50 protein-coding genes are annotated in these 45,493 nt (G+C 32.0%); 39 read left to right on the forward strand and 11 right to left on the reverse strand.

Translation table 11 applies throughout. The features are described from left to right. From AC5M21_RS11125 to AC5M21_RS11150, 6 genes are all read left to right on the forward strand, one after another. Positions 1–268: PP2C family protein-serine/threonine phosphatase (locus AC5M21_RS11125; protein ID WP_493531493.1), on the forward strand; the 268-nt coding region annotated here is incomplete at its 5' end. Continuing rightward, positions 255–2,045: a Stk1 family PASTA domain-containing Ser/Thr kinase gene (gene pknB, locus AC5M21_RS11130; RefSeq protein ID WP_008789822.1), complete on the forward strand. Its 1,791-nt coding sequence runs from the start codon at positions 255–257 to the stop codon at positions 2,043–2,045. The genes AC5M21_RS11125 and pknB, both read left to right, overlap by 14 nt. Positions 2,046–2,061: 16 nt before the next feature. Continuing rightward, positions 2,062–2,937, forward strand: coding sequence for a ribosome small subunit-dependent GTPase A (gene rsgA / locus AC5M21_RS11135; RefSeq protein WP_008789821.1), 876 nt, complete (start codon positions 2,062–2,064; stop codon positions 2,935–2,937). Beyond that, positions 2,930–3,574, forward strand: a complete 645-nt coding sequence (rpe, locus tag AC5M21_RS11140) for a ribulose-phosphate 3-epimerase (RefSeq protein ID WP_008789820.1) — start codon at positions 2,930–2,932, stop codon at positions 3,572–3,574. Before rsgA ends, rpe begins: the two co-directional genes overlap by 8 nt. Continuing rightward, complete coding sequence (locus AC5M21_RS11145; protein ID WP_008789819.1) at positions 3,571–4,161, forward strand: thiamine diphosphokinase; 591 nt, start codon at positions 3,571–3,573, stop codon at positions 4,159–4,161. The genes rpe and AC5M21_RS11145 overlap by 4 nt, the downstream gene beginning before the upstream one ends. A gap of 18 nt (positions 4,162–4,179) precedes the next feature. Next, on the forward strand, positions 4,180–5,079 hold the full coding sequence (locus AC5M21_RS11150; protein WP_008789818.1) for a DegV family protein: 900 nt from the start codon (positions 4,180–4,182) through the stop codon (positions 5,077–5,079). Between the two features lie 250 nt (positions 5,080–5,329). On the opposite strand, the gene AC5M21_RS11155 is transcribed toward AC5M21_RS11150, so the two are convergent. From AC5M21_RS11155 to vanG, 6 genes are read right to left on the reverse strand one after another with little or no spacing between them, the layout of a single operon-like run. Continuing rightward, entirely contained in the window at positions 5,330–6,535 is a 1,206-nt protein-coding gene (locus AC5M21_RS11155; RefSeq protein WP_008789817.1) for a M15 family metallopeptidase, read from the reverse strand. Next, a complete protein-coding gene (gene vanT / locus AC5M21_RS11160) occupies positions 6,507–7,682 on the reverse strand; it encodes a serine racemase VanT catalytic subunit (protein ID WP_008789816.1) in 1,176 nt (391 codons plus the stop codon). Before vanT ends, AC5M21_RS11155 begins: the two co-directional genes overlap by 29 nt. Then, positions 7,642–8,157, reverse strand: a complete 516-nt coding sequence (locus tag AC5M21_RS11165) for an acyltransferase family protein (RefSeq protein WP_008789815.1) — start codon at positions 8,155–8,157, stop codon at positions 7,642–7,644. Before AC5M21_RS11165 ends, vanT begins: the two co-directional genes overlap by 41 nt. 50 nt (positions 8,158–8,207) lie before the next feature. Next, complete coding sequence (locus AC5M21_RS11170) at positions 8,208–8,693, reverse strand: acyltransferase family protein (protein WP_049939232.1); 486 nt, start codon at positions 8,691–8,693, stop codon at positions 8,208–8,210. Continuing rightward, the gene (locus AC5M21_RS11175) at positions 8,686–9,429 is read right to left on the reverse strand and encodes a M15 family metallopeptidase (protein WP_008789814.1); all 744 of its coding nucleotides are present in this window, start codon (positions 9,427–9,429) and stop codon (positions 8,686–8,688) included. Before AC5M21_RS11175 ends, AC5M21_RS11170 begins: the two co-directional genes overlap by 8 nt. Further along, complete coding sequence (gene vanG / locus AC5M21_RS11180) at positions 9,407–10,471, reverse strand: D-alanine--D-serine ligase VanG (protein ID WP_029158175.1); 1,065 nt, start codon at positions 10,469–10,471, stop codon at positions 9,407–9,409. The genes AC5M21_RS11175 and vanG overlap by 23 nt, the downstream gene beginning before the upstream one ends. A 219-nt stretch (positions 10,472–10,690) precedes the next feature. Here vanG and AC5M21_RS11185 point away from each other — a divergent pair, with 219 nt between their 5' ends. The 11 genes from AC5M21_RS11185 to AC5M21_RS11235 all read left to right on the forward strand — a co-directional run bounded on the left by AC5M21_RS11185 (position 10,691) and on the right by AC5M21_RS11235 (position 21,214). Next, on the forward strand, positions 10,691–13,261 hold the full coding sequence (locus AC5M21_RS11185; RefSeq protein WP_008789812.1) for an ATP-dependent Clp protease ATP-binding subunit: 2,571 nt from the start codon (positions 10,691–10,693) through the stop codon (positions 13,259–13,261). A 71-nt stretch (positions 13,262–13,332) separates the two neighbouring features. Next, positions 13,333–13,830: a flavodoxin family protein BilS gene (bilS, locus tag AC5M21_RS11190; RefSeq protein ID WP_008789811.1), complete on the forward strand. Its 498-nt coding sequence runs from the start codon at positions 13,333–13,335 to the stop codon at positions 13,828–13,830. Positions 13,831–13,898: 68 nt separating this feature from the next. Continuing rightward, positions 13,899–14,633, forward strand: a complete 735-nt coding sequence (locus AC5M21_RS11195) for an RsmE family RNA methyltransferase (protein ID WP_278666008.1) — start codon at positions 13,899–13,901, stop codon at positions 14,631–14,633. Continuing rightward, entirely contained in the window at positions 14,633–15,403 is a 771-nt protein-coding gene (locus AC5M21_RS11200; RefSeq protein ID WP_493531494.1) for a hypothetical protein, read from the forward strand. The genes AC5M21_RS11195 and AC5M21_RS11200 overlap by 1 nt, the downstream gene beginning before the upstream one ends. Positions 15,404–15,414: 11 nt before the next feature. Further along, the gene (gene mtaB, locus AC5M21_RS11205) at positions 15,415–16,725 is read left to right on the forward strand and encodes a tRNA (N(6)-L-threonylcarbamoyladenosine(37)-C(2))-methylthiotransferase MtaB (RefSeq protein WP_017143757.1); all 1,311 of its coding nucleotides are present in this window, start codon (positions 15,415–15,417) and stop codon (positions 16,723–16,725) included. Next, the gene (locus AC5M21_RS11210) at positions 16,709–18,184 is read left to right on the forward strand and encodes a UDP-N-acetylmuramoyl-L-alanyl-D-glutamate--2,6-diaminopimelate ligase (RefSeq protein WP_017143756.1); all 1,476 of its coding nucleotides are present in this window, start codon (positions 16,709–16,711) and stop codon (positions 18,182–18,184) included. The genes mtaB and AC5M21_RS11210 overlap by 17 nt, the downstream gene beginning before the upstream one ends. Further along, positions 18,162–18,824: a deoxyribose-phosphate aldolase gene (gene deoC, locus AC5M21_RS11215; protein ID WP_008789806.1), complete on the forward strand. Its 663-nt coding sequence runs from the start codon at positions 18,162–18,164 to the stop codon at positions 18,822–18,824. Before AC5M21_RS11210 ends, deoC begins: the two co-directional genes overlap by 23 nt. A 76-nt stretch (positions 18,825–18,900) precedes the next feature. Beyond that, a complete protein-coding gene (rpsU, locus tag AC5M21_RS11220) occupies positions 18,901–19,083 on the forward strand; it encodes a 30S ribosomal protein S21 (protein ID WP_008789805.1) in 183 nt (60 codons plus the stop codon). Between the two features lie 56 nt (positions 19,084–19,139). Continuing rightward, positions 19,140–19,343 (forward strand): YabP/YqfC family sporulation protein, encoded by a 204-nt coding sequence (locus AC5M21_RS11225; protein ID WP_008789804.1) that lies wholly within the window; start codon positions 19,140–19,142, stop codon positions 19,341–19,343. Further along, the gene (locus AC5M21_RS11230) at positions 19,324–20,265 is read left to right on the forward strand and encodes a sporulation protein YqfD (protein ID WP_017143755.1); all 942 of its coding nucleotides are present in this window, start codon (positions 19,324–19,326) and stop codon (positions 20,263–20,265) included. The genes AC5M21_RS11225 and AC5M21_RS11230 overlap by 20 nt, the downstream gene beginning before the upstream one ends. Further along, positions 20,249–21,214: a PhoH family protein gene (locus AC5M21_RS11235; protein WP_008789802.1), complete on the forward strand. Its 966-nt coding sequence runs from the start codon at positions 20,249–20,251 to the stop codon at positions 21,212–21,214. The genes AC5M21_RS11230 and AC5M21_RS11235 overlap by 17 nt, the downstream gene beginning before the upstream one ends. Before the next feature lie 113 nt (positions 21,215–21,327). Here the strand turns inward: AC5M21_RS11235 and mutY are convergent, their stop codons facing one another. Then, positions 21,328–22,356 carry an A/G-specific adenine glycosylase gene (gene mutY, locus AC5M21_RS11240; protein ID WP_008789801.1) on the reverse strand — a complete coding sequence of 343 codons (1,029 nt, stop codon included), beginning with the start codon at positions 22,354–22,356 and terminating at the stop codon, positions 21,328–21,330. Positions 22,357–22,404: 48 nt separating this feature from the next. On the opposite strand from mutY, the gene AC5M21_RS11245 reads away from it, so the two are divergent. The 9 genes from AC5M21_RS11245 to AC5M21_RS11285 all read left to right on the forward strand — a co-directional run bounded on the left by AC5M21_RS11245 (position 22,405) and on the right by AC5M21_RS11285 (position 33,630). Then, entirely contained in the window at positions 22,405–23,592 is a 1,188-nt protein-coding gene (locus AC5M21_RS11245) for a deoxyguanosinetriphosphate triphosphohydrolase family protein (protein ID WP_008789800.1), read from the forward strand. Between the two features lie 67 nt (positions 23,593–23,659). Next, positions 23,660–23,986, forward strand: a complete 327-nt coding sequence (locus AC5M21_RS11250) for a cyclic-di-AMP receptor (RefSeq protein ID WP_008789799.1) — start codon at positions 23,660–23,662, stop codon at positions 23,984–23,986. Between the two features lie 39 nt (positions 23,987–24,025). Then, positions 24,026–25,711: a GNAT family N-acetyltransferase gene (locus AC5M21_RS11255; protein WP_008789798.1), complete on the forward strand. Its 1,686-nt coding sequence runs from the start codon at positions 24,026–24,028 to the stop codon at positions 25,709–25,711. Positions 25,712–25,989: 278 nt separating this feature from the next. Beyond that, on the forward strand, positions 25,990–27,552 hold the full coding sequence (locus tag AC5M21_RS11260; protein ID WP_008789797.1) for a DEAD/DEAH box helicase: 1,563 nt from the start codon (positions 25,990–25,992) through the stop codon (positions 27,550–27,552). A gap of 173 nt (positions 27,553–27,725) precedes the next feature. Further along, the gene (ppdK, locus tag AC5M21_RS11265; protein ID WP_008789796.1) at positions 27,726–30,359 is read left to right on the forward strand and encodes a pyruvate, phosphate dikinase; all 2,634 of its coding nucleotides are present in this window, start codon (positions 27,726–27,728) and stop codon (positions 30,357–30,359) included. 254 nt (positions 30,360–30,613) lie between these two features. After that, entirely contained in the window at positions 30,614–31,606 is a 993-nt protein-coding gene (locus AC5M21_RS11270) for a DNA-processing protein DprA (protein WP_008789795.1), read from the forward strand. A gap of 1 nt (position 31,607) precedes the next feature. Continuing rightward, the gene (locus AC5M21_RS11275; RefSeq protein WP_008789794.1) at positions 31,608–32,249 is read left to right on the forward strand and encodes a rhomboid family intramembrane serine protease; all 642 of its coding nucleotides are present in this window, start codon (positions 31,608–31,610) and stop codon (positions 32,247–32,249) included. Positions 32,250–32,260: 11 nt separating this feature from the next. Then, the gene (galU, locus tag AC5M21_RS11280; RefSeq protein ID WP_008789793.1) at positions 32,261–33,154 is read left to right on the forward strand and encodes a UTP--glucose-1-phosphate uridylyltransferase GalU; all 894 of its coding nucleotides are present in this window, start codon (positions 32,261–32,263) and stop codon (positions 33,152–33,154) included. Beyond that, on the forward strand, positions 33,154–33,630 hold the full coding sequence (locus AC5M21_RS11285; RefSeq protein WP_008789792.1) for a hypothetical protein: 477 nt from the start codon (positions 33,154–33,156) through the stop codon (positions 33,628–33,630). The genes galU and AC5M21_RS11285 overlap by 1 nt, the downstream gene beginning before the upstream one ends. 42 nt (positions 33,631–33,672) lie before the next feature. On the opposite strand, the gene AC5M21_RS11290 is transcribed toward AC5M21_RS11285, so the two are convergent. Next, on the reverse strand, positions 33,673–34,254 hold the full coding sequence (locus AC5M21_RS11290) for a manganese catalase family protein (RefSeq protein WP_008789791.1): 582 nt from the start codon (positions 34,252–34,254) through the stop codon (positions 33,673–33,675). A gap of 17 nt (positions 34,255–34,271) precedes the next feature. Next, positions 34,272–34,697 carry a spore coat protein CotJB gene (locus AC5M21_RS11295; RefSeq protein WP_017143752.1) on the reverse strand — a complete coding sequence of 142 codons (426 nt, stop codon included), beginning with the start codon at positions 34,695–34,697 and terminating at the stop codon, positions 34,272–34,274. Between the two features lie 113 nt (positions 34,698–34,810). Here AC5M21_RS11295 and AC5M21_RS11300 point away from each other — a divergent pair, with 113 nt between their 5' ends. Beyond that, positions 34,811–35,236 carry a hypothetical protein gene (locus AC5M21_RS11300; protein WP_008789789.1) on the forward strand — a complete coding sequence of 142 codons (426 nt, stop codon included), beginning with the start codon at positions 34,811–34,813 and terminating at the stop codon, positions 35,234–35,236. Positions 35,237–35,439: 203 nt separating this feature from the next. After that, complete coding sequence (locus AC5M21_RS11305) at positions 35,440–36,723, forward strand: O-acetylhomoserine aminocarboxypropyltransferase/cysteine synthase family protein (protein WP_008789788.1); 1,284 nt, start codon at positions 35,440–35,442, stop codon at positions 36,721–36,723. Between the two features lie 427 nt (positions 36,724–37,150). Here the strand turns inward: AC5M21_RS11305 and def are convergent, their stop codons facing one another. Beyond that, a complete protein-coding gene (gene def, locus AC5M21_RS11310) occupies positions 37,151–37,720 on the reverse strand; it encodes a peptide deformylase (RefSeq protein ID WP_008789787.1) in 570 nt (189 codons plus the stop codon). A gap of 73 nt (positions 37,721–37,793) precedes the next feature. Next, a complete protein-coding gene (locus AC5M21_RS11315) occupies positions 37,794–38,006 on the reverse strand; it encodes a hypothetical protein (protein ID WP_008789786.1) in 213 nt (70 codons plus the stop codon). A 122-nt stretch (positions 38,007–38,128) separates the two neighbouring features. On the opposite strand from AC5M21_RS11315, the gene AC5M21_RS11320 reads away from it, so the two are divergent. From AC5M21_RS11320 to AC5M21_RS11370, 11 genes are all read left to right on the forward strand, one after another. Further along, on the forward strand, positions 38,129–38,389 hold the full coding sequence (locus AC5M21_RS11320; protein ID WP_008789785.1) for a UPF0223 family protein: 261 nt from the start codon (positions 38,129–38,131) through the stop codon (positions 38,387–38,389). Beyond that, on the forward strand, positions 38,386–39,597 hold the full coding sequence (locus tag AC5M21_RS11325; RefSeq protein WP_008789784.1) for an FtsW/RodA/SpoVE family cell cycle protein: 1,212 nt from the start codon (positions 38,386–38,388) through the stop codon (positions 39,595–39,597). Before AC5M21_RS11320 ends, AC5M21_RS11325 begins: the two co-directional genes overlap by 4 nt. A 31-nt stretch (positions 39,598–39,628) precedes the next feature. Continuing rightward, positions 39,629–39,937 (forward strand): spore coat protein YlbD, encoded by a 309-nt coding sequence (gene ylbD, locus AC5M21_RS11330; RefSeq protein WP_017143749.1) that lies wholly within the window; start codon positions 39,629–39,631, stop codon positions 39,935–39,937. Positions 39,938–39,950: 13 nt separating this feature from the next. After that, entirely contained in the window at positions 39,951–40,112 is a 162-nt protein-coding gene (locus tag AC5M21_RS11335; RefSeq protein WP_236916455.1) for a YlbE-like family protein, read from the forward strand. An 8-nt stretch (positions 40,113–40,120) separates the two neighbouring features. Next, entirely contained in the window at positions 40,121–40,468 is a 348-nt protein-coding gene (locus AC5M21_RS11340) for a YlbF/YmcA family competence regulator (protein WP_008789781.1), read from the forward strand. A 7-nt stretch (positions 40,469–40,475) separates the two neighbouring features. Then, a complete protein-coding gene (gene rsmD / locus AC5M21_RS11345) occupies positions 40,476–41,027 on the forward strand; it encodes a 16S rRNA (guanine(966)-N(2))-methyltransferase RsmD (protein WP_008789780.1) in 552 nt (183 codons plus the stop codon). A gap of 3 nt (positions 41,028–41,030) precedes the next feature. Then, positions 41,031–41,516, forward strand: a complete 486-nt coding sequence (coaD, locus tag AC5M21_RS11350; protein ID WP_008789779.1) for a pantetheine-phosphate adenylyltransferase — start codon at positions 41,031–41,033, stop codon at positions 41,514–41,516. A 112-nt stretch (positions 41,517–41,628) separates the two neighbouring features. Beyond that, on the forward strand, positions 41,629–42,501 hold the full coding sequence (locus tag AC5M21_RS11355) for an aspartate carbamoyltransferase catalytic subunit (RefSeq protein WP_008789778.1): 873 nt from the start codon (positions 41,629–41,631) through the stop codon (positions 42,499–42,501). Continuing rightward, entirely contained in the window at positions 42,494–43,768 is a 1,275-nt protein-coding gene (locus tag AC5M21_RS11360; RefSeq protein WP_008789777.1) for a dihydroorotase, read from the forward strand. Before AC5M21_RS11355 ends, AC5M21_RS11360 begins: the two co-directional genes overlap by 8 nt. Next, on the forward strand, positions 43,768–44,526 hold the full coding sequence (locus AC5M21_RS11365) for a dihydroorotate dehydrogenase electron transfer subunit (protein WP_008789776.1): 759 nt from the start codon (positions 43,768–43,770) through the stop codon (positions 44,524–44,526). Before AC5M21_RS11360 ends, AC5M21_RS11365 begins: the two co-directional genes overlap by 1 nt. Continuing rightward, positions 44,519–45,436, forward strand: a complete 918-nt coding sequence (locus AC5M21_RS11370) for a dihydroorotate dehydrogenase (protein ID WP_008789775.1) — start codon at positions 44,519–44,521, stop codon at positions 45,434–45,436. The genes AC5M21_RS11365 and AC5M21_RS11370 overlap by 8 nt, the downstream gene beginning before the upstream one ends. Positions 45,437–45,493 lie beyond the last annotated feature (57 nt).

The following is a 45,493-nucleotide window of genomic DNA, read 5'->3' on the forward strand; positions in this document are numbered from 1 at the left end:
TGTTTTGTTACAGGCTGTTGGGGTTAGTGATATTTTAAAGATTTCTTTTATGTTTCAAGAAATTGATAATGGTATTATTTTAGTATGTTCGGATGGATTGTATAATTCTTTGTTCGATTCACAATTAATAGATATTTTACAAAAAGAATTAAGTCTTGAAAAAATGGGGAAAGAATTAATGGAAAGTGCAAATACTTATGGTGGTAAAGATAACATTGGTTTTGCATTAATATCAAAAAAAGGAGTTGTCAACAATGAGTCATGTTAATAAAACAATTGCTGGGCGTTATGTCTTAAAGGACTTGATTGGTCAAGGTGGAATGGCTGATGTCTATTTGGCTGATGATAAGATTTTAAAAAGAACTGTTGCAGTTAAAATTATGCGTTCATCTTTAACAGGAGATCCTGTTTATGTCACACGTTTTCATCGTGAAGCAAGTGCAGCAGCTGCTTTATCACATAAAAATATCGTTGAAATTTATGATGTAGGTGATGAAGAAGACGATTATTATATTGTTATGGAATATGTCCCAGGACAAACTTTAAAAGAGTTGATTCGTAAACGTGGAGCTCTTCATTTTGTAGAAGCTGTTGACATTATGCGACAGGTTGTGAGTGCAACTGCTAAAGCTCATTCTATGGGGATAGTTCATAGAGATTTAAAACCACAAAATATTATGGTTACAGATAGTGGTGTTGTTAAGATAGGAGATTTTGGTATTGCTTCTATCCAATCTTTATCACAAGTCACTCAAACAGATACAATTATGGGGTCATTACATTATTTAGCGCCTGAAATAGCACGTGGTGAAAAAGCGACATCTCAAAGTGATATTTATGCATTGGGAATTGTTTTTTATGAATTATTAAGGGGAGAGGTACCTTTTAATGGTGAATCACCTGTTAATATTGCTTTAAAGCATATGCGTGATGATATTCCTTCAGTGAGAACTTTTAATCCTTCTATTCCTCAATCAGTTGAAAATATCATTATAAAAGCAACAGCGAAGAATATTCAAGATCGTTATCAATATGCTAATGATATGTTGGAAGACTTAATGACATGTTTAACACGTGATAATGAAGAAAAGCTTGTTTTTGATTATCACGATGGAGAAGAATCAGCAACAATTGTGGCTGAGGAAAAAGACTTCTTTACGCAAACGCAAATGCGTCCAACACCTATTGAAGAGGAAGTCGAAGAGGTTAAAAAAACAATAGATAAAAAGAAAATAGCAATTATAGGTGGCTGTGTCGCAGGTGCTTTACTCATTTTCTTGCTTATTTATTTTATTTTCTTAAAACCAGCAGATACGATTAAACTTAGAGATGTCAGAAATATGACTAAAGAAGAGGCTATTACAATTTTGACAGATGAAGGTTTTAAGGTTGATGATGTTGTGAAACAGGAAGTAAGTGATGATGTGGAAGAGGGACGAGTTATTACAACTGATCCAGCACCACTAACGGCAGTAAAAAAAGGAGATACAATTGTTTTAACGGTATCTTCAGGAACATATGTTGTGATTGAGGATTACACTGGTAAAGATTTTGAAACGGTTGCTAAGAATTTGGAAGAACTTGGCTTGAATGTTAAAAAAGAAGAGGAAATAAGTGATACAGTTGATAAGGGGAAAATCATCAGTCAGTCTCTTGATTCTGGAGAAAAATTGAAACCTGATGAAGCAAAATCAACGACTATTACTTTAACTGTTTCTAAAGGTTATGAATCAACTGTGCCAAATGTTTATGGTCAAGATATTACAACAGCAAAAGATATTCTTGAAAAAGCAGGATTTAAAGTCACTTTGAAAGTCCTGACACCACCAACAACAGCTGCTGAAATTCAAACAATGAAAATCAATGTGGTTCAAAGTCAATCAATTAAAGCTTTTACAGTGGTATATAAGAAAAATCAGGAGATTATATTAGAATATTATGATCATAAACCTGATTTACCTGCTGATAATCCAACAACTCCTGGGACTGATGAACCAAACAATTCAGGAAATGATAGTGGAACTACAACAAATCCAACAAATTAAAGAAAGAGGTGTGTAAATGCAAAGCGGAAGAATTATTAAAGCGTTATCTGGATTTTACTATGTAGAGAGTGAGGAAAAAATATATCAGTGTCGGGCAAGAGGAAAATTTAGAAAAAATGATCAAACGCCATTGGTAGGAGATTTTTGTGAATTCTCTATAGAAAATGAAGTGGAAGGGTATATTCTTAAACTTTTGCCACGAAAAAACGCATTAGTGAGACCTCCTATTTGTAATGTTGATCAGGCACTTTTGGTTTTTTCTGCTAAAGAGCCTGATTTAAACACGCTTTTATTAAATCGATTTTTAATACTTATTGAGCATCTTCATATTGAGCCACTAATTTGTATATCTAAAATGGATTTAGCTGTACAAAAAGATGTTCATCAACTCATGTTTCCATATGAAGCAGCTGGATATCGTGTTTATTATGTAAGTGCACAAGAAAACCAAGGGATAGAGGAGATTAAACACTTATTCAAGAAAAAAGTCACTGTTATCACTGGTCAAAGCGGAGTTGGCAAATCAAGCCTTCTTAATGCATTAGATATTCATTTGAATATTGAAACAAATGAGATTTCTAAAGCTTTGGGAAGAGGAAAGCATACAACACGTCATGTTGAACTGTTAAAGATGTATGATGGGTATGTTGCCGATACTCCTGGTTTTTCTTCATTAGAATTAACAATGGAACCAATTGAACTTGCTCATAGTTATCATGATTTTGAAGAGTTATCACAACTCTGTAAGTTTAGAGGATGTCTTCATGATAGTGAACCTTATTGTGCAGTTAAAGAGGCGGTCACTGATGAAAGGATATCCCAGGAAAGGTATGAAGATTATTTATCGTTCTTAAAAGAAACAAAAGCATTAAAGGAGAAGAAATATGGTTAAGGTTGCACCTTCAGTATTATCAGCAAATTTTGCTGAATTAAAGAAAGATTTGGATATGATAAAAGCATGTGGTGCTGATTGGATTCACTATGATGTTATGGATGGACATTTTGTTCCTAATATTTCATTTGGTTATAGTATTTTAAAAGATATATCAAAAGTAACTGATATGTATTTAGATGTCCATTTGATGATTAGTCATCCTATGAAGTATGTTGATGAATTTATTAAAGCTGGAGCTTCATTAATAACATTTCATGTTGAAGCAATGGCAAACGAAACATCAACAAGAGAGTTAATTCAACATATTCAAAATCAAGGAATTCATGTTGGTTTAAGCATTAAACCAACAACACAGGTTGATGAAATTGAAAAGTATTTAGATGATGTAGATTTGGTTTTGGTTATGAGTGTTGAACCTGGATTTGGAGGACAGTCTTTCCAACATCAAGCAATTGATAAAATTAGAAAATTACATTCTCTAAAAAATGGAAGACACTTTATTATTGAAGTTGATGGGGGAATCAATGCTGAGACAGGTCTTTTGTGTAAAGAAGCTGGTGTTGATGTGCTGGTTGCAGGAAGTTATGTTTTCCAAGCAGATAATTGTCAAAAGGCTATTGATTCTTTAAAATGAAAATAGGAATTTATTGTGGTGTAGATGTTGGAAATGTAAGGGATTTGACACTTGATTATATTGGTGTGGATCGAGGTGTCTCACATTTGTTGAAGCAAAATATTACACCTATTATTGCTTTAGGGGATATGGATTCTATTGAAGATATAACATTGTTAAATGGACTTGATGTTGATCAAGTATCAAGTATTAAAGATGATACTGATACTGCTTTGGCTATTAAATATGCGATTGCGAAGGGCTATGATGAGATTGATTTGTATGGTGTAACGCAAAGGCGTATGGATCATTTTCTTGCAGTTTTGTGTCTATTAGAACAATATCAAAATTATGCAATTACAATATATGATCAACAAAATAAAATCTTTGTTTTAAGACCAGGAATACATACAATACCAAAAGATGGTTATCATTACTTTTCATTGTTTGCCTTTAAAGAAAGTTTTATTACACTTAAGGAATGTCATTATCTTCTTAATCACTATCATTTAATTAGACATGATCCTTTATGTGTATCGAATCAAATGAATAATGATTATGCAATTGTTGAAAATACAGAATCTGTTTTATTTATTCAATCGCAATAAAGAAAGAAGGAAGAAATAATGTTTCAAATTGTAACGGATGGATCATGTGATTTAGAACAAGCTTTAGTTGAACAATATCAATTGCATGTTGTGCCATTTTATATTACTAAAGATGGGTTAACTCATCAAAAAGAAAAAGAAGATATTTCTGTTGAAGAATTTTATCAATTTATGGTTGATCACATAGATGTTTTTCCTAAAACATCTATGCCATCTGTTCAAGATTATATGAGAGTTTTTGAATCTATTCTAGAAAATAAAGAGGATATTTTATGTATCTGTATTACAACAAAGTTTTCAGGTTCATATAATAGTGCTTTGACAGCTAAACAAATGTTAGAAGCACATTATCCTTTACAACGTATAACAATTATTGATTCGACAGTCAATACTGTGCTTCAAGGATTGTTAGTCTTAGAAGCAGGAAAAATGCGTTTAAATGGCTATGAATATGCTGAAGTGATTGAAAAAATTGAGATGATTAAAGAAACAGGAAGAATCTTTTTTACAGTTGGCAATTTTGAATATTTGATTCATGGAGGACGTATTGGCAAAGTTGCTGGTGTTGCTGCTAAGACATTAGGGATTAAACCATTGATTGTTTTACGTGATGGGGAAATCTTTGCATCTGGTGTGACAAGAGGTAGGGAAAAGTCAAAACGTAAAGTCATTGAAAATGTCATTGATTATTTTCGAGAGAATCATTTAAACCCATATGATTATGCATTTTGTGTGGGTTATGGTTACGATAAAAAAGAAGGTGAAGTGTTTCAAAAACTTTTAGAGTCTTCTTTGAAAGAAAAGTTATCTGGTTTTAATGAACCTATATTCATTCAGCATATTGGAGCAACTATTGGAGTCCATACTGGACCATATCCTATAGGTGTTGGGTTGATTAAAAAATATAATAAATCATGAGAAACGTCTTGTTACGTTTCTTTTTTAGCTATGAATTGTTAATGTATAAATATAGTTAGTTGATTTAAAATGCTAAAAATAAAAAAGTTAAACTGACATCTTTGTGAATGTTGAAAGTGGAGAGTATTGATGTTTCACTATAAAAGAAGAATCTTAAAAGTCATCATATAAAATATATTTCGACAGGGAAAATATCATTTTCAAAATAAAACACAACTTATTATGCATAGGTTGTGTTTGTTTGTAATATTTATTTTGTTATGAGACAATCTGAACCTAAACCATAATGTAAAACATATTCTTCTAATGTCCAATTATTATCATGAATGATTTTAGCAATCTCTTTACCTACATAACGAAAATGCCATGGTTCATTGGTTGTTCCTGTCATCTTGGAATTGTGACTAGGATAACGTAAGATATAGCCATATCGATGTGCATTGGCAACAACCCATTTGTATTCTGGAGTATCACCAAAGAAACGCCATTCCCCATCAATAACACTTTGGCTTGTTAAATCGACACCAAGACCTAATTGGTGCTCACTTGACCCAGGGATGGCAACAAGGCTATCAGCAGTGACTTGATCATATTTTTGATGATATTCATCATAAATATCTTTTTGTTCTTGATAAGAACGATATGCACTTTTGATGGCAAGATGTAAATTTTCTTTAGAAGCATCTTGTGCCATAAGTTCGAGAGCTTCAGATGCCTCTTTTCTTAATTGTCTATTTGTACAATCCTGACTGAAAATAATATTTGGTGTGACGAGATCGTTAGGTATATAATCAGATGCAATTTGAAACCCTTTTTTAATGATAGTGGCAAGTGAATCAGGATTAATAATTTGATACGTTCTATTCACCTTGTTTTGAGAATTGATAAATGGATAAGAGATAGATAAAACAGCTTCAAGAGGTTGTTTTTGTGAATCTATATACGCTTTCAAATCAGTATAAATTACACCTGTTATATCAAGATATGATTTTGTTTGCTGATAGTTTAAATTCTGTTTTGTGATATATTCAAAATCACTTAATTGTGCTTTTTTCATCATCTGACATAACACATCATCTGAATAATTTAATTCTTTAAGTTTGTCATAGTATTTCTGATAGAATGTATCAATATATGCAATAACATCTTTCTTTGATAATTGGCTATGTAATTTTTGATAATAAGCATATTCTTGATAATGATTTTCATTTTCTAATTCATTCCAAGATTCTAAACTATTGATTTTATCATTGTTTAAAAAACTTTTGATTTCTTCGTCATCAAGTTTTAGAATCATATTTTGTTCTGTTAAACTATATCCTTTGAAAGCCAGTTGGATTCTTGTCCATTGGAAGAACATAAGAACTGTCAAGCATATAACAACAATAGGAATAATTAAAATACGTTTAGAAAAAGAGCGTTTTTGATTATAGTAAGAACGTTTGGGTGTTTTCATTAATGATATTTCCTTTCTTTATATAAACTTTTGGAAGACGTTGACCAATACGACTTAAAATCTCATTAGATATTGTATGTGCATTTTTAGCCAATTCTTCTATACCAATTGTTTGTTGATGATTATGACCAATAAAAGTGACAATATCATTGAGTTGTACATCTTTTAAAGAAGTCACATCAATCATTAATTGATCCATACATATTCTTCCCACAATTGGTATTTTTTTACCGCGAACCAAGACATCTTGATTTTGTGAAAGCTGACGAGGAAGTCCATCTGCATATCCTAGAGGAACAACTGCAATCAGACTGTCTTTTTCAAGTGTATATGTTCTCCCATAACCAAGTGAAGAGCCGGCGGGGTAATGATGCAGACAAGCAATATGTGATTGGATTGATAAAACTGGTTGTAAATTCAGATGGTTTTTCATATAGTCATCAGTACTAGATTGCACTCCGTACAAAGCAATTCCCATACGAGCATAATCGTAATGATAGTCAGGGTAATTTAAAAGACCATAACTGCTTTGGATGTGGACTTTGCCAACATCATAACCAAATTCCTGGAGTTGATGTATTGTTTGATTAAAGTTTAAGAACTGTTGCTTAGTAAAATGAATGTCCTCCATCTTTGAACTGTCAGCAACACATAAATGAGAGAATACACCCTCAACATGTAAGTAAGGTAATTCAAAAAGTCGTCGAATATGTGTTAAATCATGATAATCAGCACCTAGACGATGCATACCTGAATCAATTTTTATATGGATTTGTAAAGGCAGCTGCATAGCATTTAATTGTTGACCATAATCATAGTCAATAACTGTTTGAATTAAATGATATTTTAATAAGAGTGGTGCAAGATGTGGTGCAGTAAAACCAAGAATTAATATATCCCCATGAATATGATTTTGTCTTAATATCATAGCTTCATCAATGGTTGCGACTGCAAAACAATCAATTCCTAATTTTTCTAACTCTTGAGAAATTTTTATTGCTCCATGACCATAAGCATCTGCTTTAACAACAGCCATAATCTGTTTACGAGAACGTAGTAATTTTGATATTTCTTGAACATTGTTTTCTAAAGCATCTAAATTAATCTCAACCCAACTTCGATCTGTTTGGTACTTGAGTTTTTCCATGCTGAATCATTCCTTTCTTGATGAAGATAAAAATATATGAGCAGATTATTGATAAAAGTGTTACAATGCAAAAATGTATTAAATGATTATCAATAAAATAAGTTTCTAAATGTAAAATCTTTCCTAGCATTCTTGTGACAACAATCATCATAGGATGAATAATATAAATCATCAAAGATAAATCTTTACACCTTGGATAACGCTGACCTGTATAAGATATTATAATCATAAAAAGCAAATACATAGACATAGGTAAAAATATATTCATAGCATCATGTTTGGGTATATTATAACTATTTAAAATAATAGTTTCGCCAGCCATGAAAAGAAAACTAATACAGAGTGTAATATACCAATGATATCTGGAAATTCTGCGTTGGTGCTGAGCAATATAAGCTCCTAGCCATAAAAATATTGGAGCAAAGAATAGACCATTTCGTGTATATTCACAAAATTGAAAAATAGAATTATACAAGCTTTTGAGAATAGGAATTTGAATACTGAATCCATAATAAGAATCTCCGCCTAAACCAATAATATATAAAATGATGACAAAATATATAAAATGATGACAAGAATAAATCCAAGTTTTAAAGAACAGTACTTATATATTATATAAACCAAACTTATTCCGATAAGTGTTGCAGGAAGATACCACAAATGGTAGAATGTTCCATCCATAAAAATATCCTGAATCAGATTTGGAACTGATTGAATAAGAGTATTATTATAGATTTGAATAGGAATGTATATAAAGATGCATATCAGATAAATTATTCCCAGTTGATTAAGTGTCTTTTTTAATCTTTGTAGTGTAGGTTCTCCATGTTCAAACAGAAAGAAAGCAGTTGTCATAAAAAAGAAAGGGACAGCAATTCTGCCAATAATATGTGTTGTTATAAAATCAAGTGATGGACTGATTTGTAAAAATGGGTATGTATGAATGCCAATGACAAGGATTGAAGCAATAATACGCATAATATCAATCATTGGATAATTTCTCTTATGCATATGTCCTCCAAACAGTGACAATAAAGCCATCAATATTATTTCCTGAAATTTGATATACAGCATTGTCTGCTAAAGTGATTGTTGCTGTTTGGTTTAATATTGGTACATAAAATATAGAAAATAATCGATTTTGAAAATAGTAATTTAATGGTTTGTGTATAGAATAGTTCTTTATATCTTCAATATATTCCTCTAAACATAAATGTTTTTCCATCATAAACATGGAGTGGGGAATGCCAACATAACGGAAATGCCAAGGTTCATTTGCAATATGTGTCATTGCTTCTTTGTCCTCTTCATAGCGTTGAATAAAGCCATATTGATATGCTATGTTTCTAAAGTTTTGACAAACACCTACATGTGGAAACTCTGGGCGTATAAAATCAATATGATCTGAATTGAGTCCTAAATCTATAGCAAGGCCGGTTTGATGTTCACTATGTTGTGGTAAGGCAACATAGCGATTGGTAAATTCGATGCCATTGTTATATAGTGAATCTTTATATATAAGGGTTTGTTCTTCCTCTGTACGAAAACCGCTGACAAGAGATATTTGATGTGTTTGATTTATGTCTTGGAGAATATTTTTGAGTAAGTTATATGTTCTTTTTTCTAATGAAATGTTATCTTCTTTTAAAATAGGAAGATCAGGATTGTTATGGTATGGATACTGATAATTAATAAGAATTAAATTTCCTTTATGAATATCAGCTTTATTGAGAATAATTGTTTTCATGGTTTAACCCCATTTCAATAAGTTTATCTAAAATATTTTCAAAACTATATCCAATGCCTTGCAACATGCTTGGGAAACGACTGTGAGATGTGAAGCCAGGAATTGTATTCACTTCATTAAAGACAATCTCATTTTCTGGTGTTAAGAACATATCAACTCTTGCAAAAACTTGACATCCTAAAGCTTTATAGATCATTTGTGCTGTTTCCTGAATGCGTTTTTCAATTTGAGAATCTATACGAGCAGGCATATGAATCTGTGAAGATTTTAAAGTATATTTTTCAGTAAAATCAAAAAAACCTTGTGATAATTCAATTTCATCAACACGACCGAGAATGAGTTGATCAGTTCCCATGACTGCACATCCAACTTCAAATCCCTCAATATTTTCTTCAATAAGAATCTCATTATCATAAGTAAAAGCAAATTCAATAGCTTTTTCTATTTCATCAAGATGAGTGACTTTTGTAATCCCATATGATGATCCTGCTTTTACTGGCTTCACAAAGAGTGGCAAAGAGAGTTTGAGAAAATTGTTTTTTTGCAATTGATAATCTTGCATGGATGTTAGGACAAAAGATTTTGGCACACGAATGCCTGCATGATTGACAATTTGATGAGCACGTTCTTTATCCATACATAATGCTGAACTGGCTACAGAACAACCGATGAGGGGAATGCCAGATAATGCAATTAAACCTTGAACTGTTCCATCTTCACCATTTTTACCATGTAAAATTGGAAAAATCGCATCAATGTGAACAAGTATAAAGTGATCTGTTTTCATTTCTATAAGTGCATGTTTGGTTGGATCAGGTGAAATTGTGACTTCGTGAAGAGGATGCTGCCACCATGTGTCATTTTGAATATCTAAGATATCGCCATCAAAATGATACCACTTCCCATCTTTTGTAATGCCAATCATATAAATGTTATATTTATCATGATCTAGATGACAAAGAACTGAGTATGCTGATTCAAGTGATACGCTATATTCGCTTGAATGTCCTCCAAAAAGAATTGCAATTGTTTTTTTCATAATATAACCTCCATAATTTGAATGCAGATATATTCTAACAAACAAATAATAAGAATGTCTGAAAGTGTTCATAATATATTATGATGATTTGATTAAGAAAATCTTATGAAAACATTAAGAGAGTTTGTATGATAATTTTAGCACTTTAGGGTTGACAGTGCTAAAATTAGTGGTATACTATAGTTAGCACTAAGGATATAAGAGTGCTAAAGGAGTGAGATTATGAATATAGAAAAATGGACAGCAGCAATGCAAGAAGCACTACAGAAGGCTTTTCAGGAAGTATTATCAATGTCTCGGCAAGTTGTAGATATTGAGGATCTTTTGTTAGCATTGATTGAAGACACTAGTGGTATATTTTATCGTGTTCTCGTTAAGGCTGATGTGGATATAGCAGGATTGATAAACTATTTGGAAAATAAACGTCAACAGAAACCTGTTGTAGAGGGTGTTGATGAAAGTCAACTTAGAATTTCTTATGATTTAAATCAATTGCTTACAAAAGCACAAACAACAATGTCACAATATAAAGATGAATATTTAAGCGTTGAACATTTGATTATGGCTTTGTTTGCAACACAAAGTACTTTGTGTCAGGAAATTATTCAACAATTTCATTTGAATAAAAAAAGTGTAGAAAAAATAATTGAAGATATGCGAGGAGGAAATACTGTGAATAGTCCTCATCCAGAAAATCAATATGAGGTTCTTACAAAATATGGTCGTGATTTGATTCAGGATGTACGAGATGGTAAATTAGATCCTGTTATTGGTCGTGATGAAGAAATCAGAAGAGTTGTGCAGATTTTATCACGTAAAACAAAGAATAATCCAATCTTAATTGGTGAACCAGGTGTTGGGAAAACAGCGATTGTTGAAGGCTTGGCCTGGCGTATATTTAAAAACGATGTGCCTACAAGTTTACAAAACAAAACACTTTATGAACTGGATTTAGGTTCGCTGGTTGCTGGTGCGAAGTTCCGTGGTGAATTTGAAGAAAGATTGAAAGCTGTTTTGAACGAAATCAAGAAGGCTGAAGGAAATATCATTCTTTTTATTGATGAAATTCATCAATTGGTGGGTGCAGGAAAAACTGATGGGGCTATGGATGCAGCTAATCTTTTAAAACCAATGTTAGCACGTGGAGAACTCCATTGTATTGGGGCTACAACTTTGGATGAATATCGATTATATATTGAAAAAGATGCAGCTTTAGAAAGACGTTTCCAAAAAGTGACTGTTGATGAACCTGATACAGATGATACAATTGCTATTTTACGTGGTTTGAAAGATAGTTTTGAATCACATCATGGTGTCCAAATTACAGATAGTGCAATTGTTGGAGCAGTTCATATGTCACAAAGATACATTACAGATCGTTTTTTACCAGATAAAGCAATTGACTTAATTGATGAGGCTTGCGCATCTGTGCGTATGGAAATTGATTCATTGCCAGAAGAACTTGATGTTATTACAAGAGAAAAGAATCGTCTTGAAATGGAGCGTATTTCTATTGAGAAAGAAGATAAGAATGAGGATAATGAAAGACGATTGGATGAAATTAAGAGTCGTATTGCTTCATTAGATGAGCAAATGATTGGCTTGAGTGATAAATGGAAAGAGGAAAAGAAGGCACTAGATCATATTAAAGAATTAAAGGATCAAAAAGTTCGTTTTGAAGCCTTAAAAGATAAGTATGAAACAGAGGGAAATCTTGAAGAAGCATCTAAGATTAAGTACGAAACGTTACCAAAAATCAATCAAGAAATTTCTGATTTTCAATCTCAGGAATCTGAAGATGCCTTATTACAGGAAAAAGTCAGTGTGGATACAATTAGTGAAGTGATTGCGAGATGGACTGGCATTCCAATGAATAAGTTAATGGAATCTGAAAGAGAGAAACTTTTACATCTTGATGAAATATTACGTCAACGAGTTATTGGTCAAGATGAAGCTATTGAGAAAGTAAGTGATGCTATTTTAAGATCACGTGCTGGAATCAATGATGAAAATCGTCCAATTGGTTCATTCTTATTCTTAGGACCAACTGGAGTAGGTAAAACAGAAGTCGCTAAAAGTCTGGCTGAACAGTTATTTGATAGTGAAAAGAATATTGTTCGTATTGATATGAGTGAGTATATGGAAAAATTCAGCGTTTCTCGTTTGCTTGGAGCACCACCTGGATATGTAGGCTATGAAGAAGGTGGACAATTAAGTGAAGCAGTGCGACGTGCTCCTTATAGCATTGTTTTATTGGATGAAATTGAGAAGGCACATCCGGAAGTCTTTAATGTTTTATTGCAGGTTTTAGATGATGGACGTATTACTGATTCAAAAGGAAATGTAGTAAGCTTTAAAAATACTATTATTATAATGACTTCAAATATTGGTTCTCAATATTTATTGCAAGGAAATACTGAAGAAACAAGACGTGAGGTAGAAATGGAATTAAAGCAACATTTTAAACCAGAATTCTTAAATCGTATTGATGAAACAGTTATGTTTAATTCATTAGACGAAAAGGTTGTCTATCAAATTATTGATAAATTTGTCAATCAGTTATCTTCAAGATTAGCAGATAAGAAAATCACAATTGAAATTAGCAATGAAGCAAAAGCTGAGATTGCAAGAGAAGGCTTTGATCCGACTTTTGGAGCAAGACCATTAAAACGTTTTATTCAAGGGCATATTGAAACTTTAATTGCTAAAGAAATGATTAAAGGAACAATTCAAAAAGGTGATCATGTTGCTGTGGAATATAGTCATGGTCAATTTGGATTAAGTAAGGCATAAGGGAACTTATGCTTTTTTCTTTTCAAGTCTAATAAATAGGTGTATGATATTGACGAAAGAAGGGTTATATTATGAAAAGTGCAATTGTTTATAAGAGTGTAGGTGGAAATACAAAACTTTTGGCTGATATCATTGCTCAGCAACTTCATATCAAAGCTCAATCTTTAATAACTTCAGTTGATGTAGAAGATGTGGAACTTGTCTATGTTGGTTTTTGGACTGACAAAGGAGAGTGTGATGAAGATGTAAAAAGATTCTTAAAAGGCTTACATCATCAAAAAATATTTTTGTTTGGAACAGCAGGATTTGGTGGAGATAAAAGTTATTTTCAGGGAATTCTCACAAGAGTTCAAACTTATATAGATGATACAAATGAGATTGTAGGAACATATATGTGTCAGGGGAAAATGCCTGATAGTGTCAAACAAAGATACTTAAAAATGTCATTAGAAAAACCTCATGATGAACATATTCAACAAATGATTGCTAATTTTGAAGAAGCAGTAACACATCCAGATCTACAGGATTTAGAAAACCTCAGGAGTGCAATTTTAGAAACTGTCAAATAAGAGAAAAAGGTATCCTTTTTCTTTTTATATGGAATGAATTGTGATAAAATAGCCAAAGGAGGGTGTATATGCAAAGATACTTTATTGATGAAAAATGTCTAAAAGATGAAGAGATTCGAATTGATGCTTATAACCATAAACATATGCAAAGAGTCATGCGTTACCATAATGGTGATCAAGTGATTTGTATTTTGCCATCCGCTAAGACTTATATATATGAAATTACAGATATCGAAACAGGTTTACTCAAACGCATTGAAGAACTTTATGAAGACCATGAGTTAGATGTGAATGTGACCTTGATTTATGGCCTGCCAAAGAATGATAAATTTGAATGGGTTTTACAAAAAGCAACAGAGTTAGGAGTTAAGAGAATTGTTCCATTTTTGTCAAAACGTAGTATTATTAAAACCGATGCTAAAACTTTTGCGAAAAAAGAAGAACGTTATCAACGTATTTTAAAAGAAGCAAGTGAGCAGTCTTATCGTCAAATGATACCAGAGTTAACTCAGTTAATAACAATTAAAGATTTATTTCAATATCTTTCAGATATTAATTTAGTAGCTTATGAGGAAGCAAGTAAGCGTGGCGAAGAATGTTGTTTTGCTTCAGCATTAAAACAGAATTATCAAACACTAACAATTATTGTGGGACCAGAAGGTGGTTTTGATCAATCTGAAATTGAGCATATGAAGACATTAGGTGTTCAGGAGTGTTCGTTAGGCAAAAGGATTTTAAGAAGTGAAACTGCACCACTTTATATGCTGAGTGTAATTGGGTATAGTAGGGAGTTGATGAAATAGTGGGATTTATTGATACTTTAAATAAATATGGTAAGAAAATATCAATTCAAAAGACTGAAATATATACAAAGATTGAAGAATCTAAAATATCATTAGAAGCGATGGGATTAAATCTCAAAATGAAGAATGAATTTGATTTATTTGATTATGAAGTTATATACAATGGTATGTTGACACAACATAATATAGAAAATGCCTATGAAATTTTTATGAATCAAAATTATGATTTGTTAGATTATTTAAATTATGAAGAAAAAAGAAAAATGTTTGATAATGATATTTTGCCTATTTTAAAGAATGCACCAAGTTTCTATGATGAGGATAGTCAAACACAGATTTATATTCCATATTTAGAACCATTTGTTAATAAGCGATACACTGATGATTATCAACTCATGATGCTAAAACAACATCAAGATTACTTAAAGAATTATAAAGTGCAACAAGATTTACCTATAAAATTATATGGTGATTATATTTTTGAGACCAATTTTTCATCACTTGAGAATGTTTATGAAGATGAACGTCATGTCTGTCTTTATTATAATCAATTAAAGACAATATATATTTATCGAAAAGACAATAAAGAATTGTTAAATAAAGTGATTATTTTAGATCAGGAATGTCAAGCAACGCCAGATATTGCTGATGTGAAAAAAATTGCTGATTATATTGAAACATATCAATACAATCAGTGTTTAGATTTATTGAAAGAAAAGAATTTGATTTGTGAAAAGACTTATAAAAAAGTTTTGAAGAAATATAAATAGAAAGGATGTTTATGAAAACAGTAGCATTTTTAACTTTGGGATGTAAAGTCAATACTTATGAATCTGAAGCGATGTTAAAATTATTTCATCAAGCTGGATACGAAGCTGTTGATTTTAAAGATAAAGCAGATGTGTATGTTATTAACACATGCACTGTGACAAATACAGGAGACTCTAAATCACGTCAAATGATTAGAAAGGCTATCCGTCAAAATGAAAAAGCAATTGTTTGTGTTGTTGGATGTTATAGTCAGGTGGCGAGTGAAGAAGTTGTATCTATAGAAGGGGTAGGGGTTGTCTTAGGAACACAATTTAGAAATCAGATTGTAGATTTTGTTAATGAATATAAGACAACACAAAAGCCAGTAATTAAAGTCGCAGATGTGATGAAACTATCGCGTTTTGAAGATTTAGATATAGATGAGTTTACAAGGAATACACGTGCATTTTTAAAGATACAGGATGGATGTAATAATTTTTGTACGTATTGTATTATTCCTTATGCAAGGGGACAGATTCGTTCAAGAACACCAGAAAGTGTTTTGAAACAAGCACAATCATTGGTTGATCATGGATTTGTTGAGATTGTATTGACAGGAATTCATACAGCTGGATATGGACAAGATTTTGAAAATTATTCGTTTTATGATTTATTAGTAGATTTAACAACGAAAATTAAGGGACTTAAACGTTTGCGTATTTCATCTATTGAAATGAGTCAGATTACGCAGGAAATTATTGATTTAATTGCGATGTCACCTATTATTGTTGATCATCTACATATTCCCATTCAGTCTGGTTGTGATGCAACATTAAAGCGTATGAATCGCCATTATACAACTGCTGAATTTAGTGATAAATTAAGAGATTTAAAAGAAAAATTGCCATCTCTTTCAGTAACAACAGACGTTATTGTGGGATTCCCTGGAGAAACTGAGGAAGAATTTCAGCAGACTTACCAATGGATTGAAAAAATGCATTTTAATCAGCTTCATGTATTTCCTTATTCAATAAGAAAGGGGACGCCTGCTGCTCGTATGAAAGATCAGATTGATGGTCATGTCAAACATGATAGGGTAAAAAGCTTAATGGATTTATCACAAAGACTGCAAAGTGAATTTGCATCTTACCAGATTGGAAAGACATTAGAAGTTTTAATTGAAGAAAGGCATGGGGACAGAATGGTTGGTCATGCTTCAAATTATTTGAAGGTGCATGTTGATTTACCTGATTCATCTATTGGGCATATTTATCGTGTGAAGATTTTATCTCAAAATGGAACTGAATTGATTGGATGTGTTGAGAGTGAAAAGAATAAATGAGTTGTTTGATGTTGAAGAAGAGTTTAAAGTTGTTTCTATACATAGTGATTCGCGCTATGTTGGAAAGGATTCAATTTTCTTTTGTGTAGATGGATTGAGTGTAGATGGGCATAAATATATTGAAGATGCAGTTTTTCAAGGAGCCAAATGTATTGTCTATTCAAAACCATTAGCTTATAAACATCGTGGTGTTTTGTATATTAAAGTCAATAATGTGTTGGATGAGTTGAATCGTGTTGCTGATGTTTTTTATGATCATCCTAGCTATAAGATGACAATGATCGGTGTGACTGGGTCAAGTGGAAAAACAGTTGTTGCTTTAATGATTAAAGAGGTTTTATCTCATTATTTAAAGATGGGATATATTGGTACAAATAATATTGAATATGCTGGTGTTATTGAACAATGTCCTTATACAACACCAGAAACAATCTTTATGCAACGTCATTTAAATGATATGGTGAAAAGAGATGTAAAGGGTGTGACATTGGAAGTCTCTAGTCATGGATTGGCGTTGAAACGTGTTGATGGTGTTCATTTTGATATCGCTATTTTTACAAATGTTTATGAAGAACACCTCGATTTTCATGGGACAATGGAACATTTGATGGCTTCTAAAGCCAAATTGTTTACCTTGATTGATGAAAAAGGTTATGCAATTCTAAATACTGATGAGGTGAGGTTTTATAATCTTGTGAAAGATTCTATACGTTGTCATCTTTTGACCTATGGAATTGAACATAAAGCTCATGTGATGGCAAGGAATATCCAATTATTTATTGATCATAGTGAATTTGATTTGCAGATTCATGATGATCTCAGACATGTTTCTGTGCCAGTTCTAGGGCGTTTTAATATTTCTAATGTATTAGCAGTTATCACATCTATGTTGGCATTAGAAATGCCAATGGATCAAGTTCTTGAATCTGTTGGCTATATTCGAGGGGTAGATGGACGTATGGAACTTTTAGAACATCCCTATCCGTTTACAGTTATTGTTGATTATTGTCAACATGCCAAAAGTTTTGAAAAAGTCTTTCAATTTGCAAAAAGTGTTCAGACAAATGGTCGTATTATCGCTGTTTTTGGAGCTCCAGGTAAAAAGAATTATAACAAGCGAGAGAAAATTGGTAAGCTCGCCAATCAATATTGTAATCAAGTCATTTTAACAGCTGAAGATAATCGTGATGAAGATATTCACGATATCTGTTTAGATATTCAAGAATATCTTGAAAAGCCAGTCAGTGTCATTATAGAAGATAGGCGTATTGCAATAGAACAAGCTATTGAAATTGCAAATCATGGCGATATCATATTAATCTTAGGAAAAGGACATGAACAATTTATGGCATCATCAATTGGTAATGAACCTTATCCTGGTGATAAATATGTAGCATTAGAAGCAATAGATAAAATATTTAAAGGAGAAGATGAAGATGAACTACAACAAATTTATTGATCATACTGCTTTAAAAGCAGATACACAGAAGGCAGTTATTACAAAATTATGTCAAGAAGCAAAAGATTACGATTTTGCATCAGTTTGTGTCAACCCAACTTGGGTTAGTTATTGTGCTGATTATTTACAGGACTGTGATGTCAAAGTTTGTACTGTTATTGGGTTTCCATTAGGTGCCAATACCCCTGAAGTTAAAGCTTTTGAAGCAAAAAATGCAATTGAACATGGGGCTGATGAAGTCGATATGGTTATTAATATTGGTGCATTAAAAGACGGAGATACTGAACTTGTTTACAATGATATGAAAGCTGTTGTTGATGCGAGTAATGGAAAATGTGTAAAAGTTATTATTGAAACATGTTTATTAACAGATGAAGAAAAAGTTACTGTATGTGAACTTGCTAAAAAAGCTGGAGCAACTTTTGTCAAAACATCAACAGGATTTAGTACAGGGGGTGCAACACCTCATGATGTTGCTTTGATGAAAAAAACAGTTGGTGATGCTTGTGAAGTAAAAGCAAGTGGAGGTGTTCGTAATTTTGAAGATATGATGGCAGTTATTGATGCTGGTGCGACAAGAATTGGGACATCTGCAGGTGTTCAATTGATGAATAATGAAGAAAGTCATCAAGATTATTAACAAAAACCCTTGATTTTCTTGGATTATCCATGTATAATAACGCATGTACTTAATAGTAAAGGGGGGAAGTTCAAAAATGGCAAAAACTGTAGTAAGAGATAATGAGTCTTTAGATGATGCATTACGTCGTTTCAAAAGACAAGTTTCAAGAACAGGAACCCTGCAAGAAGCTCGTAAAAGAGAATTCTATGTTAAGCCTGGTTTAAAACGTAAAATGAAATCAGAAGCTGCTAGAAAAAATAAAGGTAAACAAAGATAAGAAGAACTATTGTTCTTCTTTTTTTTGTTTTTCATATAATAGGTTGAGGTGATTGCATGCTTCTTATAGATAAAAATCAATTATTTGTGAAAGATTATAAAGAAATACTGATGATGGACCAAAATCTCTTTAAGATACAAATGGATCAATATTGTTTGTGTGTGAGAGGAGAAAAATTGGAAATATATTATTATGACCAAAATGAAATACGTTTAAATGGTCATGTGAAAGTGATTGAATATGATGAAAATAGGGTATGATTTTTGTTATATAGATGCACAATATATTTATCTGCTGTTAAGGTATGCAAAAAACAAAAAAATTAAACTTTTACATTTGAGATTAAAAGATGATATGTATACTTTCTATATCCCTACATATCAAAGGTACACATTACGAGCATTTGAGCAACCAGTACATTATATCAAAACAATTGGGTTATTGAAATATGTTCTCTTTTTATCTCGCCAGTATTTAAATATTTTAGGAGTTGTATGTTTTATGGCATCTGTGATTGCATGTTCTTATTTTGTTTTTGATATTCAAATTATTGGAACAATGCCCCAAGTCAACAAACAAATGATGACGGATTTAAAGAAGGAACATGTTGATATATTGTCTCCTTTAAAGAGTTATGAAAGATTAAATGAGATTCTTTCTAATTTTAAAACGATTTACAAGGATAAGGTTGAATATATTAATATTTATCAGGTGGGGAGTGTATTTCATGTTGAATATACAAAACGTAAACAGGATAAGAAAGAAAAAGATGATTATCAGAATTTGTATGCCAAAAAAGATGGTATGATTGAGTCTTTTGATGTAGATAGTGGTTTAATTAAAATCAAGAAAAATGATTATGTAAAAAAAGGTGATTTACTTGTTGAAAACACTCTGATATCTACTCAAAATGAAACAAAGATTATTCCTGTTAAAGGGCATGTATATGCATATACATTTAATCAATATGAAGCAAGTGTCAAGAATGTAAATCAGGATCAAGGGGAAGTTTTTTATCAATTGTTATTGTCTATTCGAGCGAAACTTCCAACTGATGCAGTAATTGATAAAGAAAATGTTTTACAAATGACAAAGACTCGTAGTAAAATAACATTAAAAGTACATTATACTTTATTAGAAGATATAGCCATTAAAGGAGAAGAGAATGAAGGAAATCATTAAACTAGATTCTTATACAATAGATGAAGTTAAAAGATTCATTGGTCATCAAGAAGAAAATATAAAGATACTAGAAGATACATTTCAAACAGAAATGATTGTCCGTGGTGATGAAATTGTCTTGAATGATGATGATGACAAAAGAAAGCAGATTAAAGAAGTGTTGGATGCTTTATTGAAACTTGTAAAACAAGGGAAAACAATTAGCAAGAGAGATGTCATGTATACTCTTAAATTATCTGAAACACATAATTTAAAGGCGATAGATGAACTTTATCAGATTAAAATTGCGAGAACAATGAGTGGTAAACTTATTTATCCTAAAACATTAGGGCAAAAAGAATATTATTACGCATTGAAGAATAATGATGTGGTTTTTGGAATAGGACCAGCTGGAACAGGAAAAACATATTTAGCTGTTATATTCGCTGTTCAGGCGTTAAAAAATAACGAAGTTCAAAAGATAGTTTTGACAAGACCAGCAGTTGAGGCAGGGGAAAACCTGGGGTTTTTACCAGGCGATCTGAAGGAAAAAGTAGATCCTTATTTAAGGCCACTTTATGATGCTTTATATGATATGTTGGGTCAAGAACAAACTGAACGCCTTATTGACAAGGGGACAATAGAAATTGCTCCACTTGCTTATATGCGTGGTCGAACATTAGAAGATGCTTACGTTATATTGGATGAAGCACAAAATACAACTGATGCCCAAATGAAAATGTTTTTAACACGTTTAGGGTTTAATTCAAAGATGATTATTACAGGTGATGTTACTCAAATAGATTTACCACGAGGGACAATGAGTGGATTAAGACGAGCTTTGCATATCTTGAAGAATGTATCAGGAATTAGATTTGTTTATTTAAGTGCACTAGATGTTGTAAGACATCCGGTTGTTCAACGAATTATTGAACGTTACGAAAATGATGATGAGACTCAAGACGATTAAAAGAGGTACAGAGTATTTCCATACTCTGTATTTTCATTATGTATGCGTTTGTTTGCCTTGTATAATAAAACAGCAATCAAAGATTGCTGTCAAAAAATCAATAAATTGAATTATTATTTCATATGTTTAAGGAATGATTTTAAAACTTTTAAATGTGCTGTTGATAATGGTAAGTTGTGAATGTCATCAAGTGTATAAAGACCTTTTATTGGTTTGTCTAAAACAAAGTGATAAATGTGCATATGCCATGTCCGATGTGTAAAGACATGTTTAATATCTTGAATATATGACACAATAGATAGAGGAAGATGATATTGATTTTCGAATTCTTCCTGAAAACGATATGGACTTTCACATTCATATTGTACAAAACCGTAAAGATTTTCTAATAGACCTGGTGGATTTTGAAACAAAAGAAATTGATCTTGGTATGTAATGATTCCAGTAATATAGTGAAGTTCTTTATGTTTAATGTTTTTTATATTGATTGGTAAAACTTTTTGTTGATTGTTTTGATAAGCCAAACAAGTTTTTTGAATTGGACATTGATCACATTTGGGATTCAATGGACGACAAATAGTTGCTCCTAAATCCATTAAGCCTTGATTAAAAGCTGAAGCATCATATCCCATAAGTAACTCAGCAACAATACTGGTAATATGTTTTTGTGTCTTTGTTTCAGCAATATTATCTTTTAGTAAATATTGACGCGATATAATTCTTAAAACATTGCCATCAATGGCAGGAGTAGGCATATGATAAGCAATTGAACAAATAGCACCAGCTGTATATGGACCAATTCCCTTTAAAGCAAGAATTTCTTTGTGGGTATTTGGAAATATCCCATTATATTGATGAACAATGATTTTTGCAGTTTCATGGATATGTTTTGCGCGACGATAATATCCTAATCCTTCCCAGAGTTTATAAACGTCTTCTAGTGAAGCTGTTGCCAAATCAGTAATGGTAGGAAAAGTCGTTAAGAAGCGATTGAAATAAGGAATCACAGCTTCAGTCGTTGTTTGTTGAAGCATGATTTCACTAATCCAAATAAAATAAGGATTTTCAGTTTCACGCCAGGGAAATTGTCGATGGTATTGATGATACCAGTTAATTAAATTGTTTTGCATATTATTTTGCATAAGATCACCACAAGTATTATACTATAAATTATAAAGAAATCAAAGGAAGTGATATTTTTGAAAAAAGAAGACAAAATTATACACACATCGTTAGTAGAAACAAGACTCATGGATGAAAGATTATCTCCTTATGCAACCAAAAATAGTGAGTGCATTAAGGTTAAACATACCCATAAGCCATTAATTGAATTTGATATTCGCTGGCCATTTGAAAAGGACATAGATCGTGTTCTTTATTCAAAAAGTTATTCAAGATATGTTGATAAGACACAGGCATTATCATTCTTTAGTAATGTTCATATTACAAAACGTTCTTTACATGTTCAATGGGTATCAAGAATTGCAAGACAAATTGGACGAGGATTAAATTTAAACTTAGATTTAATTGAAGCTATTGCATTGGGACATGATTTAGGTCATGCACCTTATGGACATGTTGGCGAGAAAGCCATTGATGATTGTTTGAAAGAAAGACAATTTGGATATTTCAATCATAATGCTAATAGTGTAAGACATTTGTTGTTTATTGAAAGAAAAGGAATTGGATATAATGTCTCTTTACAGGTTCTTGATGGAATTTTATGTCATAATGGTGAGATTCTTTCAAGAATTTATAAACCTGATAAGAATAAGACAATTGCGCAATTCTGGGAAGAATATGAGAAGTGCTGGCATGTTGAAGATTATTCTAAAAAAATTGCTCCAATGACTTTGGAGGGGTGTGTTGTACGTATTTCAGATGTGATTTCATATGTTGGTAAAGATATTGAAGATGCAATGACAGTTGGAATTATTAAGGAAGATGATTTGCCTGAAGAAGTCGTTAATGTTTTAGGAAAAGATAACAAATCAATGATTAATCGTTTAATTGGTGATATTGTTATTCATAGTTATCGTAAACCTTATTTGGAGTTCTCAGAAGAAGTCTATCAAGCCTTAGAAGTTCTTTTTGGATTTATTTCTACACATATTCATCATCATCCTACATTAGTTAAGGAAAACGAAAAATTGACAAGACTCGTCAAACAGTTATACAATGCTTTTTATGATGATTTAACAGATGATGGAAATGATGATTCTGGGATTGATAATCATGTGAGAAAAATGATTGAAACTTATCAAGAAACACCTAATGAATTAATTGTCAGTGATTATTTGTCTGGAATGACAGATAGTTATGCTTTACAAGTTTATTGTGATCGTTTTTTGCCTAAGCAACATGGAGAAATGATATAAGATAATAAAAAATGAGTGTAATTATTTGGAAAAAGTGCTAATATATAATTAAGAAGGGGGTAATGTTATGAAACTTATAATTGCCATTGTCAATAATGATGACAGTTCTACTGTTCAATCTGCTTTAACAGAAGGTGGTTTCTTTGTAACAAAGCTTGCAACATCTGGGGGATTCTTAAAGAAAGGAAATACAACTTTCTTTATTGGAACCAATGATGATAAAGTTGATCCTGCATTAGAAATTATCAAAGCGCATGCACGAAAACGTGTTGAAAAAGAACCAACAGTTCCACCTACAGAAATGGGAGAATTTTTTACTCCAATTATGGTAGATGTTTTGGTTGGTGGAGCAACAGTGTTTGTGGTTGATGTAGATCGATTTGAAAAGATATAAAAGCAGCTCAGGCTGCTTTTTTCTTAGTGAGGAGTATATATGAATATAAGAATATTAAGAGGACACGAGGTTAGCGAAGCCAATCAGTTAATTAAAGATGTGTTTATGCGACAGATAGCACCAACGTATGTTGCGGAAGGTATAGAAATGTTTTTATCATCTTTTAATGATGAGCATATTCTCTCTTTAATGAAACAGCAGCATCTTTTAATGCTTGGAGCATTTGACGAAAAGTTAGTTGGAGTTATTGGAATTCGTGATTTAAAAGATATTCAAAGTCTTTTTGTTGATCCAGCATATCAAGGACAGCATATAGGAACAAAACTTTTGGAATCTGCAAAACAACTTATGTATGGTGATGTATATGTGAATTCAGCACCATCTGCAGAGACATTTTATCGAAGCCAAGGTTTTCAAAAAGTACATGATGAGCAAGTGGTTAATGGTATACGTTTTGTACCTATGGTGTATCATAGTGTTAATGAAGAAAAGTTTAGCAATTACAATCAGGTTCATGATTTTATAGCAAGTCAAAAAGACCGTGTTTATGCATTGGATAATTTTAAACGTTTTATGAATGATATGTGTAATCCTCAAACTTTGTTAAAGACAATTCATATAGGCGGAACGAATGGGAAAGGTTCTACTACTAATTATATCCGTTCTGTATTACAAAAAGAAGGATATCGTGTAGCAACCTTTACATCGCCAGTTTTGGTAACGAGATTAGAGATTATGCGTATTAATAATCAGCATATTCAAGATGATGAAATTGTTTGTTATGCAAATCGTTATATGTCTTTATGGTTAGAATATGAATTATCTATGTTTGAAATTGAAGTTTTTATTGCAATTATGTTTTTTTTGAAACATCGTGTAGATTTTGCGGTATTCGAAGTTGGATTAGGTGGTGCATTGGATGCGACAAATATAGTTGCTCCAATCATCAGTGCCAATACAAATATTGGTTTGGATCATACAGAATACTTAGGAGATACATATGAAAAAATTGCTTTTACAAAGGGTGGTATTATTAAAGACTGCATTCCTTTTGTAACAGGAGAAAAAAAGCTGGGGTGCCTAAATGTTTTTAAAGAACTATGCCAACAGCATCATAGTCAATTTATTAAGGTTCAAGATATTCAAAATATTGAAGAAAATAAAAATACAATTTCATTTGATTATGCAACTTATCATGTTGTCTTACAAACTGGGGCTCGTTATCAATGTGAAAATAGTGCTTTAGCAATTGAAATTTTGCTTTATCTTAAGAATAATGGATATATTATTTTAAATAAAGAAACTTTATTAGAAGGTTTAAGAGATGCTGTTTGGGAAGGACGCTTTGAAGTTGTTTGTGATAAACCTTTAATGATTATTGATGGTGCTCACAATAAAGAAGGTATTGAAGCGTTTTATCAGTCAGCTAAGAAATATCAAAATATTAAAATCATCTTTAGTGCCTTGAGGGATAAAGATACTCATGCTATGATTGAAAAGTTATTAAAATTAACAGATGATGTGACTGTTTGTGAATTTGATTTTTATCGCGCACAAAGTGCTGAAAAATTAGCTGAGAATTTTCCAGTAAAAATTGAAAAAGATTGGAAAAAAGCAATTGATGAATCATTCCATCATAATGGTGTTGTTTTCATTACAGGCTCACTCTACTTTATTTCGCAGGTCAGACCTTATATTTATCAGTTACAGAAAAAAAGTTTATGAAATAAAACTTGCTATTTGAGGTGTATTGTGTTATTATCTCGATGAAGAAAAAATGCGACTGAAAAGACCAGGAGATCATTGTTCCTGGTTTTCTTTTTGGAAATCTTCAATATTGTAGGTATGAAATGCACAGTAGTAGTCGAAAATGAATATGTTTAGCGTTGACCTTGATTTGCAAAGAGTCTATCTTGTGATTGTAGGGAAATGCCAAAGAAAACATACATTTCCAAGTGGATAAAACAATACAATAGATACGTAAGCAAAGAAAGAAGGAAATTATGAATAAAGTAACATTTAAAGATTTAGGGTTATCAAGTGATGTATTAAAAGGGATTGAGATGATGGGATATGTGAGTCCTTCACCTATTCAAGAAAAATCAATACCAGTTTTACTAGAAGGACAGGATATTATTGGGCAGGCACAAACTGGGACAGGAAAAACATTGGCTTTTGGGAGTGTTTTGTTATCAAAAATACAAAAAGAAGGTAAACATGTTAAAGCTTTGATTTTATCACCAACACGTGAATTGGCATTGCAAATTCATGAAGAATTAAAAAGAATTGGCAAATGTACAAATTTATCGATTGTCAGTGTTTTTGGTGGAAGTGATATTGAAAGACAAATCAAAGATTTAAAACGTGGTGCAGATATCGTTGTAGGAACACCTGGACGTGTGCAGGATTTGATGCGTCGTCGTGTTTTGAAAATTAATAATATTGATTTTATGGTATTAGATGAAGCTGATGAAATGCTGAATATGGGATTTGTTGAAGACATTGAAACAATCTTGAAAGCAACACCAGATAATAAACAAACAGTTTTATTTTCTGCAACTATGCCAGCAACAATCAAAAAGATTGCGAGCAATTATATGCAGGATGATTATATGCATATTCAAATCAAATCAAAAACAAAAACAGCTTCTACAGTTTCTCAATATTATTTTGAAACAAGACCAACAAATAAATTTGAAACATTATGTAGAATCTTAGATTCAAGACAAATGGAAAATACAATCATTTTCTGTAAAACAAAAAGAAGTGTTGATGAAGTTGTTGCTTCAATGCAACAGAAACATTATGATGTTGAGGCAATGCATGGTGATTTATCACAAAATCAACGTACGAATACATTAAAAAGATTTAAGAGTGGACATATTCAATATTTGGTTGCTACAGATGTGGCAGCTAGAGGAATTGATGTCGATAACATTTCACATGTTATTAATTATGAAATGCCACAAGATGAAGAATTATATATTCATAGAATTGGAAGAACTGGTAGAGCAAATAAAAAAGGTGAAGCTTATTCACTTGTTACCAATCGAGAAAAGAATTTCTTAATGTCTATCCAAAAAAGAACAAATAGTCATATTGAAAAATTAGATGTTCCTTCAAATCAAGAAATATTTGATCAAAAAATAAAAGAGTTATTATTTGATGTACAGGAAGAAATGTTAAAATCTCATAAGGATGTTTTTATGGATACTATTAAAGATATTCCTCATGATATGAGAACAGATGTTATGGCAACATTATTATCAATGTGTTATCAACAACGTGTTGGTTTTGATTATCAGGAAGAAACATCTGCTGGATCACAATATGACCGTGTTTTTATGACTTGTGGTTCAATGGATAGAATTAATGTTAAAGATGTTATTGAATTCTTAACGAAGTATGGAAAAATTAAGAGCAGTGATATTGGCGATATTACAATTAAAAGAAAATTCACTTTTGTTGATATCAAACCAAAAGTGAGTCATAAAGCAATAAAAGGATGTCAAAAACAAAAGTTAAATCAACGTCGTGTACAATTAGAGTACGCAAGCGATAGATAATTTATTTTTTGTTTAAATCTAAATTCCAATGATATATTAAGCATAATTTAAAATAGCAGAACAGATGTCGAAATGACTCTGTTCTTTTTTTCACAAATTCAGGCAATTAAAGGTTGAATGTAAGCACTCACATAGTGTATAATAGATAAAGTAGTAATAAAGGAGGAATAGAAATGGAAAAATATGTCTACCTATTTAGTGAAGGTAACAAAGACATGAAAAACCTACTTGGTGGTAAAGGTGCTAACTTAGCTGAAATGACTAACATTGGTTTACCAGTACCTCAAGGGTTTACTGTCACTACAGAAGCTTGTACTAAATACTATGAAGACGGAAAAGTGATTTCTAAAGAAATCGAAGAACAAGTTTATGAAAAACTTGCTGAACTTGAAAAAATTACAGGTAAGAAAATGGGAGATGCTGCAAATCCGCTTCTTGTTTCTGTAAGATCAGGTGCAAGAGCATCAATGCCTGGTATGATGGATACAGTTTTGAACTTAGGTTTAAATGATGAAGTTGCAAAAGAGTTTGCAACAGCAACAAATAACCCACGTTTTGTATACGATAGTTATCGTCGTTTTATTCAAATGTTTGCTGATGTTGTTATGGGATTCCCAAAAAGTTCATTTGAAAGAATGTTTGATAAAGTTAAAGAAGAAAAAAATATTGAATTTGATACAGAATTAACTGCTGAAGATTTGATGGAAGTTGTTGAAATTTACAAAGCTGAATACAAAAAACATGCTGGTGTTGATTTCCCTCAAGATCCAAAAGAACAAATGATGGAATCAATTAAGGCTGTATTTAGATCATGGAACAATGACCGTGCTATTACTTATAGACGTTTGAACGATATCCCAGGTAGCTGGGGAACTGCTGTTAATGTTCAGGAAATGGTTTATGGTAATCGTGGTGAAACTTCTGGTACAGGTGTTGCATTTACAAGAAACCCAGCAACTGGTGAAAAGAAATTATATGGTGAATATTTAATGAACGCTCAAGGTGAAGATGTTGTGGCTGGTATTCGTACACCACAAACAATTGATACTTTGAAGGAAGTTATGCCTCATTGTTATGATGAGTTTGTAAAAATCAATAAAGTTCTTGAAGATCACTATAAAGACATGCAAGATATGGAATTTACAATTGAAGATGGTAAATTGTTCATGCTTCAAACACGTAATGGTAAGAGAACTGCTGCTGCCGCATTAAAAATTGCTGTAGATTTAGTGCAAGAAGGTATGATTACAAAAGAAGAAGCTTTATTAAAGGTTGAACCTAAGCAATTAGATCAATTGTTACATCCTAATTTTGATGATGTTTCTTTACGTTGTGCACATGTTGTTGCAACAGGTTTAGCTGCATCTCCTGGAGCTGCAACTGGACGTATTTATTTCACTGCTGAAGACGTTATCGAAGCTCATAAAAATGGTGTTCAGGATATCTTGTTAGTTCGTCTTGAGACATCTCCAGAAGATATTGAAGGTATGAATATTGCTCATGGTATCTTAACAATCCGTGGTGGTATGACATCACATGCTGCAGTTGTTGCAAGAGGTATGGGAACTTGCTGTGTATGTGGATGTGGTTCATTAAAGATTGATGAAGAAACAAAAATATTAACAACACCTGATGGTAAAAAATATCATGAAGGTGATTATATGTCATTAGATGGAAGCACTGGTCATGTTTATGGTGAACAAATCAAAACTGTTGAACCAGAAATTAGTGGTGATTTCGAAACTTTCATGGAATGGGCTGATGAAGTTCGTACATTGAAAGTAAGAACAAATGCAGACACTCCTAGAGATGCATTACAAGCACGTAAATTTGGTGCTGAAGGTATCGGTTTATGTAGAACTGAACATATGTTCTTTGAAGAAGAAAGAATTTTCAACTTTAGACGTATGATTACTGCAGAAACAGTAGAAGCAAGAAAAGAAGCATTAGAAAAAATCTTGCCTTACCAAAGATCAGATTTTAGAGAATTATTTAAAGCTATGGAAATCTATCCAGTCACAATCCGTTTCTTAGATCCACCTTTACATGAATTCTTACCTCATACTGATGATGAAATTAGACCTTTAGCTGAAAGTTTAGGAATGACTTTTGATGCTTTAAAAGCACGTGTTGAATCATTAAAAGAATTCAATCCAATGATGGGTCATAGAGGTTGTCGTTTAGCAGTTACTTATCCTGAAATTGCTGAAATGCAAACAAGAGCAGTTATTGAAGCTGCAATTGCTGCAAACCAAGAAGGTCAAAATGTAATTCCTGAAATTATGATTCCACTTGTTGGAGATATTAAGGAATTACAATATGTTAAAAAAGTTGTTACTGATACTGCAGATAGTATTATTAAAGAAGCAGGAGTTGATTTACCATACAAAGTTGGTACAATGATTGAAATTCCAAGAGCTGCTTTAACTGCTGATAAAATTGCAGAAGAAGCTGAATTCTTCAGTTTTGGAACAAACGATTTAACACAAATGACTTATGGATTTAGCCGTGACGATGCTGCTAAATTCTTGGATGATTACTATTCTAAACAAATCTTTGAAGCAGATCCATTTGCAAAAGTTGACCAAGAAGGTGTTGGACAATTAATGAAAATTGCTGTTGAAAAAGGTAGACAAACACGTCCAGATATTAAATTAGGTATCTGTGGTGAACATGGTGGTGAAGCAAGTTCGGTAGAATTCTGCCATAGATTGGGGTTATCATATGTTTCATGTTCTCCATTCCGTGTACCATTAGCTCGTTTAGCTGCTGCTCAAGCTGCTGTTAAAGAAAAAATGGGAGAATAAAAAACGATATAAAAAGATGTATCCTTTTGTGATACGTCTTTTTTTAGTTGTATAATTTTTATGAAAATATAGGAGTATTCTGAAATCTGAAAATATCATAAAAATTATATCTTATAGATATGAGAGTTGCGCAATACTTCTGCTTGGTATTTTTTATTCATTTCATTTATTATATAATAAGAAATATTATTTATATCATATCGACTGTATGTCAGAACTATGTTATAATATCTAACAAAGTGTAGGTGGATATAATGCGAATTCAATTAAATTTAGATAGTATGGCAGTTCTTTTATTTTGTGGTGACTTAGTTGTAGACAATACTGCTCCCTTAACACAAGATGAATGGTATGATGTAGAGAAAAAATTGAAAAGTTCATCAAAAAAGTCGCCTTCTAAATTATTTGGAATGAATAAAGATACATTGATTCAAATATTGGGTATTGATGAATATATAGCATATAAAATGATTTCAAGATTATCAACGTTAAATGATTTAATGTTTGCTTTAGCAAATTTAGAAAATGAAGGAATTTACATAACAACAAAATATGAAGGGAATTATCCAAGCTGTTTAGCGACTTCTTTGAAAAAAAGAGCTCCATTATTCTTATATTATGTTGGTGATTTATCACTTGCTCATAATATGGTTTCTATTGTGGGACCGCAGAATGTAGAGAAAAGATTACATTCTTTTTCTAAGAATTTAGTTACAAAAATCTATGATGAAGAGCGAACTTTAGTTTCTAGTGGTTTGAAAGGCATTGATGCTTATGCGTTAAAAGTTCATTTACAATTAGGTGGAAAGGCAGTTTGTTTTGTGAGTGATCATATGTTTGATAAGAAAAAAACGTATGCAAAACCAATTAGAGAGGGTAAACTTGTATTGATGAGTGCAGTTGATCCATTTGCTTATTTTAATGTGACGAATGCTTTAGACAGAAATATCTATGTGTGTGGATTAAGTGAACTGCAGTTTATTACAGCAAGTCATATCAATAGTGGGGGTGTGTGGTTTACCACTATACAGAACTTCCATTATCACTGGACTAAGCAATTGGTATTGGATGATGATAGGTATAATGGAAATATTAGATTGCTTGAAATGGGAGCGATTAAAGTGACTTATGAAGATATACTATCTTTATTAACTTTAGATCAAATTGTTGAAAAGAATGAAGTTGTTGAGGAGGAAGAAGAGATTCTAATAGATCAAATGTCTATTTATGAGTTTCTGGATGAATAATATGAAAAACCAATTATTAAAACAATATAAAAGAGCACCTGTTACATCTGTTCTTATTGCTTTGTGTGTTGTTATTTATGTCATTTCATTTTTACTTTATGGTGAAGAAATGAATGTTTATGAAGGAATGGCTTTTGGTGGATATAATCCTGTTTTTGTTCAATTAAATCATGAATATTATCGTTTGATAACTGCTAATTTTATTCATTTTGGAATTATTCATATTGCAGTTAATTGTTATTCATTATATGGAATAGGAATGTTTATTGAATCATCATTGAAACCTAAAAAGTATTGCATTGTACTATTCATTAGTGCTCTTGCAACAACAGGGTTGCCTTATTTATTGTACCTGATAAATGGTTTTGAGGCCAATACAGTCAGTGGTGGTATTAGTGGTGTGATTTTTGGCTTAATTGGAGCATTAGGAGCATTGGCACTTAAATATCGGGATATCTTTTTGGATGTTTTTAGACAATTGGCACCCAATCTGTTATTGATGCTGTTCATATCCGTTGTTGTTCCATCCATATCATTATCAGGTCATGTTGCTGGTATGATTGGAGGATTTATTGCTACATATATTATATTACATATTCATACATATAAGAAAAAATCAAAATATAGTGATTTGGTTAATTAAAGGAGAATATTATGAAAAGTCAAAAAGTGAGAAAAGCAGTTATTCCAGCTGCTGGTTTAGGAACAAGGTTTTTACCGGCGACAAAAGCTTTAGCAAAAGAGATGTTACCAATTGTAGATATTCCTACAATTCAATATATTATTGAAGAAGCAGTAGCAAGTGGAATTGAGGAAGTCCTTGTTATAACAAATAGTAATAAGCATGCAATGGAAAATCATTTTGATGTGAATTATGAATTGGAAGAAAGATTGAAAGCTTCTGGAAAAGATAAACAAGTGAAATTAATTAGAGATATAGCTAATTTGGCGAATATATACTATATAAGGCAAAAAGAACCAAAGGGATTAGGACATGCTATTTTGTGTGCAAAGACTTTTATTGGTGAAGAACCATTTGCAGTTTTATTGGGTGATGATGTTGTTGTCAATAAAAATAGTAAGCCTGCTTTAAAGCAATTAATTGATGCTTATGAACAAACAAAATCTTCTGTTGTTGGTGTACAAACAGTTGCTAAAGAAGATGTTTGTAAATATGGAATTGTTGAACTTGATAGGATGCATAGTCATGAAGGAAGGCTTGTGAAATTGTCTAGTATGGTTGAAAAACCAGAAATTGATAAATCGCCAAGCCAAATGGCTGTTTTAGGTAGATATGTATTGACTCCTGAAATATTTGAGTTACTAGAAACTCAAGAATCTGGTGCTGGAGGAGAAGTACAATTAACTGATGCAATTAAGCGTTTAATGGATCGTCAGGCAGTCTATGCTTATGATTTTGAAGGTGTTCGTTATGATGTTGGTGATAAATTTGGGTTTATCAAAGCAACTATTGATTTTGCTTTAGATAGAGATGAATTGCATAATCAGGTGCTTGAATATATTAAAGAAATTGCAGGTGAAGAATAATGTCATTCCAGGATAAGTTTAAGGAATATCAAGAAAAACAAGAAGCAAAGAAATACTTTAGATCAAATAATGATCAATTTCTAGATTCTTCTCAATGGGTGAAAACAATTTTAGGTGGTCTTGTAGTAGCGATAGCAGTTGGAATCATCTTAGGTGTTGTCATTTCAACATTGCGTATAACGTCATCAATATTTTATTTGATTTGTGGATATGTTATTGCTATGGCAGTGACAAGAATTGCAGGTGTGCGTTCTCAACAGGTTGCTATTGTGAGTGTGTGTGTGACGCTTGTCTGTTTCATAGTTGGTGAAATGACAATGATGTATTTGCCATTACAACAATTAGGAGTAGGACTCCAACATTTAAATTTGATTGATTTATTTGTGACAGGTTGTAAGAGTCTTTTTGTAGAAGATTTATTTACAACAATTATTGCTGTATTAGGATTGTTTATTGCATATCAGCAATCACAATAATGATGATATAAAATAAAGAGAAGAGGATGTGTAACATCCTCTTTAGCAGTTTTGATTAAAATCAGGTTGATAATATTTTTTAACATATTCATCATATAACTCTTTAAATCTTGCATAGTGGATAATTTCGCGTTGTCGCAAGAAAGAAAGAGGTGCTAATAAATCTGGGTCATTAGTTAAATCCATGAGATGTTCGTAAGTCGCCCTCGCTTTTTGCTCAGCAGCTAGATCTTCTGCTATATCTGCCACTGGATCACCAGTAACTGCAAAGTATTGAACTGTAAATGGCACACCATTGGCATCTGTTGGATAGAGAGAAACACCATGTTCAGTATAGTTTGCTTCTAATCCAGCTGCCTTTATTTCTTCCATTGTTGCTCCAGCAGTTAGCTGATGCACCATTGATGAAACCATTTCCATATGGCCAAGTTCTTCACTTCCTATATCAGTTAATAAAGCTTTTCCTTTATCATCTGGCATAGCGTACCTTTGTGTAAGATAACGTAGTGAAGCTCCTAACTCTCCGTTTGGACCACCAAATTGAGTAATAATATATTTTGCCATCGATAAATCTTTATTCTTTATAGAGACAGGATATTGCAATTTTTTGCTATAAGCCCACATTCAATAAATTCCTCCTTTTAGTTTTGATATTCCCAAGGCCAAGGACCTTGAACCCATTCAAATGGGGTTTTGTTTGGTGTATCTTGTACAGATAATGGTCCAAATTCTTTTTCATAAGCAGCTGTAGCTTCTTTTGTTTTTTTAGCATATTCAGTATATAATTCTACCATTCTTTGGTTATTTGGATGCATATCAAGATACAAGTTTATTTCATGAGCAACAAATCCATACATTTGTACTTCTAATAAAGCTTGTTGTCTACGATTCTGTGGTTGTAAACAGTAGTTAGAAAATCCATTATAAGTCATATATAGATCTTTAAATAAATTACCTAACATGATAGCTTCTTGTGGATCGAATAGTTTAGGATTTTTTTCTTGTTGTATTGCGTTGTTCATAAAATAGGGTTGAAAACAATTCTGATTGTCTTGAAAAATGTTCATAAAAACCTCCTTCTCTTTACACTATTCAATTCTTTTTTTAATGATAAGGACAAATGTTTATTTTCAGTTCATATTATGTCATTATAATAAGGTGAGATGGAAAGGGTGGTCATATGAGAGTACAGGTCGTATATACAACTCATTGTAAAGAAGCAAAATTACTTGCTGAAGACATGGCAAGATATGCACGTACTTATGCAAAACCTATGACTGATTTTAATTTTCATGAAGAAATTGATTTACTGGTAATTGGGTTTGAGGAATATCCTTGTTTGAAAGATAAGGAATTAGAAGAATTTATTTGTAAATTATCAAGGCAATATATTAGAAATGTTGCATTATTTAATTTGTTCTGTTTGAAAAATAAACAAATGGATCAAATTATTGAATTATGTCAAAAACAAGATTTACCTTTAATGAGAGAAACATATTCTTGTAAAAAAGGGTTGCTTTCAAAGTGTGTTTTAAGTGATGATATCATTTCAGATGGTCGCACTTATATAGAAGATATGGTCAATGTTTGTAATCATTATTATTAATAAGCATAGTATAGAGGAAAGATAACTTTCCTTTTTTTGTAGTCTTTCATTTTAAATAGCTTTCTAATTGAAATTATCTACAATTGAGTATAATTTTTAAAGGAAATAAAAGATTTATTGCTAAAAAAGAAATAAAAAATTTAATGCTCTTTTTTTTGTAATAAAGGTATGGTAAAATACTTAAAACAAAGGGGGATAATAAAATGAACAAGAATTATCAATTTGACACATTACAAATTCATGCTGGACAAAAACCTGATCCAGTGACTAAAGCAACTGGTGTATCGTTATGTTTATCAAATGCTTTTACGTTTGATGATGCTGATCAGGCAAGAAATATATTTGCATTAGAAGAAGGGGGATATTTTTATTCACGTTTGTCTAATCCAACAGTAGATGTTTTACAACAAAGAATGGCGGCTTTAGATGGTGGAGTAGGTGCTGTTGCATTTTCATCTGGAACTGCTGCCATCATGGGCTTAATCATGACTGTTTGTCAATCGGGAGATGAGATTATTGCAGCAAATAATCTTTATGGTGGTACAATTGGTTCTTTATCAGGAACGATGACAGGAATGGGATTTCATTCTCATTTTGTGAATCCTCGAGATTTAGAACAAATGGAATCATTGATCAATGAAAAGACAAAGATGATTTTTGTAGAAGCTGTTGGAAATCCCAATGGTGATATGCTTGATTTTGAAGCCATTAGTACAATATGTAAAAAACATCAATTATTGTTTGTTGTAGATAATACAACACCAACACCATATCTATTCCAACCAATTCTTCATGGCGCTGATATTGTTGTTTATTCTACAACAAAATATATTGCTGGTCATGGAAATGTCATGGGTGGAATCGTTGTTGACAGTGGAAAATTTGATTGGCATAACGAGCGCTATCCATTGTTTACTACACCTGACAAAGCTTATCATGATATTATTTATGCTGATATGAACGAAGGTGCTTTGTGTACAAAAATGATTGCGAAAACATTAAGAGATTTAGGGGGATGTATGTCACCATTTAATGCTTATATGACATTGTTGGGTTTGGAAACATTATCCTTACGTATGGATAAACATGTTTCGAATTCTAGAAAGGTTGCGCAATTTTTAAAGACATCAAAAGCAGTAGAATGGGTGAGTTATGCTGAACTAGAAGATCATGATTCTTATGAATTATGTCAAAAATATTTCCCACGTGGGTTTGGGGGATTGTTTACATTTGGTGTAAAAGGCGGTTTAGCTGGTGGGAAGACAGTTATTAATAATATTAAACTTTTTACTCATGTAACAAATTTTGCAGATTCAAGAAGTTTATTAACACATCCAGCTTCAACAACACATGCACAAATGAGTGAAGAGGAACGACTAGCAGGCGGAGTTCAACAAGGAACAATTCGTATTTCTGTTGGGTTAGAAAACCCAATTGATTTGATTGATGATTTGAAACAAGTATTTGATAAAATTGAGACTGAATAAATAGAAATGGTTAATAAAGTAAGGTGATTTATTTCATAATGAGTCATCTTTTTTGTTATAAATTATTATAAGCTTTAATGAAAGAGCATATTTAATATATAAATGCTACGAAAAAATAAAAATAGCCATTATTAGAAGGAAGGTATGCAGTTTATAATGTAAATATGAAAGTGTATCTCAAAAAGAAAGGATAGAAGGCTATACGTGGCAGGAATGAAAAAAGTTGAAAGAGGTTTTATGGACAAAATAAGTTCTCATACAATTATTTTTAATTTGTGCTGCTTAACATTTGGATTGCAATATATTGATTGCTTGGATAGTGATGATTAAGTATTTATTTCCGCTCAATATATATGAAAGTAATGACAAAAAATTAAATAATAAAAAAGACTCTTGTATTCTGCTTAAGCAGATAAGAGTCTTTATATTATTCAATAACCATAGCATTAGGAATTGGTGCTTTCGGATTTTCTTTGTTAATACGATCATAGAAGAGTTTTCCATCGAAATGATCTAATTCATGTTGTAAACAAATTGACAAATATCCTCTAGCAACAATTGTTACATTTTTATGTGTTAAGACATCATAGCCTTTTACAGTGACTTTGGCATGCCTAGGGACCAATCCTTCAACATCATCATTGACACTTAAGCAGCCTTCTCCATCTTTAAGGTATGATCCTTTTTCAGTATAAGAAACGATTTTAGGGTTAACCAATGCATAATCATCTGCTTTTGAAATATTTCCATCGTCATCATATGATAGAACATGAATGGCACACATTCTTTTTAAAACTCCAACTTGAACAGCTGCTATTCCAACAGCGGGACGAAGATGATACTTTTCAGACATTTCTTCATCTTGCGAATTCACTAAGAATTCATGCATATCTAGCAATAATTGTTCATCTTCTTGACATATAGGCATTTCAACAGGTTGTGAAATCTCACGAATCAAAGGATGATGATCATCAATTATATCTTTCATTAATAACATTTACTTTCACCTCGCTGAATTATTCTATCATAAAAATAAAAAATATGCTAGATTCTAGCATATTTTTCTTAAATTAACAGATTTTAGTACATCCACAGATGATGAGTAATAAGAAGACAACTAATACAATAGCAAACCAAGTGCATCCGCTTCCGCCACCGAATCCGCCACATCCACAGTTGTTGAATGATTGACATCCACATCCACCACAACCGAATGGGTTACAAGGAAATGTTGGCATATAGCTATTGCATCCGCAACCTCCATAGTTATAACAAGAGTTCATTGAATTCCCTCCTTTCAATTTAACATATTCCTGTTTTACAAAATTGCTAGTGTTTCTACCCAATTCTTATTTTATTTTTTTTAGATATCATGTATAATGGTTAAGACAAGGAAGTGAGAGACATGTATGATTATCCATTGGATCCTTATTGGAGTACCCAAGACATTATTGATGTGATGTCATTATATAATGCAGTTGAGAAAGCTTATGAGGAAGGAATTTCTCAAAAAGAATTTAAGGAGTGTTATCGTCGTTTTACGATGGTTGTAGATTCAAAAAGTGAACAGAAGAAAATTGATGCTGAATTTGAAAGAGTATCACATTATTCTATATATAAAGTGTTTCAAAGATCAAAAGACAGTGATTGGATTGACATGCGATGATTACTTTATTAAGAAGGATATTTAAAAGTCGGGGTGTTGATAAAACTGTTTATGCATGTGTTGTTATTTTAACTATTTTTGGGATTGTTATGATTGGAAGTGCATCAGTTGGTCAAACAGCTTCTATGGGAGCTGCGTATGCAACAATTAATATGGTTAAGCAAATTATATTTGTTGTTACTGGTTTTTGTTTTATGATTTTTTTAACACGTTGCTTTAAAAAGAGCTGGGTGAATTCTGGTTCTACATGGATTCTTTATTTTATTGGAATCGCATTAATGCTTTCGTGTTTGGCATTTACTGCCGTCAAAGGATCTCATGCCTGGATTCGTTTTGGTTCTTTTACAATTCAACCAGCAGAGTTTATGAAAATTTTTATGATTCTCTTTTTATCTTTTCATTTTGGTGAGATGGAAGAGTTTTGTCAGATACCTAAAAATATATCTAAATCTAAACGTGAAGTTTTACAGCAAAGAAAATTTATGTATTGTGTTGCTAAACCTATTATGGCTATTATTTTTGCATTTGCTATTGGAGCATTTGTCCAAAAAGATTTAGGAAGTGCATTGATTTTGGCTTTTGTTTGTATGGTATTATTCTTTATAACTCCAAGACCGTATTACTCTAAATATAAAAAACTTGCATTAATTATTTTATTAATTTTTGGTGTTATGGTCCTTTTTGGAGCAGCGTTTATTTTAAAACCTCACCAGTTAGGGCGTATTTATACATGGTTGAACCCATTATATGATGTTCAAAATGATGGTTGGCAGTTGACAAATGCTCTTATTGCTTTTACTGCGGGGGGATTGTTTGGAAAAGGGTTTGGAGCATCACGTCAAAAATATGGATACATACCAGAATCACACAATGACTTTATAGCTCCAATTATATATGAAGAATTGGGATTGGCAGGATTTATGTTATTTTTGATTCCATACTGTATTATTATATATAAAATGTTTCAATATGGTATGAAAGTTAAAGAAACCAAAAGCAAATTGATATTATATGGTGTTGGAATATATTTCTTTACACATCTGGTTGTTAATGTGGGAGGCGTATCAGGATTGATTCCAATGACTGGTGTTCCTTTGCTATTAATATCATCGGGTGGTTCATCAACGTGGGCAGCTATGATAGGCGTTGGAATAGCACAATCTATTATTGCAAAATATAATCGTGATACTTTAAAAGAACAAATCTAGACTTTTGGCATATTCTAATATGGGTGAGAATATGGAAATAGATGATTTTAAAGCGTTTGTTAGAACGATACCATCAGTAAAAGATGATGTCGTGAGTGGGCGCTATACTTGGCAGCAATTATATGAATTCTATGTTTTATATGGTGAAAATGATAAAATGTGGGATCCTTATAAAAAGCCACAGATGGATTTAAGCGGTATATTAGATATTGTTAAGAATGTGGATTTGAATGCATTATCAAAAAGTTTTGATGGTATTCAAAAGATTTTAGATTTAGTGAGTGGATTTGTTGTGAAAGATGATCAAAAACCTCAACAGAAACAATGGTATGATGATTAATGATGAAATTCGGATGTATTTAAGATTACATCCGAAATGGTATTTAATTCTTTCACGATATCCACAAGAATTTCCAACAATGATAGAACAATATAAAGTTGAGAACAAATTAACATTTGCTGATCGTATTGAAAAAGTTGGAACAATGCTGCAAATGATTGAAATGTTATTATAGGAGAAACAATGTATAAAGAAATAGATGAATTAATAGAAGCTATTTGTGTTGATGAAATTTTTCAACAATATTTACAATCTGAAAAAAAACTACACGATGAAAAAATAGTATTGCTGTTATCAAGGCATCAAATGTTACAGGAAGATTATTTGAGGGTGAAACAATATCAGAACTATATGACTTCTGATGATTTAAAAGAGCAGTTAAAAGAAGTAAAAAAAGAATTGTTTGAGCACCCTCAGATTCAATCTTATTATCAAAGTTATTATGCCTTAAATGATTTATTAGAAAAGGTTACAGAAATCATTTTTCAAGGTATAAGTGATGAATTATCTTTTCATCAGTTGACATTATGAGGTTATTATGAGAGTTATAGCAGGTAAATTTAAAAGTAGACAATTAAAAAGCGTGGATTCTAAATTGACAAGACCAACAACAGATAAGAATAAGGAAAATTTATTTAATATGATTGGACCATTTTTTGATGGTGGAGTCTGTTTAGATTTATTTGGAGGAAGTGGTGGTTTAGGGATTGAAGCTATCAGTAGAGGAATGGATGAACTTTATAGTGTTGATAAACAATATAAGGCTTTTGCTACGATTAAAGAAAATATTCAAACTTTAAAGATTCAAGATGCTGCTCATGTTTACAAGATGGATTATCAAAAAGCATTGCAGCAGTTTGCAAATCAGAATATTCACTTTGATTTGGTTTTCTTAGATCCACCATATGGCTTGAAAATAAGTCAGAAAATACTTGATTTTCTGGTTGAAAACTGTATGCTAAAAAAAGGGTGCATACTTGTTATTGAGGATTTAAATGAAGAAACGATTGAAATAAAAGAACCATTTGTATTGAAAAAACAGCAATCTTATGGAATTACAACTTTGCAGATAATTGTATATGAGGAGTAAGGAATGAAAAATATCAAAGCAGTATATGCTGGAACGTTTGATCCAGTTACGAATGGACATTTAGATATTATAGAACGTGCAAGTCGCATGTATGATCATTTATACGTGACTATTTTTAACAACCCATCTAAACAGACAATGTTTACATTAGAAGAAAGATTAACTCTGTTAAAAGAAGTGACATCTCAGTTTGCTAATGTGACTGTTGATAGTAGCGAAGCATTGGCAGTTCAATATGCTAAAAAAGTTGGAGCAAGTGTGTTAGTTAGAGGGTTGCGTGCGACAATGGATTTTGAGTATGAGTTACAGCTAGCTTTTTCTAATCAATATTTAGATGATAGTGTGGATATGGTTTTTTTAATGACAAGACCAAATCATTCTTTTATTTCTTCATCATCAGTAAAAGAAATAGCTTCACATCATCATAGTGTTTCTGGTTTAGTACCACACATTGTAGAAAAAGCATTAAAAACAAAAAGAAATGAGTAGAATAAATTGTCAAAATATTATACATTTGATATGATATTAAAGATAAGGGTATATCTATTCATGGAGAATCAATATACCTTCTGAGGTATATTTTTTTTGAGAGGAGAAGGACATGAAGAATATTGTGAATTTGAGTGATTTGAGTTTAGAACAAATTCATCATTTAATTGATGAAGCCATTGCATTTAAAAATGGAAAAACTGTTGATTATCATCAAAAAAAAGTTGTTGCTAATTTGTTTTTTGAACCATCAACACGAACACATTATAGTTTTGACATGGCAGCTGGGAATTTAGGATGCCGTACACAGAATTTTGAAGCCAATAACTCTAGTTTAAAAAAGGGTGAGACTTTGTATGATACATGTAAATTATTTGAAAGTATAGGTTGTGATGCTTTGGTTATTAGACATACTGATGATGATTATTATAAGCAATTAGAAGGTATTCATATTCCTATTTTAAATGCAGGTGATGGAAAAGGGAATCATCCTTCACAGTCGCTGTTAGATTTAATGACAATTAAGGAAGAGTTTGGTTGTTTTGAAGGATTGAAAGTTGTTATTGTAGGAGATATCTTACATTCAAGAGTGGCTCATTCTAACTATGATGTTATGCAAAGATTAGGTATGCAAGTTTATACATCTGGTCCTTTAGAATATAAGCAAGATGGTTATAACTATGTTGATTTTGATGATGTTATTGAAGATATGGATGTTGTTATGTTATTACGTGTTCAACATGAACGACATGCTGGTGATGAAAACTTTTCTAAAGAAAACTATCATCGCATTTATGGTTTATCATTAGAACGATATAAACGATTAAAAGAGACTGCAATTCTTATGCATCCTGCTCCTATAAATAGAGATGTTGAAATTAAAGATGAACTTGTAGAAAGTGGAAAGAGTCGCATTTTTAGACAAATGCATAATGGTGTGTTTATAAGAATGGCGATGATTCATGAGGTGTTAGAGAATGAATAGTTATTTATTAAAGAATGCTTCTTTATATAGAAATCAAAAATTTGAGAATACAGATATATTAATTATTGATGGGAAAATTAAAGAAATTGCTCCAGATATACAAACTGATATTTGTACATATGATTTAAAAGGAAAAATGGTTTCGCATAATTTTATAGATATTCATACGCATTTAAGAGAACCTGGATTCGAACATAAAGAGACGATTGCAACAGGAAGTTTAAGTGCATTATATGGTGGTTATGGGACAATTGTAGCAATGGCTAATACTTTCCCATGTATGGATGATATAGAAACAATTCAAGATTTTCAAAAGCGTGTGGAAAAAGATGCTTATGTAAATGTTTATACATATAGTGCTATTACAAAAGATCTTAAAGGTCAAGAATTAGTAGATATGGCACATATTGTTGAAGAAGATATTGTTTTAGGCTTTTCAGATGATGGAAAAGGTGTTCAAAGTGATGAGATGATGGAACTGGCAATGCAGCTTGCAAGCAATATAGATTCAATCATCGTTGCTCACTGTGAAGATGAGAGTGAACTTCATGGGGGAAGTATTCATGATGGAAAGTATGCAAAAGAGCATCATTTAATTGGTATCAACAGTGCTTCTGAATATCAGCAGGTGGCACGTGATTTAGGAATTGTCAAGATTTATAAAAACAGATATCATGTCTGCCATATTTCAACTAAAGAAACAGTAGAACTCTTACGACAAGCTAAAGAAGATGGATTACCTGTGTCTGGAGAAGTCTCTCCACATCATTTAATTTTAACAGAAGAGAATATTAAAGATTGTCATCCAAACTATAAGATGAATCCGCCGTTGCGCTCAATTGAAGATCATGCTGCTTTAATTCGAGGATTAAATGATCATACAATCAAAGTGATTGCAACTGATCATGCGCCTCATGCCCGAGAAGAAAAAGAGCGACCAATTCAAGATGCTCCATTTGGGATTATTGGTATTCAACATGCTTTCCCACTTTTGTATACTTATTTAGTGAAGAAGAATTTGGTATCATTAGAAACAATTCTGGATGCGTTAACAATAGGGCCAGCACATGTTTTAAGATTAAAAGGAACAGTTGATATTGGTGATGTGGCTAATTTGTGTATTGTCGATCTGGATAAAGAGTTCGAGATAAAAGAGACGGATATTCAGTCTAAATCTATAAATACACCATTTATTGGGGTTCGTTGTCAAGGACAGATTGTAGCAAATATTATGAATGGAAAATTAGTGGAAGTGGGGGGATTTTAATGGCAAATTATCAAGGAATGATGACTATTCTTTCTAAAAAAGAACTTGTTAAAGATGTTTATGAAATGGTTTTGGAAGGTGAGGCTGCCAGCTATATTAAGGCACCTGGGCAATTCATTAATATTAAAATCACAGATTCATTACAGCCTTATTTAAGAAGACCAATGAGTATCTGTGATTATGATGAGTCTCATATTACAATTATTTTTAGGGTAGTTGGTGAAGGAACTCGAATACTTTCAAAAAAGGAAGTTGGAGATCAATTGGATTGTTTAACTGGTTTAGGTAATGGTTTTATTGATTTGGATCATCAGACAGCAGTTGTCATTGGTGGCGGACTAGGTGTTCCACCTATGTATAAATTAACAAAAGATTTATTGGCAAAGGGAGTTAAAGTAACAGCTATATTAGGTTTCAATAGCCAAAATGATGTGTTTTATAAAGAAGAATTTGAGAAATTGTGTCCAACATATGTTGCTACAATGGATGGTAGTTTAGGGACAAAAGGAACTGTCGTTGATGTTTTACAACAGCAACTATTTGATATGGATGTTTATTATACATGTGGTCCTGAAAAAATGTTAGATGCTTTGGTTGAAAAGTATCCTGATAATGGCTATCTTTCATTTGAAGCACGAATGGGATGTGGATTTGGAGCCTGTATGGGATGTTCTTGCAAGACCAAAACAAAACCATATAAAAGAATTTGTGTAGAAGGACCGATTTTGCATTCGAGTGAGGTGATTGTTAATGGCTAATTTAAGAGTGAATCTACCAGGATTAGATATGAAGAATCCTGTCATTCCAGCAAGTGGAACATTTGGCTTTGGTTATGAGTTTACTAAATTTTATGATATTAATATTTTGGGGTCAATGATGCTAAAAGGCACAACACTAGAACCTCGCTTTGGAAATCCTTTACCAAGAATTGCTGAAGGACCTAGCGGTATGTTAAATGCTATTGGTCTGCAAAACCCTGGGGTTGATGCAGTTATTAATGAAGAATTGGAAAAATTACGTCCATTGTACAATGATAAAGTGATTGCGAATATTGGTGGAAGCGCAATTGATGATTATGTAGAAACAGCCAAACGTTTATCTGCTCATGATAAAGTAGGAGCCTTAGAATTAAATATTTCTTGCCCCAACGTTCATTGTGGAGGAATTCAATTTGGAACGAATCCAGAAATGGCTGCTGAGGTGACAAGAGCAGTGAAAGCTGTAAGCAGTAAGCCTGTTTATGTCAAATTATCTCCAAATGTTACTGATATTGTAGCTATGGCATTGGCTGTTGAAGAAGCAGGTGCAGATGGGATTACTATGATTAATACGATGATTGGTATGCGCTTCGACCTAAAAACTGGAAAACCGGTTATTGCTAATAAAACTGGTGGATATAGTGGCCCAGCAATTTTTCCTGTTGCTTTAAGAATGGTTTATCAAGTTTCACAAGCTGTTTCTATACCTATTATTGGAATGGGTGGAATCTCAAGTGGCAAAGATGCGATTGAAATGATGATAGCTGGAGCAAATGCTGTTGCTGTAGGATGTCAAAATCTTGTTGATCCATATGCTTGTCCAAAAATTATTCAGGAGATGAATGATATCTTAGATGAAATGGGTATTAAAGATATTAATGAAATTGTAGGGAAATCTCATCAATATTAAGAGGCTCTGTGTCAAGAGTGGAGGATAAAGGAATAACTATTGAAAAATAGGGATTCC

This window comes from Coprobacillus sp. (genome assembly GCF_984815275.1).

Excerpts from the sequence above, each read along its gene's own strand:
- AC5M21_RS11235 (WP_008789802.1), top strand. The coding sequence starts at position 20,249 with ATGAAGGAAATCATTAAACTAGATTCTTATACAATAGATGAAGTTAAA.
- AC5M21_RS11170 (WP_049939232.1), bottom strand. The coding sequence starts at position 8,693 with ATGCATAAGAGAAATTATCCAATGATTGATATTATGCGTATTATTGCT.
- AC5M21_RS11185 (WP_008789812.1), top strand. The coding sequence starts at position 10,691 with ATGAATATAGAAAAATGGACAGCAGCAATGCAAGAAGCACTACAGAAG.
- AC5M21_RS11295 (WP_017143752.1), bottom strand. The coding sequence starts at position 34,697 with ATGAACATTTTTCAAGACAATCAGAATTGTTTTCAACCCTATTTTATG.
- rpe (WP_008789820.1), top strand. The coding sequence starts at position 2,930 with ATGGTTAAGGTTGCACCTTCAGTATTATCAGCAAATTTTGCTGAATTA.
- rsmD (WP_008789780.1), top strand. The coding sequence starts at position 40,476 with ATGAGAGTTATAGCAGGTAAATTTAAAAGTAGACAATTAAAAAGCGTG.
- AC5M21_RS11365 (WP_008789776.1), top strand. The coding sequence starts at position 43,768 with ATGGCAAATTATCAAGGAATGATGACTATTCTTTCTAAAAAAGAACTT.
- AC5M21_RS11315 (WP_008789786.1), bottom strand. The coding sequence starts at position 38,006 with ATGAACTCTTGTTATAACTATGGAGGTTGCGGATGCAATAGCTATATG.
- AC5M21_RS11340 (WP_008789781.1), top strand. The coding sequence starts at position 40,121 with ATGTATAAAGAAATAGATGAATTAATAGAAGCTATTTGTGTTGATGAA.
- AC5M21_RS11285 (WP_008789792.1), top strand. The coding sequence starts at position 33,154 with ATGTCATTCCAGGATAAGTTTAAGGAATATCAAGAAAAACAAGAAGCA.
- AC5M21_RS11370 (WP_008789775.1), top strand. The coding sequence starts at position 44,519 with ATGGCTAATTTAAGAGTGAATCTACCAGGATTAGATATGAAGAATCCT.
- AC5M21_RS11145 (WP_008789819.1), top strand. The coding sequence starts at position 3,571 with ATGAAAATAGGAATTTATTGTGGTGTAGATGTTGGAAATGTAAGGGAT.
- deoC (WP_008789806.1), top strand. The coding sequence starts at position 18,162 with ATGAACTACAACAAATTTATTGATCATACTGCTTTAAAAGCAGATACA.
- AC5M21_RS11290 (WP_008789791.1), bottom strand. The coding sequence starts at position 34,254 with ATGTGGGCTTATAGCAAAAAATTGCAATATCCTGTCTCTATAAAGAAT.
- AC5M21_RS11335 (WP_236916455.1), top strand. The coding sequence starts at position 39,951 with ATGTATTTAAGATTACATCCGAAATGGTATTTAATTCTTTCACGATAT.
- def (WP_008789787.1), bottom strand. The coding sequence starts at position 37,720 with ATGTTATTAATGAAAGATATAATTGATGATCATCATCCTTTGATTCGT.
- coaD (WP_008789779.1), top strand. The coding sequence starts at position 41,031 with ATGAAAAATATCAAAGCAGTATATGCTGGAACGTTTGATCCAGTTACG.
- AC5M21_RS11195 (WP_278666008.1), top strand. The coding sequence starts at position 13,899 with ATGCAAAGATACTTTATTGATGAAAAATGTCTAAAAGATGAAGAGATT.
- AC5M21_RS11255 (WP_008789798.1), top strand. The coding sequence starts at position 24,026 with ATGAATATAAGAATATTAAGAGGACACGAGGTTAGCGAAGCCAATCAG.
- AC5M21_RS11150 (WP_008789818.1), top strand. The coding sequence starts at position 4,180 with ATGTTTCAAATTGTAACGGATGGATCATGTGATTTAGAACAAGCTTTA.
- pknB (WP_008789822.1), top strand. The coding sequence starts at position 255 with ATGAGTCATGTTAATAAAACAATTGCTGGGCGTTATGTCTTAAAGGAC.
- AC5M21_RS11360 (WP_008789777.1), top strand. The coding sequence starts at position 42,494 with ATGAATAGTTATTTATTAAAGAATGCTTCTTTATATAGAAATCAAAAA.
- bilS (WP_008789811.1), top strand. The coding sequence starts at position 13,333 with ATGAAAAGTGCAATTGTTTATAAGAGTGTAGGTGGAAATACAAAACTT.
- rpsU (WP_008789805.1), top strand. The coding sequence starts at position 18,901 with ATGGCAAAAACTGTAGTAAGAGATAATGAGTCTTTAGATGATGCATTA.
- AC5M21_RS11175 (WP_008789814.1), bottom strand. The coding sequence starts at position 9,429 with ATGAAAACAATTATTCTCAATAAAGCTGATATTCATAAAGGAAATTTA.
- AC5M21_RS11155 (WP_008789817.1), bottom strand. The coding sequence starts at position 6,535 with ATGAAAACACCCAAACGTTCTTACTATAATCAAAAACGCTCTTTTTCT.
- AC5M21_RS11230 (WP_017143755.1), top strand. The coding sequence starts at position 19,324 with ATGATGAAAATAGGGTATGATTTTTGTTATATAGATGCACAATATATT.
- AC5M21_RS11305 (WP_008789788.1), top strand. The coding sequence starts at position 35,440 with ATGAACAAGAATTATCAATTTGACACATTACAAATTCATGCTGGACAA.
- AC5M21_RS11260 (WP_008789797.1), top strand. The coding sequence starts at position 25,990 with ATGAATAAAGTAACATTTAAAGATTTAGGGTTATCAAGTGATGTATTA.
- mtaB (WP_017143757.1), top strand. The coding sequence starts at position 15,415 with ATGAAAACAGTAGCATTTTTAACTTTGGGATGTAAAGTCAATACTTAT.
- AC5M21_RS11300 (WP_008789789.1), top strand. The coding sequence starts at position 34,811 with ATGAGAGTACAGGTCGTATATACAACTCATTGTAAAGAAGCAAAATTA.
- ylbD (WP_017143749.1), top strand. The coding sequence starts at position 39,629 with ATGGAAATAGATGATTTTAAAGCGTTTGTTAGAACGATACCATCAGTA.
- vanT (WP_008789816.1), bottom strand. The coding sequence starts at position 7,682 with ATGGAAAAACTCAAGTACCAAACAGATCGAAGTTGGGTTGAGATTAAT.
- rsgA (WP_008789821.1), top strand. The coding sequence starts at position 2,062 with ATGCAAAGCGGAAGAATTATTAAAGCGTTATCTGGATTTTACTATGTA.
- ppdK (WP_008789796.1), top strand. The coding sequence starts at position 27,726 with ATGGAAAAATATGTCTACCTATTTAGTGAAGGTAACAAAGACATGAAA.
- galU (WP_008789793.1), top strand. The coding sequence starts at position 32,261 with ATGAAAAGTCAAAAAGTGAGAAAAGCAGTTATTCCAGCTGCTGGTTTA.
- AC5M21_RS11320 (WP_008789785.1), top strand. The coding sequence starts at position 38,129 with ATGTATGATTATCCATTGGATCCTTATTGGAGTACCCAAGACATTATT.
- AC5M21_RS11275 (WP_008789794.1), top strand. The coding sequence starts at position 31,608 with ATGAAAAACCAATTATTAAAACAATATAAAAGAGCACCTGTTACATCT.
- AC5M21_RS11225 (WP_008789804.1), top strand. The coding sequence starts at position 19,140 with ATGCTTCTTATAGATAAAAATCAATTATTTGTGAAAGATTATAAAGAA.
- AC5M21_RS11250 (WP_008789799.1), top strand. The coding sequence starts at position 23,660 with ATGAAACTTATAATTGCCATTGTCAATAATGATGACAGTTCTACTGTT.
- AC5M21_RS11270 (WP_008789795.1), top strand. The coding sequence starts at position 30,614 with ATGCGAATTCAATTAAATTTAGATAGTATGGCAGTTCTTTTATTTTGT.
- AC5M21_RS11355 (WP_008789778.1), top strand. The coding sequence starts at position 41,629 with ATGAAGAATATTGTGAATTTGAGTGATTTGAGTTTAGAACAAATTCAT.
- AC5M21_RS11325 (WP_008789784.1), top strand. The coding sequence starts at position 38,386 with ATGATTACTTTATTAAGAAGGATATTTAAAAGTCGGGGTGTTGATAAA.
- mutY (WP_008789801.1), bottom strand. The coding sequence starts at position 22,356 with ATGCAAAATAATATGCAAAACAATTTAATTAACTGGTATCATCAATAC.